Here is a 56,222-nt window from a genome sequence, read left to right on the forward strand (position 1 = left end):
TGACCGGCCGGTTCAGCAGGCCTTCCAGGTTGTCGCGCAGCGGCTCATTGCGCCACGCCAGGTGCGGGCTGAACATGACTGTCCCGCCGTCGAGGTCCATCCAGCCGGCCGCGCCGATGCCCACGCTGCGGATGTCGTGGCGGGAGCCCAGCTCGCGCACCAGTTCCACAATGACGTCCTCCACGGCCCGCGCATCCCGGCCGGGGGTGTCCCGCCGCAGCTCCTCGCCGATGATTCCGGCACCGTCCACCACGCCGGCGGCGACCTTGGTGCCGCCGATGTCGATTCCCAGGGCCAGGCTTGCACCGACAGGCGCCCTGCCCGGAAAGCGGAAGGGTGGCCTGAAGACGGGTCGCGGCTGCTGCATGACTTGATTCTAGCGAGCGCGCCCGTCCGCGATTGACGCACACGCACCCGCCACTTTGAAAGTGTGACTCAAACAACATAAAGTTACTCGCGAGTAACATCACCGGTGGGATCCACCCGCGGCGGGCCGGATAGAGTAAGGCCAAGCCCTCATGGACCCACATACTGAAGGAGCCAACGTGCGCGAGATATCCGTTCCGGCCAAGGTGGTCAGTCCACGGACCATGAACACCACCGACTTTGTGCTGCGCCAGGCACGGCTTGCCAGTAATCCCGCGCTATTTTCACGCCGCAACGAGGACAACGTGTGGGTGGACATTACAGCCAAGGAATTTCACGCCGACGTGTGCGCCCTGGCGAAGGGCCTGATCGCCTCCGGCATCGAGGTGGGCGACCGGGTCGGGATCATGGCCCGGACCCGCTACGAGTGGACGCTGGTGGACTTTGCCATCTGGTTTGCCGGCGCCGTGTCCGTGCCGATCTACGAGACCTCCTCGCCGTCGCAGGTCGCCTGGAACCTGGGAGATTCGCAGGCCGCAGCCATCATTGTGGAGACGCCGAACCATGAGAACGTGGTGCGCCAGGCGGCCCATGCCGAGGGGCTGGACCACCTGGCGAACGTCTGGCAGATGGAGGGCGACGGGCTTGACGCCCTGCGCGAGGCCGGCCTGGACGTGGCCGACGACGTCCTGGAGGTGCGCCGCACGTCCAACGGACTCGACGACGTCGCCACCATCATCTACACCTCCGGCACCACAGGGCGGCCGAAGGGCTGCATGCTGACCCACCACAACTTTGTGGAGCTGAGCGAAAATGCGCTGGCAGTCCTGGGCACGGACGTTGTGCCCCCGGGATCCCAGACCATCATGTTCCTGCCGCTGGCCCACGTTTTCGCCAGGTATATTTCGGTCCTGGCCATTGCCGGCGGCGCCAAGGTGGGGCACACCCCCGACATCAAGCACCTGCTCGAGGACCTGCAAAGCTTCCAGCCGACATTCATCCTCGCCGTGCCGCGCGTCTTTGAAAAGGTGTACAACTCCGCCGCACTGAAGGCCGAGGGGGACGGCAAGGGCAAGATCTTTGCCGCCGCCGCACAGACCGCCATCGACTTCTCCCGGGCCGGCCAGGACGGCAGGGTGCCGCTGGTGCTGAAGGCCAGGCATGCCCTGTTCAACAAGCTGGTCTATGGCAAGCTCCGGGCTGCCATGGGCGGAAACGTCAGGCACGCCGTCTCCGGCGGCGGACCCCTGGGCGAGCGCCTGGGCCACTTCTTCCAGGGCATCGGCCTGCAAATCCTCGAGGGCTACGGACTGACTGAAACCACCGCCCCCATCACCGTCAACCGTCCCGAACGCATCAAGATCGGCACCGTTGGCGCCCCGCTGCCGGGCAATGCCGTGAAAATCGCGGACGACGGCGAGATCCTCACCCAGGGCGTGTGCGTCATGAAGGGCTACTTTGGCCGCGACGACCTCACCGCCGAGAGCTTCACCGACGGCTGGTTCCGCACCGGCGACATCGGGGAATTGGATGACCAGGGCTTCCTGAAGATCACGGGCCGCAAGAAGGAAATCATTGTCACGGCCGGGGGCAAAAACGTGGTTCCGGCGCTCCTCGAGGACCAAATCCGAGCCGACGCAATCGTTTCCCAGTGCCTGGTGATCGGCGACAACCGCCCGTTCATTGCCGCCCTGGTGACCCTTGATGAAGACGCGCTCCCCCAGTGGGGCCGGCACCACAAGCTGCCGGAGGGAATCATGGTTGCCGAGGCCGCCAAGCACCCCACCGTCGTCGCGGCCGTGCAGGCTGCCATCGACAAGGCGAACTCCTCGGTTTCCCACGCCGAAGCCATCAAGTCGTTCCGGATTGTCGCCACCGACTTCACGGAGGGGTCCGGCCACCTGACGCCATCCATGAAGGTCAAGCGCGCCCAGGTCCTGAAGGACTTCGACGCCGTGGTGGAAGAAATCTACTCCGCGAAAAAGCCCGCCTGAGGCCGCGGGTCTCCCCGAGGCGGCGCTCAGCTGCGCTGCAGCTCCGAAACCACCAGTGCCGCCAGCGCCTTGACCGCAGCCCTGGTGGCCGGGCGCAGCTTGGCCAGTTCCACCCGGGACCCCTCCGCAAGGTGCTTGTCGTAGGGAATCCGGAGCACGTTGCGCACGCGGGACTTGAAGTGGTCCTCGATCTGGTCGATGTCCACCTGGGTCTCGCCGCCTGACATGTTGATGACCACGGTGGCCGTGGACACCAGGTCGGTGCGCCCGTGGGCCTCCAGCCACGACAACGTCTCAGACGCAAGCCGCGCCTCGTCGACGCTGCCCCCGGAAACCAGCACCACGGCGTCGGCCTTCTCCAGTGTGCCTTTCATGACGGAGTGGACCATGCCCGTGCCGGAGTCGGTCAGCACTATTGAGTAGTACTTGCCCAGGATGTCCGTGACGGCGCGGTAGTCGGAATCGTCAAAGGCCTGGGCAATAGCCGGATCCGTGTCCGAGGCCAGCACGTCCAGCCGTGATCCGTCCCGGGCCACGTAGTCGGAAAGCTGGGAAAACGTTGTGACGCTGAACCGGTCCTTGACCAGGTTGCGCGCCGTGAAATCCGCACTGCCCGGCGATCGGTCGGAGAGCGTGCCGCGGTCCGGATTCGCGTCCAGGGCGATGACGCGGTCCTCGCGGGTGTCGGCCAGGACCATTCCCAGCAGCGTGGTCACGGTGGTCTTGCCCACGCCGCCCTTGCGGGAGAGCACCGGCACATAACGCGTGTGGCCGCCGAGCCGGGCCGCAATGATGTTGTCCTGCGCGCGCTCAAGCCGGACCTTGTCCGAATCCCCCACATTGACCGCACCAAAGGTCACCTCATAGAGCCAGCGGCGCCAGCCGCCCACGGGAGGTGCGGCGACCTTGGACAACAGGCGGTCGCTGGTGAGGGCCGCGGCGGGTTCGGGTCCTTCCACGCGCTGGCGGCGCGGGCTGGACTGTCCGGCCGGGGCCGGCTCCCAGGCTGGGGCTTCTTCCGGCCCAGGGGGTGCCACCACCGTGGACGTCACCGGCCCGGCCGGCGGCGCGGCGGACGTCGCGGCCGGCGTTGCGGTCGACGGCGGCGCTGACGGTGCGGGCGGCGCAAGAGTGGACATGGCGCCGGTAAAGGCGGGGTCGATGGCGGCCGGCAGGTCCAGCACGTCGGGGTTTTCGGCGACCGTTCCAGAGGTGACAAGCAGAACAGGCACAGGGATGTCCGCCGTCAGGGGCCCGGATGCCGCCTCGCCCGGCGCGTCCGGCACGACCGGCGCGTCTGGCACGACGGGCGCGACCGGCGCGTCTGGCACGACGGGCGCGTCGCCGGCGTCGGCCACGTCAGCATCGGCCACGTCAGCATCGGCGGCACCGTCCATGGGCTTGCCTTCCGCCGCGGCGTGCTCTTCGGAGTCCCCGGGATCCACCGCCGCACCGGCGTCGTCGGCCTCCTCCGGGGTTGCCCCGACAGCGACCGGCTGGTTTTTCCTCTGTGCCATGTTTCCCCTACCTCTATGGTCGAAACCACGTGCGCGCCAAATGCCGCCGCGGCCGGAAAGTGTTTTCCGGCCGCGGGGGCGTCATTGATTTTCAGTGTAGCGCAGGGCAGTGCGCCGGGCAGTCGGCGAGGCCCGCCCGCCCGGCGTGATTTAGCCCTCGATGACCACCAGCAGGTCCCCGCCCTGAACCTGGGCCACCCCGGCCACGGCGAGCCGGGCCACGGTGCCGCCCACCGGCGTGGTGATGGACGCTTCCATCTTCATGGCCTCGATCGTGGCCACGGTGGCCCCGGCCTCGACAACGTCGCCCACGGCCACCTTGACGCTGACGGCACCGGCAAACGGCGCCGCCACCTGCCCGGGCGCGTTCTCGTCGGCCTTCTCGGCAGCCTTGACGGTGCTTTCGATGCTGCGGTCACGGACCGTGACGGGCCGGCTCTGGCCGTTGAGCTTGGCAACGACGGTGCGCATGCCCTTCTCGTCGGGCTCGGAGATGGTTTCCAGCTCGGCGATCAGGCGCACGCCCTTGCCCAGCGGCATGACATGTTCCACGCCGCGGCGCAGGCCGTAGAGGTAGTCGCGGGTGTCCAGGACGGAGACGTCGCCGTAGGTCTTGCGGATCTCCTCGAAGTCCTTCGTGGGGCCGGCGAACAGCAGGCGGTTCAGCGCGGCGCGGCGGGTTTCACTGTCCGCTGCCAGCTGTTCGCTGTCCTCGCGGGTCAACGTGCCCATGCGTTCGACAACGGTGCGCCCCTGCAACGCCTTCGTGCGGAAGGGCTCCGGCCAGCCGCCGGGCGGGGTGCCCAGTTCGCCGCCGAGGAAGCCCACCACCGAGTCGGGGATGTCGTAGTTCTGCGGGTTTTCCTCGAAGTCGGCCGGGTCCGCCTTGATGCCGACCAGGTGCAGGGCCAGGTCGCCCACCACCTTGGACGACGGCGTGACCTTGACCAGGTGCCCCAGGATCCGGTCCGCGGCGGTGTACATGTCCTCGATTTCCTCGAAGCGTTCCCCCAGCCCCAGTGCGATGGCCTGCTGGCGCAGGTTGGAGAGCTGCCCGCCGGGAATTTCGTGCTGGTAGACGCGGCCGGTGGGTGAGGCCAGGCCGGACTCGAACGGTGCGTACAGCCGGCGCACGGCCTCCCAGTACGGCTCGAGTGAGCTGATGGCGGCCAGATCAATGCCGGTGTCGCGCTCCGTGTGTGCCAGTGCCGCCACCAGGGCCGAGGCCGAGGGCTGGCTGGTGGTGCCGGACAGGGCGGCCGAGGCGACGTCAACGGCGTCGACCCCTGCGTTGATGGCCGCCATCAGGGTGGCGAGCTGGCCGCCGGCGGTGTCGTGCGTATGCAGGTGCACGGGCAGTTCGAAGCGCTCCCGCAGTGCGGTGACCAGCTTGGCCGCGGCGGCGGGGCGGAGCACGCCCGCCATGTCCTTGATGGCCAGGATGTGGGCACCGGCGTCGACGATGCGCTGGGCCAGTTCAAGGTAGTAGTCGAGGGTATAGATGGTCTCGGCGGGGTCCAGCAGGTCGCCCGTGTAGCAAAGGGCCACCTCGGCCACGGCCGTGCCGGTGGCGCGCACGGCCTTGATTGCCGGTTCCATCTGGTCCACGTCGTTGAGTGCGTCAAAGATCCGGAAGATGTCGATGCCGCTGGCGGCGGCCTCCTGCACGAACGCGTCGGTGACCTCGGCCGGGTACGGCGTGTAGCCCACCGTGTTGCGCCCGCGCAGCAGCATCTGCAGGCAGGTATTGGGCAGGGCCTCGCGCAGCTGGGCCAGGCGCTGCCACGGGTCCTCGCCGAGGAAGCGCAGGGCCACGTCGTAGGTGGCTCCGCCCCAGGCCTCAACAGAAAACAGCTGCGGGGTCAGCACGGACACTGCCGGGCCCGCGGCCAGCAGGTCGCGGGTGCGCACGCGGGTCGCCAGGAGCGACTGGTGGGCGTCACGGAAGGTGGTGTCGGTGACGGCCACGGCGGTCTGGGCGCGCAGCGCGGCGGCAAAGCGTTCCGGGCCGAGCTCGGCCAGCAGCTGGCGGGAGCCGGCGGGCGCGTCCGCGAGGTCCACGTCGGGCAGCTTGCGGGCGGGGTCTTCCAGTGCCGTCAGTTCCCCGTACGGCTTGTTGACGGTGGCATCCGCCAGCCAGGTCAGCAGCCGGGTTCCGCGGTCAGATGAGATGTGGGAATTGAGCAGCTCCGGGCGTTCGTCGATGAAGGACGTGGCCACGTCGCCGGCGTTGAATGCGGGGTCTGCCAGGACGGCCTGCAGGAAGGAAATGTTGGTGGAAACGCCGCGGATGCGGAATTCGGCCAGGGCGCGGCGGGCGCGGGAGACGGCCGTCTTGTAGTCCCGGCCGCGGCAGGTGAGCTTGACCAGCATGGAGTCAAAATGCGGGCTGATCTCGGCACCGGTGTAAATGGTGCCGCCGTCGAGCCTCACACCGGCACCGCCGGCGGAACGGTAGGTGGTGATCTTGCCGATGTCGGGGCGGAAGCCGTTGGAGGGATCCTCGGTGGTGATGCGGCACTGCAGCGCGGCACCCTTGACGTGGACGCTGTCCTGGCTCAGGCCAAGGTCGGCCAGGGTTTCGCCGGCGGCAATGCGCAGCTGCGCCTGGACCAGGTCAACGTCGGTGATTTCTTCCGTGACGGTGTGCTCGACCTGAATGCGCGGGTTCATCTCGATGAAGACGTGCTGGCCGGCGCGGTCACCCACGGTGTCCACGAGGAACTCGACGGTTCCGGCGTTGACATAGCCCATGGCCTTGGCGAACTTGACGGCGTCAGAATGCAGGGCCTTGCGGATGTTTTCGTCCAGGTTGGGCGCCGGGGCAATCTCCACGACCTTTTGGTGGCGGCGCTGCAGCGAGCAGTCGCGCTCGAAGAGGTGGATGACGTTTCCTTCACCGTCGGCCAGGATCTGGACCTCAATATGGCGGGGCCGCAGCACGGCCTGCTCAAGGAACATGGTGGGGTCGCCAAACGCGGCATCTGCCTCGCGCATCGCGGCCCGAAGCGCCTCTTCGAGGTCCTCGGCCTTTTCCACGCGCCGCATGCCGCGCCCGCCGCCGCCTGCCACGGCCTTGGCAAAGATCGGGTAGCCGATCTCCGCTGCGGCCCCGAGCAGGTAGTCAAGGTCAGCACTCGGCTCGCTGGATTTCAGCACGGGAATGCCGGCCTTGCGGGCGGCGTCCAGGGCGTGGACCTTGTTGCCCGTCAATTCCAGCACTTCGGCGGGCGGGCCCACAAAGGTGATGCCGGCGTCCCGGGCGGCCGCGGCCAGCCCGGGGTTTTCCGACAGGAAGCCGTACCCGGGGTAGATGGCGTCAGCGCCGGATTCCTTGGCCACCCTGATGATTTCAGCAACATCCAGGTACGACCTGACGGGGTGCCCTTCCTCGCCGATGAGGTAGGCCTCGTCCGCCTTCTGGCGGTGGATGGATGTGCGGTCCTCGTAGGGGTACACGGCCACAGTCTTGGCGCCGAGCTCGTAGCTGGCACGGAATGCCCGGATGGCGATTTCGCCGCGGTTGGCAACCAGAATTTTGGAAAACATGTCACTCCTGTGTGAACGCCGGTTTACGTTCCGCCCCAAAGCCAGCGGGCGGAACTGGTGAATAGTGCTGCAGGAAACAGTTGTTGATCGTGATCCACGGACCGCGCGGTAGTCCGGCTGAATCGTTGGTTTAGCCAACGGTAAACTCTTGCCAGTTTCTCCCCGCCGCGCCCGCCGCGCCAAATGATGTGTCGCAAGTCACCTGGACGGTGCGTAACAAAAGCGGCAGCGGCGGGACGGGAGTGGGGCCTCAGTTAGCCTCCGCGAGCTCCTCAATGGAGGGGCAGGAGCACACCAGGTGGCGGTCGCCGTAGGCCTGGTCGATGCGGCGCACCACGGGCCAATACTTCGCGCGGGGGTCCACGCCGGCCGGGAAGGCTGCCTCCGCCCGGCTGTAGGGGTGCTCCCATTCCTCGGTCAGGCACTGGGCTGTGTGCGGGGCATTGGCCAGCGGGTTGTCGCCGGCCGGCCACAGCCCGTCCTTCACGGCGGCAATCTCCTTCCGAATGGCAATCATCGCATCAATGAACCGGTCCACTTCGGCGAGGTCCTCGGACTCCGTGGGCTCAACCATCAGCGTGCCGGCCACGGGGAAGGACATGGTCGGGGCGTGGAAGCCGTAGTCGATCAGCCGCTTGGCGACGTCGTCCACGCTGACGCCGGAGTCGGCGCTGATGCCGCGCAGGTCCAGGATGCACTCGTGGGCCACCAGGTCATGGGCGCCCGTGTACAGCACCGGGTAGTGGTCGCCCAGGCGGCGGGCAATGTAGTTGGCGGACAGGATGGCCGTCTGGGTTGCCCGGAGCAAACCGTCGGGACCCATCATGCGGATGTAGGCCCAGGAGATCGGCAGGATCGACGCCGAGCCGTAGGGCGCGCTGGACACCAGGCCCACGGAGGAGCCGAGCCCCAGTTCGCGGGCCGGCAGGTGCTTGGCCAGGTGCGCGCCCACGGCCACGGGGCCCACGCCCGGGCCGCCGCCGCCGTGCGGGATGCAAAACGTCTTGTGCAGGTTCAGGTGGGAAACGTCGGCGCCAAACTTGCCGGGGCGGGCCAGTCCCACCAGGGCGTTGAGGTTGGCGCCGTCCACGTAAACCTGCCCGCCGGCGTCGTGCACCATGGCACAGATGGTGCTGATGGATGTCTCAAACACGCCGTGGGTGGACGGGTAGGTGACCATGATGGCCGCCAGGCGGTCCTCGTGGACGCTGAGCTGGCGCTTGAGGTCGTCGATGTCGACGTTGCCGAAGCCGTCCGTGGCGACCGGGACCACCTTGAGCCCGGCCATGACGGCGGAGGCTGCGTTCGTGCCGTGGGCGGAGGTGGGGATCAGGACCACGTTGCGGTCCGGGTTGCCGTTTTCCACATGGTAGGCGCGGATGGCCATGAGCCCGGCAAATTCACCCTGCGAGCCGGCATTGGGCTGCACGGAGACAGCGTCGTAACCGGTGATCTCGGCCAGCCACTCCTCCAACTGGGTTGCCATCTCCACGATGCCCACCGTGTCCTCGGCGGGCGCGAAGGGGTGGAGGTTGGCGAACTCGGGCCAGCTGACTGCAGCCATTTCAGCCGTCGCATTGAGCTTCATGGTGCATGAGCCCAGGGGGATCATGCCGCGGTCCAGCGCATAGTCGGCGTCGGCGAGCCGGCGCAGGTAGCGCAGCATCTGGGTTTCCGAGTTGTGCACATGGAACACGGGGTTCACCATGAACGGCGTGGCCCGTGCCGGGACGGGAAGCGCTGCCCCGGCAGCACCGACAGCGCCGGCCGCCCCGGCAGGCAGCTGTGCACTTCCTGTGCCGTGCCCGGTTTCCGGGGCCCGGCCGGCCAGCAGGGACGCCAGGGCGGCCACGTCGGCCTCCGTGGTGGTCTCATCAACGGCGATCTGCAGGTGGTCGTGGTCGAGCTGGCGCAGCAGGTAGCCGGCCTTGTGGGCGGCAGCCACCAGTTCGGCGGCAGCGTGCCCGCCGGCGGAGGCAATGCGCACCCGGACGGTGTCGAAGTAGTTCTCGTGGACCACGGTGTGCCCGGCAGCCTCGGCGGCGACCGCCACCCCCCTCGCCAGGGCGTGCACTCGGCTTGCGATCCTCCGCAGCCCGTCCGGGCCGTGGTAGACGGCATACATTCCGGCCATGACGGCCAGAAGGACCTGGGCAGTACAGATGTTGGACGTCGCCTTTTCCCGGCGGATGTGCTGCTCCCGGGTCTGCAGGGCCAGCCGGTAGGCCTGGTTTCCGGCGGCGTCCTTCGACACGCCCACCAGGCGGCCGGGCAGCGAACGTTCCAGTCCCTGGCGCACCGCCATGTAGCCGGCATGCGGGCCGCCGAAGCCCATGGGAACGCCAAAGCGCTGGGACGTGCCCACGGCAAGGTCGGCGCCCAGTGCGCCGGGCGATTCAAGCAAGGTCAGGGCCAGCAGGTCGGCAGCGACGGCCACCAGCGCCTTGGCGGCCTTGGCCGCGGCGATGACCGGGGCAATGTCGCGGACCAGCCCGGAGTCGCCCGGGTATTGCAGGAGGAGGCCGAAGAACTCAACGTCCGGGAGCCCGGCGTCGTCCGCGGTGAAGTCGTGGACCAGCACGGGGATGCCCATGGCCTTGGCCCGCGTGTTGATGACTGCCAGGGTCTGCGGGAAGACGTCGGCGTCCACCAGCAGGACGGCGTCGGGCGAGGCAGTGCGGTTGTTGCGGCGCATCAGGGCCATGGCCTCGGCGGCCGCGGTGCCCTCGTCCAGCATGGACGCGTTGGCGGTGGTCATGCCCGTGAGGTCGGCCACCACCGTCTGGAAGTTAAGCAGTGCCTCGAGCCGGCCCTGGGAGATTTCCGGCTGGTACGGCGTGTAGGCCGTGTACCAGGCCGGGCTTTCAAGCACGTTCCGCTGGATGACCCCCGGCGTGTGCGTGCCGTAGTAGCCCTGCCCGATGAACGATTTGTTGACCGTGTTCTTGGCGGCCAGCGCCCGCAATTCAGCAAGCATGGCCTCCTCGGAGACGGCCGCCTGCAGGCCCAGCGGCTCCGTGGTGTAAATGGATTCCGGCAGCGCCGCCGCCGAAAGCTCCTCCAAAGAGCCAAATCCGAGGGCCGTCAACATATGATGAACGTGGGGCTGTGCACTAACCCCGATGTGCCGGTCGCCAAAACCGGCTGGCGCAACGCTGTTTGGGTTCTGGCTGCCGGTCAGATTGTCTGGGGTGTTTGTCAATGGATTCTCCAAGTCGCGAACGTTCCACAGCTATTCTATGTGTCGCGGGACACCGCAAACACATGCCCAAACAGCCCACGATTTCAGTACGCAACGCAAAGGTAATGGTTTATCCGTGCAAGTAGTGAGCATCAGCAGCCTCAAGGGCGGCGTCGGCAAGACCTCCGTCACGCTCGGCCTGGCCTCGGCAGCACTGGCCGCCGGCATCCCCACCCTCGTGATCGACCTTGACCCCCATGCGGACGCCACCACCGGGCTGGGCGTGCATCCTTCAGGCCAGCTGGACATTGGCAGGATGGTCAAGGGCGCCCGCAAGGCAGACCTGGCCGCCAATGTGGTGCCCAGCGGCTGGCTGGCCGCCCACAAGCACGACGCCGGCCCCCTCCCCACGCTCGACGTCGCCATGGGTTCGGCGTTCAGCGGGATTTACGACCGCCCCGATCTGGGCAGGCGCGACCTCCGGCGGCTTTCCACGGTGCTGGCCAACGCCGACCGCGACGGCTCCGCCCCGTACCAGCTGGTGCTGATCGACTGCCCGCCGTCCCTGAACGGGCTGACCCGCATGGCATGGACAGCCAGCAGCCGCGTGCTGCTGGTGGCCGAACCCGGGTTGTTTTCCGTGGCCGGCACGCAGCGCACATTACGCGCCATTGAGCTGTTCAAGGCAGAGTTTGCGCCCGCCCTTGTCCCGGCGGGCATAGTGGCGAACCGTGTCCGCAGCGGCTCCAATGAGCACACGTACAGGCTGGCGGAAATGAAGACGATGTTTGGCGAGCTGCTGCTCTCCCCCACCATCCCTGAGCAGGCCAATTGGCAGCAGATCCAGGGTGCCGCCCATCCCATCCACCAGTGGCCCGGCGACTCGGCGAAGAACGCCTCGGCGCTGTTCGACAGGCTGCTGGACTCGGTGTTGACCCAAAGCGCCACGCGCAGCCGCCTGTACCGCGGCTGAGCCGCCCCGGTGATTGAGCCTGTCGAAATCTTTGGTCTCGACGCGCTCGCAGGGCTCGCTGCTCGACCACCGGGATGGACGCTCGCAGGGCTCGCTGCCCGGCCACCGGGGTAGACGCAGGTGTCAGGAAATCTTTCGGACGGCGCGGCGCTTGCTTAGCTCGTCGTCGGGGAAAGTCTGCACGGCGGCGTGCTCGCTGGGGAGGGAGGCGAGGCTGCCCTCGACTTCGCGCCACACCCGGCCCACGGCGATGCCAAAGACACCCTGCCCGCCCTGGACCAGGTCGATAACCTCGTCGGCGGAGGTGCATTCATAGACGGAGGCGCCGTCGCTCATGAGCGTGATCTGTGCCAGGTCCTCGACCCCGCGCTCACGCAGGTGGTCCACTGCCTGGCGGATTTGCTGGAGGGACACGCCGGTGTCCAGGAGTCGCTTGACCACTTTGAGGACCAGGATGTCCCGGAAGCCGTAGAGCCGTTGTGAACCCGAACCGGCGGCACCGCGCACGGCGGGCTCCACGAGCCCCGTGCGGGCCCAGTAGTCGAGCTGGCGGTAGGTGATCCCGGCCGCTTTGCAGGCAGTTGGCCCACGGTAGCCGGCGTCCTCGTCAAGAACCGGCAAATCCTCGGTGAATAACAGCCCCTGCGCACCGGCCGAAAGGGCGGCGCCCCGGACTTCGGCAGCCTTGAGCTCGCCGGCGTCACTCTTCGGACTCACGTGGATCCTCCTGTTCAAAGTCCCCTGAACGGAATGTCGGCCGCCAGCAACTGGCGGCAACACAGAAAGCGCGGGCGCGTGGCCCTCACCTCCAGTGTGGCCTCAGAGGTCACGGCTTGCAATGGGGAACTGATAACTCCGACGTTAGAGTGGCCGGGCACCAAGGTCAAAGATGCTTGAATAACAATTTTGTCGTGTCGAAAGTTTAACGCTCAGGTTTAAGGTTAGGAAGCCCCACTGAACGCCCGGAGGAGCCGGAATTCTGCCGCCACGGCCTACTTGTCAAAGTCCTCGGGCTCGACGCCGTTGAGGAATTCCCGGAACTGGCGGACTTCGCGTTCCTTGGCTTCAACGTCCTCGTCCACTGCGACGGTGGTGGCGTCGTCGTCGTGGTCCACAATGATGACCCCCGCCTCCTCCACTAATGCCTCGGAGGCCCAAATGCCGCAGTCGGCCCGCTGTGCAACGGCGATGGCATCGGAAGCCCGGGAACCCACCGTGGTGCCGTCGTCGAACACCAGCTCGGCATAAAACACCCCGTCCTCCACCTTTGTCAGGTTGGCACGGACAATCCTGTGCCCCAGGGCCAGCACCACACCGCACAGCAGGTCATGGGTGAGCGGGCGCGGCGGCACCACGCCCTGTTCAGCCAGCGCGATGGCGGTGGCTTCCGACGCGCCGATCCAGATGGGGATGTGGCGTTCCCCGAGACGCTCCTTCAGCAGCACCAACGGCTGGTTTGACGGCATCTCAATGCGCACCCCGACAATCTCAACCTGGATCATGGGGTCTCCATTCCTGATATGCGCGCCTGGATCAGCGCGCTGTGGAGCGCCAGGCAGAGCTCGGCGATCTCCCGGGCAGCCTCGGCGGCGCGGGCTGCCGAGGTGCTGTCCTTTCGTGAGGACATCGGTGAAACGGCCCTTTCGACGAGCCCGAATTCCCGGTCCGCCGCCGCCTGGAATGGGCGCAGGTGCCGCGGTTCCAGGCCGTGGGCGGCGAGGTCGGTGCAGGCCTTGGCCACGCGCAGGGAATGGTCGTCAAAGTAGCCGCCGGACTGGTGCACCAGCCCGTAGCTGACCATGGATTCGAGCAGCTCGGCGCTGGCCCCGCATTCGGCGCGCAGCTGGTCGGGGGTCAGGCGGCGGGAGCGGCCCCGCATTTCCACGGCCAGCCCGTCGGAGACCATCCGGGGGGCGATGGAGACGCCCGGGGGCAGGTTTTGCGGTGTCTGGCCCTGGTCGATGGCGTCCAGGTACTCCCTGATCACCTTCAGGGGAAGGTAGTGGTCGCGCTGGAGCGCCAGGACAAAGCGGAGGCGCTCGACGTCGGCATCACGGAACTGGCGGTAGCCGGCAGGTGTGCGCTGGGGGCTGATCAGCCCCTTTTCCTCATAGAAGCGGATCTTGGAGGCCGTCACCGTGGGAAAGTCGTCGCCGAGCTGGGCCAGGACCTCGCCGATGTTGAAGATGACGGCCGCGCCGGGGTGCCGGCCGGCGGACTGCACATCCACCAGCCGGCGCCCGGTGCTGTGGTTCATGGTTCCCACCGGCGGCCTCAGGAATTCGAGGCGGCGTCTGCGGAACTGAAGTAGTACGTGAGGCGGAACTTTCCGATCTGCACCTCATCCCCAGTGCGCAGCACCACCGAGTCCACGCGGTCCCCGTTGACGTATGTGCCGTTCAGGCTGCCGGAGTCGGTGATTTCAAAACCGACCGCCACCTTCAGGAACTGCACGTGGCGGCGCGAGACCGTCACGTCATCAAGGAAGATGTCGGCGTCGGGGTGGCGCCCCACCGTGGTGACGTTGCTGTCCAGCAGGAAGCGGGCGCCGGCGTTGGGTCCGGCGTGGGCAATGAGCAGGGCTGAACCTGCCGGCAGCGAGTTCACGGCGTTTTGCTCGTCGGCGGCCAGGGCAGGCCGCGAGGCGGGAAGGTGCCGCACGGGAGGCAGCTGGATGGACGTGGTGTCCGAAGTGCCGGGCTGATCCTGGGATTCCGCCCGCTCATTCACCCCGGCGTCGTTACCCATGTCAACCATTGGTACTCCTCCTTTTAAATCCATGTAGACGTCAATTGCGTAGTCAAAACGTAGCGGCCGCAGCTGAACTTGAGCTGTGACCAAAGCCCTTTGGCCTGGACTCTAGCCTACCTTTTCCTGGTAGTCCGCGGCGCTGAGCAGGGAGGCGTAGCTGGAAGCGTCGGCAAGGGTGATCTCCACGAGCCAGCCGGCACCGTAGGGATCGGAGTTGATCAAGGCCGGATCCGTGTCAAGGGTCTCGTTTCGGGCGCTGACGCGTCCTGTCAGCGGCGCGTAGATGTCGCTGACGCTCTTGGTGGACTCCACTTCGCCAACCACAGTGTTGGCGTTGACTTCAGTGTCCAGGTCAGGGACCTGGACGTAAACCACATCGCCGAGGGCGTCCTGCGCAAAGTCGGTGATGCCAACACGGACCACGCCGTCGGCATTGGGGGCGGAAACCCATTCGTGTTCTGCAGTGTAGGACAGTTCTGCGGGAATGTTGCTCATGGAAGCGCACCTTTCAGGGTTCAACGCGGGGGCGTGGAATGTGAAGTTGACAGCAAAAGAGGGAACGGTCTGCGGGTGTTCTGCCCACTGGCCATGTCCAGTCTTTAGTGTGTGGGCGTTCTTGACAAGTCGAAGGTGGATTCGAGCCGAAATTGGAGCATTTCGGCGTTTGTACTAACACACTTCACGGCTGTAATGACATGATGCTTCCATGACTGAATCCCGAGCACACAGTCCGGAAAACGCCCCGCAGCCGCCTCCCGCGGGTGGCCGGGCAGGCCGGCGCCGGATGCCCGTCTGGCTGCTGCGGACCATCCTGGGCGTGGCGGCCGCCGCGGTGCTGTTCATTGCCTACCTCATCGCCTCCGCCACGGTTCCGCTGACCTGGGCCAATTCCATCAAGAACCAGGTGGGCCCGCAGCTGGGCAACAGCATTCCGCTTGGCATGTTCTACGGCTTCACCTTTTCCTTTGTGCCCGTGCTGGTGGCGTGGCAGGCCCACCGCCGCAAGCTGAACAAGTGGGTTCGCGTGGGCATCCTGGTGCTGGCCGTGCTGCTGGCGATCCCCAACCTGCTGACCCTGGGCGTACTGCATGGCACCACCGGCTCGGCCAGGAACGCACTGTCCATCTGGAACACCGGCGGGGCCAACTGGTTCGGCGCCTGGAGCCAGTCGTTCATGGTGGTGGGCGTGCTGTGCGCCGTGGCCGTCATTGTGCTGGGCCGACTGTGGCTCCGCCGGGGACGGAAGATCCGGCAGGTGAAGGCCGCGGAAAAACTGGTGCGGGAGAACGAGGCCAAAAAGGCCCGTGCGGCCAAGGATGCCGCCCGGGCAGCCGACAAGGCGGCCCGGGAAGCGGAGCGCAGCAACCGCCGGGGAACCGGCGGGACTACGGGGGCCTAAATGGAACCGCAGCAGTCCGCCCCGGTCCGGATTGTGGCCGGCGTCTATCCCGGCCAGTCCCCCGCCGTGGCACAGGAAGGGGCAGTCCTGGCGGCCGCCCTCCACGGCGAGCTGGTGTGCGCCTATGTGAACCCGGGCAGGTACCCGCTTGCCGAGTCGCCTGACGGCACCATGGACTCTGCCCCGCTCGACCCCGATTTTGAGGACGACGCCGATGCCTCCTTCCCGTCCGGCCTCGCCGCCGCGCTGGCCGGCCAGCTCAGTCCCCTCGGGACCGCCTGGCGGCCCGTGTTGCTGGCCGGGGACGTGGCGGACGCCCTCGCCCACTGCGCCGACACCCTTGATGCCGCCATGATTGTGGTCGGGACACACGGCGACGCCCGGACCACCTTGCGCGAAGTCTTTGCCCACTCGGTTGCCACGCGGCTGGCCCGCCGCCAGCTGCGCCCTGTCCTGGTGGTGCCAACCCACCACGGGCACCCTGTGCAGGCTGTCCGCCACACGGCCGGACGTCCATGAGGGCAGCGCCCTTGCCGGCATTCCTGCGCCCAAGGTCGCTGGGACTCGTGGCCGTGGGCGGCATGGCCGGCGCTGCGGCCAGGGAGGGGCTGATCCTGCTCATGGCGGGCACCGGCCCGCTCCCCTGGGCCGTGCTTGCCGCCAACGTGTCCGGCGCCTTTCTGCTGGGTTTCATGTATGAAGGGCTGACCCGAACGGGCCACGCCCGCGCGACGTCGCTGCGGCTGCTGCTGGGCACGGGATTTTGTGGCGGCTTCACCACCTACAGCACCTTGGCCGCCGGCACGCTGGCGCTTGGGGGGATCGGCGCGGGCGGCATGGGCCCTGGCGCCGGTTCCCCGGGGTGGTGGTGGGCCTGGGGCTGGGCGCTCGGCACAGTTTTCGTAGGCGCACTGGCCACCTGGGGCGGAATTCTGCTCGGCACGCTTTTCCGCCCGCACGCTGTCAATGCTCCCGGGGCCGGAACACCGGAAAGTGCCGGCGCATGACGCCGTTGGTATTTGTGGCGCTCTCCGTTGCCGGCGGGATTGGCGCAGCGGCCCGGTTTCTCGTGGACGGGCTGGTCCGCAGCCGGTTCAGGACTGTCTTTCCGTGGGCCACGTTTGCCATCAATGTCTCCGGCTCGCTGCTGCTGGGCCTGCTGACCGCGCTGGCGGGCGCATCAGTTCTCCCCACGCAGTGGAGCCTAATTCTCGGCACAGGATTCCTGGGCGGATACACAACTTTCAGCACCGCCAGCTACGAAACCGTCCGGCTGCTGGCCGAACGCCGGTGGGTCGCCTCCCTGGCCAGCGGCCTAGGCACGATCGTGGCGTGCGTGGCCGCCGCAGCCCTGGGCTACTGGGCCGGTTCCAGCTAACCGGATTCAGCCGCCGGCGCCGTCGCTGAACCGGGCCAGGCGGGCCTGCAGGTCCCAGTACGGAGTCGCCGCCGGAACCGCCTTGCCCCCACGCAGGCAGTTGGCAATATTGACGGCAGCATCCAGCGCAGCGCGGTAAGGCAGCGAGCCGGAGCTCACCCGCCGCACCCCCAACTCCCCCAACTCGGCAACCGTCAGGTTGGGATGCGCCAAAACGTTGACAGGGATGCCGATCCCAGCCGTGACGCGCCTGATGTCGTCAGGGGCGGCAAGACCGGGGACAAATATTCCGTCTGCCCCGGCGTCGGTGTAAGCCCGTGCACGAAGCAGGACGGCGTCAATCGTGGCCTGTTCGTTGAACCACAAGTTGTCCACCCGGGCGTTGATGAAGACAGCGGGGGTCCCCCGCTTGACGGCAGCAATCTTGGACGCCGCCGGCGCGGGCGGGACCAAGTGCCCGTCAGTGCTGTCCTCCAGGTTGATCCCGGCAACGCCCAGGGCGTCCAATTCGGCCACAAAACCTGCCACTTCGGCGGGGTTGTCGGAATAGCCGTCCTCAATGTCCGCAGTGATGAACACGGGAAGGCGGCACAACTCAGCGGCAAGGGCAAGGGTGGCTCCCTTGCTGGACCGGCCGCCGTCGGGCCGGCCGGAGCTGGCGGCGATGCCAAAGCTGGTGGTCCCCACGGCAGCGAAACCTGCTTCGGCAAAGGCGAGTGCGGAGCCAAGGTCCCAGGCATTGGGCAGCAGCACCGGCGCCGCCCCGTGGTGAAGGTCCGTGAACGTGGCCATAATTCATTCCCATCCCGTGCCGAGCGAAGAGAAAGCTTCCCTTCCAGATTACGCGGCAGCCGGTCAGCGCGCAGCCCGGAACGTGCGCCAGCATGTGACACTCACCGTTAAAGTAAGTCGGCCCGCACAGAGACGGCGAATCGCTGTACAGGCCTGACCGCGGCTGACTTTGAGAAAAGCGCAGTGGCTACCAAGAACACTACCGCCCTGCCTGCCAAAGGCCTGCATCGGGCGTCCTGGCCGCACCGGAAGTCAGCGGCGCTTCAGGGAGCCCGCCGCTCCCATGACGGCGCCGGCTGCCTGCAAAACGGCATTGCGCTCGCGGAAGCCCCGCGGCATCATGGCGGTCCGGCCCACCAGCCGGGAGATGCCCACTAGGCGCTGGGTCCGCGCCCGCCGTGCCCGGTCGTAACCGGCCAGCCCGTCGGCCACGGAAGCGGATGCACCCAGGCTCCGGCCCAACGCGACCCCATCCACCAGGGCCTCGCAGGCCCCACGTCCAAGAAACGGGGCCATGGAATGGGCTGCGTCCCCCACCAGGACCACCCGGCCGCAGGAGTAGGAAGGCAGCCGGGGCACCTCCAACAGTTCGTGGTGGAGGATGCCGGCCTCGGTGACCCTCTTCAGCACCTCGGCCGGTCCCGTCCGCCACGAGCCAAATACATCGCGCAGATGCTGCAGGTGGGGCGGATCGAACGGCTGGCCGGCGCTGAGGCAGGCATACCAGTTGGTGGCGTCGGGCCCTGCGGGCGAGATGCCGAACAATGCTCCCGGCGCCCACGTTTCCCCGTGGCTCCGGGCCGCACCCTCAACCGTGCCGCGCCACGCCACAGCCCCCAGGGACCGGGCAGCATACTGCCCGCCAAAAACCGCCAATCGGGTGCGGCTGTTGGTGCCGTCGGCGCCAATCACCACATCGGCACCGTCAACGGCGCGCGGTCCAGCCACTTCGGCCCCAAAGGTGACGTCTACGCCGTCGGCCAGTATTTCCAGGAGGAGCGGGCGGCGAATCAGCAGCAGCTTGCCGCCGCCGTTGGTGGCGATGAGCGTTTTGCCGGCAGGGGTCCGCAGCCCCGTGGTGGCCGCTGCTTCCACCCGCACGCCGCTGCCACGCACGGCCGGGCCCGCCCCGATGGCTTCCAGGGCCTCAAGCGCGGCGGGCCACAGGCCCAGCACGGTGCCTGTGCCGGGCAGCGCCGGGGCACTTTCCCGCACGTCCACGTCCCAACCCTCAAGGGCCAGTGCCCGGGCAGTGGCCAGCCCCGCGACGCCGGCCCCGATGATCGTTGCTCGTCCTCTCATGCCTCCGAGCCTACGCCCGGCAAGGCACCAATTCGAGCGCCGGCCCGAAGGCGGCGACGGTCCAATTGCAACAAAAATGTTGCACTACTTTAAGCGAGGTGCAAGACTTTGTTTGCAGATCAACGTCAAGGGAGATCATCATGGAAACGAGCACGGACCGGATTGCACGCGAAATCAGCATCGACGCCAGCGCGGATAGGGTGTGGGAGCTCATCCGCCGCCCCGGGTGGTGGATCAACGACGGCACGGTGGAGGACCGCGGCTTCGATGAAGGCAGTGACATCAACGTCGTCACCCACCCTGTTCACGGCACCTTCCGCATCAAGACAGTTGCCTTGGATGCGCCGCGCTATGCCGCCTTCCGCTGGCTGGGGGACGGTGACGACGTCCCCACCACCTTGGTTGAATTCCGGATCGAGGACGCCGGTTCCGGCGTGGTGTTGCAAGTCGTGGAGAGCGGCTTCGATTCGCTGGGGGTCAGTGCGGAAGAGCGGCGCAGGCAGTTTGAAGGAAACACGGAAGGTTGGCGGATTGAACTGGAGGCAGCCCTGAAATGGGCGCTGCAGCCATGAACACCACCTCAACGGCACCCGTGTTTGCGGCCCTGGGCGACCCCCACCGGCAGCAACTGCTCCTGATGCTGGCACGGGGGGGCGCGGCGTCGGCGTCGGCGCTGGCGCCGTCGCTGCCCATGTCACGGCAGGCGGTTGACCGGCACCTGCGCGTGCTGTCCGGTGCGGGACTGCTGGAGCCGCGTCGTTCGGGGCGCGAGGTCCTCTACGCCGTGCGGCGGGCCGAGCTGGACCACTCAGCGGAATGGCTCAGGGAACTGGCCGACGGCTGGGACCGGCGCCTCGCCGCCGTCAAGGCTGCCGCCGAAACGCCCGGGGAAGGCTGAGCGGCCATTCCCTCACGCCGCGGGGAGCAGCGACGGCAGCACGCCGGCCACCACCTCCGCGGCCACGTCGCGGATGCGCTGCCGGGACGGGCCGGGCTCACCCGCCCTGGAGTGAAAGCTCCACAGGAATGCCTGATGCATGGCTGCCCCCGTCAGCGCCAGCGCTGCGCCATCCAGCGGCGCCCCGGGACGGATGCGCCCGGCAGCTTGTTCATCAGCCAGGTATTTTCCAACTCCCCGGCTGATGATTTCCGGTCCGGTGCCGTGTGCCTCGACGGCATCCCTGTGCCGGGCCAGCAGTTCGTTGTCGGAAAAGATGGACATTCCGATCGGCAGCACTGTCAGGTAAAAGACGGTCAGCTCGGCCACCACCAGGCGCAGGTTTTCCTCCAGCAGGCCGTGCCCGGCGAGGCTGGCGGCCCCGTCCCCCAGCACGCGAACGGGGGGCAGCCGCTCGGCCAGCACGGCCAGGAAGAGTGCAATCTTGTCCTCAAAGTGGCGGTAGAGCAGGGGCTCGGAGCAACCGCTGGCGCGGGCAATCTCCTTGGTGGTGGTGCGCGCCAGCCCCCTGTCCCGCATGACAGCCAACGCCCCGTCCAGAATTGCCTCACGCGTCGGATTCACAGCCACCCCTTCCCTGTTAGTAAATACTAACCTACGCTTAGTAAACACTAACATTGACGGCCCGGCAGGCCTGCGAGGAGGAAACGCCATGTCATTGCCAATTCTTGTCACGGGCGGCACGGGGCGGCTCGGTGCCCGGGTGGTGGCCCGGCTGCTCGAGGCGGGTGCCCCTGTCCGGGTCCTGACGCACAGCAAGGCCGGGCCCGACGGCGCCACGCTGGTTCCGGGCGATCTCACCACGGGTGCCGGCATCGATGCGGCCCTGGCCGGAGTGGGGACCGTGGTCCATTGCGCCGGCAGCGCCAAGGGTGACGAAGCCATGACGCGCACGCTCGTTGCCGCCGCAGAGCGAGCCGAAACACGCCACATTGTCTACATTTCGGTGGTTGGCGCGGACCGGGTACCTGTGACCGGCAGGCTGGACCGGATGGCCTTTGGCTACTTTGCCGCCAAGCGCGCCGCCGAACAGGTGCTGGAAGAATCCGGGGTCCCCCACTCGATCCTGCGGGCCACCCAGTTCCTGGAATCGATGTTGCTGGTGGCCAGGCAGCTCGCCAAGTCGCCGGTGATCCCGGCACCCACGGGCTCGCGTTTCCAGCCGGTCGCCGTGGACGAAGTGGCAGCCAGGCTCGTGGAACTGGCTCTCGGCGAGCCGGCCGGGTTGGTTGAGGAAATGGGCGGCCCCATAGCGTACCTCACCGACGAGCTGGTCCGCGGATACCTGGCAGCCATGCACCGGCACCGCCTCTTTGTGCCATTTCGCATGCCGGGAAAGGCAGCCGCCGCCGTCCGGGCCGGGGCAATCCTCACGCCGGACCACGCCACCGGCGTCAAGACCTGGGAGGAACTGCTGGCGGCGGAGGCGCACTGACCACACGGCGTGTAATACTCGTCGCTGAAGCAATTCATCAAACCGGCCAATCATGAATCCGGCTAGGAGCAGCCCTTTGACGCAACCGCCCCCGTGGAATCCAGCCGGCCCCGCGCCTGGATGGTACCCGGATGCACACGATCCCCGCTTTTTTCGCTGGTGGGACGGCCGCGCGTGGTCCGGCGTGCCGCATTACGGTCTCCCCCGCCAGGCGCGGAAGCCAAATCCGTTCGCCATGGTCGGTTTCATCGCCGCAGCGGCCGCGCTCCCCTTGTCCGTCATTCCCAATGCCGGTTACGTCCTGACCGGCACGGCCATCGTCTTCTGCATTGTCGGCCTAGTCACCCACAAGCCGGTGCATTCCACGGCCAGCCGCGTCCTGGCCATCATTGGATTGTGCACGGGAATCTTCTATGCCTTCATGGTGGCACTGCTGCTGTATGCCAACGCAAACTTTCACTAAGGCTCCGCCATTGGCCCCCGTTTCACGCTGTGATCCGGGAAACATTACCGGCAAGTAACAAAATCCTGTCCCGCAGCTCCGCCCCGGGGTACGCTGACAATTATGGACCAATACCAGCCTCCCCTTGCCGACATTTCCTTCGCCCTGGAGCACGTTGTCGGGTACCCGGACATCGCGAAACTGCCCGGATTTGAACACGCCGACCTTGACACCGTCGTCGAACTTCTTGAGCAGTGCGGTGACTTCATGGCCGCGGCCGTGGCGCCGACGAACCGCACGGGCGACACGCAGGGTTCCCGGCTCCAGCCCGATGGCACGGTGCTCACACCCGACGGCTTCAAGGAGGTGTACCACCAGTACGTGGAGGCAGGCTGGGGCTCGGTTCCGCTGCCTGAGGAATACGGCGGAGGAGGGTTCCCGCGCACGGTGGGGCTGGTGATCCAGGAGCTCATCACCAGCGCCAACATGGCGTTCTCGCTGTGCCCCCTGCTCACCCAGGGCGCCATCGAGGCCCTGCTCCACTATGGCGACGACGCACTCAAGGAACGCTACCTGCCCAAGATGGTCACGGGCGAGTGGACCGGCACCATGAATCTCACCGAGCCCCAGGCCGGGTCCGACGTCGGCGCCCTCACCACGCGCGCAGTCCGGCAGGGGGACGGCAGCTATGCCATTACGGGCCAGAAGATTTTCATCACCTACGGCGACCACGACATGGCTGAACAAATTGTGCACCTGGTGCTGGCCCGCACGCCCGGCGCCCCGGAGGGCACCCGCGGCATCTCCTGCTTCATCGTGCCCAAGTTCCTGGTCAACGACGACGGCTCCCTGGGCGCGCGAAACGCGGTGGAGACCGTCTCGCTGGAACACAAGATGGGCATCCATGCCTCCCCCACCTGCGTGCTTTCCTACGAAAATGCCACCGGCTACCTCATCGGGGAGGAGAACAACGGCATGCGCATCATGTTTGTCATGATGAACAGCGCCCGGCTGGGTGTGGGGGTGCAGGGCCTGGCCGTGGCCGAACGGGCCTACCAGCAGTCCCTCGCCTACGCGCAGGAGCGCCGGCAGGGACTGGCCGCCGGTGCTTCCGGCGCCAGCTCCCCCATTATCGATTTCCCCGACGTTCGCCGGATGCTCATGACCCAGCGCGCCCATGTGGCTGCCATGCGCTACCTCATGCTGCTCGACGCCAGCTATGTGGACATCAGCACCCATCACCCGGACCCGGCCGTTCGAAGCCGCGCCGACGAGATCGTGGGCATACTCACCCCCATCTGCAAGTCGTTCGGCACCGACTTGGGCAATGAGCTGACTTCGCTGGCACTCCAGATCCACGGCGGGATGGGCTTTATAGAGGAAACCGGGGCAGCCCAGCACCTGCGCGACATCCGCATCGCCGCAATTTACGAGGGCACCAACGGCATCCAGGCCGCCGACCTGGTGGGCCGGAAGCTGGGCGTGCGCGGCGGCTCGTCAATGCTGGAGTTCCTGGGCACCATGCGCGAGATTGAACCGCAGCTGGCGGACGCCGGCACCGAGTTTGACCCCATCCGGGTGGAACTGGGCAGGCAGTTCGACGCCCTCGAGGAGGCCACCCGCTGGATGGTGCGCACCGGCCCTGGCGACCCCAACGCGGCCCTGTCCGGTTCCACGCCGTACCTGCGCATGTGGGGCCTGTGCACGGGGGCCTGGATGCTGGCCCGCGCTGCCCTGGCGGCGCCGGCCACGGGCGACGCCGGGCTTGCCGAAAGCCAGTTGGTGCTGGCGCGCTTTTACGCCGAACAGCTGCTGCCCCAGTGTGCCAGCCTGCTGGGCGCGGCCACCGCCGGTTCCCGGGACTTGTTTGCCCTGGACGCAGGGCAGCTCTCCGGTGCGGCACGCAAGGTGCGGAGCTAGGCTCCATGGAAGCATCTTAAACAGATGAGGCAGTGTCCTTGCGGACACTGCCTCATTAGTCTGGTCGGGCTGACAGGATTTGAACCTGCGACCCCTTGACCCCCAGTAATGGGGCCACCGTATCCCCTAGATTCCGCCGATGTTCGGGCCGCTCCGTCACGGCAATTCGGCGGCGGATTCGGGGCCGGGAGTGCCCCACAGAATACTGGGAATTCCGGCAGTGTGCACTCACAGATGCACACACGAATTGGTTCTAGCGAAGCGCTCAGCCATATGTACCTTGCGACGGAAGGGGCGGTTTCCGACGAATTGCCGTCCCAGGTTTGGCCTGTTGTTTGCCTAACTGGTTCTCAGGTAGCGTCTATCCCGTCCTCCCAGTCCCCCAATTTGGGAGGGCAAACCTGAAGCCGCCCCGCTCGACAGCGTGGGGCGGCTTCTTGCTTGTTGGTCACTCTCCGAGGCGCCCCCAACGGCGACGTAGTGCGTCCGTGCTCGGGTCGAGTGGGCCAACATTTTTGACTGTACTCGTGGGTAGTTTGAGGGACATAGCTTTGGCTTTTGATTGGACTTTTGTTACCCGGCGGTATGTGACATCACATTCTTAAATGTGACATGGGCGACTGCCTGACGGGGGTATGTTCTTTTTGGTGGTGATTCCGTTGACGGATCCTTTCATCACCAAATCCTGCATGGCGTGTCTACCCCCATTGGTGTGCCGTGCAGCGTGTGTCGCGCCTAACCCCATTGGTGCGGCACACACCAGGCATCCGGACCCCTTTGACATTCCGGACGCCGTGCCCTCACCCACTCCGACGGGTGGGGGCACACTCAATTTTGTGGCGTTGGGAAGAGTGCTGGCATGAAGAAATACAGCGGCAAGCAATCCGGTCCGAACCGATACGGTGGATGGTCCTCCTTGCGGACCATGAGGGCTTTGATTCTGCTGGCATTGGCCACGGTCGCCGTCGTTATTCTCGTCTTCGTCAACATTTGACCTAGGGACGGCGGCCACCGCCGGAGGTGGTGGGCGGGGCCGCCGTGTCGAGGTGAGTTCTCCGAGGTCAGCAACGGTGCGTATGATTCCCTGGTCCAAAACCCCAACATTCCCGACCATACCCCCGGGCACGCCTTCGGACAATGGGTTACCACTCGGCCATGCACACGGTCTTTGACTTGTGCGGATCCGGCAGGGAACGCGGTCACGGTTTGGCTTGCGGGCCAGTCAAGGTTGCGGCGGGCCGGTCAAAGCTTCGTTGTCGGTGCGCGGCGGTACGATCAGCACACAACCCGTCATAGACGCCGGGTCTAATTCCAAGGTGGTAGGGCAATGAGCATCCCAGCAGGCTGGTATCCGGAATCAAGCGGCTCTATGACAGAGCGGTGGTGGGACGGCAACCAATGGACGGAACAGACCCGCCCCGCCGCGACTCCCCCGCCACCGCCAACGGTCCCAACAGCCACAGCACCCTGGGTCAACGATCACCCTGCCGCGAACAAGTCTTCGTGGAAGCGCAGTCTCCGTGAGTCCAAGGAGATCAAGGCCATGGAGGCGGGGGGCCTGTCCTATGCCGAACTCATGGCCCCTACACAGGCAGTCACAGCAACGGCATCATCCGGTAAGGCGGCCAGCCCTGAAATACAACCTCAATTCGGGGGTAATCGGCCGACTTCCGGGTTGTCAGAAGGCAATCCTCTGATCGTCGATCTCGACAAGCGCGGAGAGTCCATCCTCGCCGAGAATCTACCTGACGGCGAGCGCATTGTGGGCAAGCTGCAGGGCGACTTCGGCCAAGCCATCGTGTTGACCGACCGGCGGCTGTACATCCTGAAGTGGGGATTCCAGACTGGACAAACGTTCGGTGGCAAATGCACCGGGTTCGACTATAAGAATCTGACGTCGGTGGAGATGAAGAAGCACGCCGTCACGCGCATGGTCGTCGTAAATTCAGCGTCCAACCAGAACAACAACAGGCTGAGCTACTGGGCTGACAGGGGCAAGGGCAACAACGCCATTGAGGCGGATAACGTCGTCACCTTCAGCGCCAAGGCCGACACCCAGTTCCAGCAACTCGTGAACCTGGCCCGTGAGAACATCACCAACGCCCACCAATCACCCGCCGGCGCCCCGGCATCTGGCATCGACGTGGCATCGCAACTCGAGAAGCTCGCGTCGTTGATGGACCGTGGACTTCTGACTGAAGAAGAGTTCGCGACGCAGAAGATCCGCCTATTGGCTGGCGGTGACTAACCCGTGAATCGGTCACCGGTCATACCCATCTTCATCGCCTCCGTCATAGTACTGGCCGGGTGCGGCGGTGCCGCCGCGACAACCAGCCAGCCAGTCGCCAGCAGGACGGCAACGGCCCAGCCTGCCCTGGTGGCAACCACGCCAGCGCCGACGACCGCGCCGCCCACCGTTGCGCCGCCGACATTGTCCGTGCGCGGCAACCACATCAAGGCCGTGGGCGAACCTGCGGGGCTCACGGATACGAACAACGGCAACATGATGGTCAAGTTCACGGTGGACAAGATCATTGTGGACCCGCAATGCACGGGTCCGGGTGCGACGAAACCGGAGAATGGCCACTTTATCGAGATAGTGGAGACGGTGGTGACGGGCACGGCGGCGAAGACCAATCCGGCCCTGGCGTCGGGGTTCGCTGCCGATTATGGGTGGACGCTGGTCACTCCGGATGGGAACACTTCGGGCGCCGGGACTGCGACGTCGGCCGCGTTGGCGTGCCTGCCGGGCAAGGATCAGATTGAGAACAGCATTCTGCCGGGGGACAAGTCCACGGGCGCGTTTGTCATTGACGTGCCATCCACGCGGGGCACGCTGGTGTACAAGATCATGGGTGTGGATGCCGGCTGGGAGTATCAGATCCCCGGGAAGTAGACACAAAAAAGCGCCCCAACCATCCGGAAATCCCGGATGGTTGGGGCGCTTCCTCTCCCAATGGTTGGACAAGAAAGACTCGTCCACCCGCGTCACCTGCCGCGCGCTCGCCGCCTGTCCGCCACGGTACCAATCCGGCGCTCTGTCGCTGGCGGGGATGGTGCGCGGGTACAAAGGGCCACGATCTCATCGAGTTGCGCCGCTGTGATGATGATGCGTCCTTTGCCGACGCGGAGGTGGGGGAATTTGCCGGAACGGATGTTGTCTCTAATCCACCGGTCGGACGTGTGCAGGAGTGTCGCGACTTCTTGCGGCGTATAGACCTGCACGGACCCCAACGGTTCCGGGGTTATGCTCCCTGGTCCTGCATTATCGGTGCTCATTGCGTCCCGGCCTTTCTGCGACGTGACGATGTGCCTATGCGGCGTTCCACTGGTGGAGCCGGTGGGGCAGGCTTGACGAGTTCAAGAATCTCGGACAAGTCGCCGCAAGTGAAGCGAATTGTCTTCGGGCCAAATTTTCGGCATGGCCAGTATCCGCGGTGGGCATTGCGCCTGACCGTTTCGGGGTCGATGCGCAGGATGCGGGCAACCTCCACGACCGTATAAACAACTGGAGGACCTGCGGTGCTGTTTCCTGTTGGGCTTGCGCTTTCATTGGGAACCATCTTCAAATCTTTCCACCGTCTGAAAGCAAAAGCTAATTAGGCCGTCTAATCTCTAGATCAAGTTTGGAAGCCGGCGGTAGTTACCGGCTGCGAGCGCGAGAGCTGCGTTAGTGCCCGGATCTTTTACCGTCCAGGCATGCTCCACATTGGCCGCTGCAAGCAGTCCCAGGATGTGGGCTCTGGCGGCGCTCGCCGTCATGCCGAGGCGTGTCTGGCACAGCTCCAGCAATTCGGTAAAGGTCGTGCTCTGAATAGGAAATGTGGTTTGTTCCACAGCCGCCTGATTCCAGTTCGGGGGGCGGCACCCGGTGAAGGGTGCCGCCCCGTTTGTCTAGCTTTGTCGTGCGAGTGCCCAGCCGATGGCGCCCGCGATTTGTGGCCCCGTCGCGTTCGTGTGCGTCGTGACGTAGTTGTAGTTGTTGATCGTCTGCCCGCCGCCGCCATCGGTGGTGTTGGACAGGCGTTCCCACGCCCCGGTCTGGTTGTCGATCATCGACTTCCCCGGGGGAACCATGCCGCCCTGATCAAAGACCGGGACCACACCCCCGAGCGCGTAACCGCCCGGCCGGTTGTATGCGCCGGCCAGTGAACCGTAACGGCTGATCGCGTAGTGCATGGACGCGAGAATGTTCGACATGGGGTCGTAAATGTTCGAGCTGTACCCGGGCATGGCGTACGCGGCGAACGTTGGATCGATGACCTGCATGAGGCCCTTGGACGGGATGCCCGCCGCCGCGTTGGAGTCGGTCAGGTTGATGGCGTTTGCGTTGCCGCCAGACTCCTGGTTCATGCGGCGCAGCGTCGTCGTGAGCAGGCTGTCAGGCTGCCCCATCATGAACAGCGCCTTCAGGACCATCGAAGACCATTGAGCAGTTCCGCCGATGCTGGAGTTCCCGGGAGTGCCACCGCCAGAACCGCCGGGCGTCTTGGTTCCGGCAGAACCGCCCAACAGCTCCTTGACCTTCGCACCCAACCCGGTGACGACGTCGATGGGCAGTTGCATGGCCAGCTTGCCAAGGTCGCCGCCTGGAGCCGACTTCGCCAGGGCTTTGACCGGTCCCATGATCAGCTTCATGATCGACCCGAGCGGATCAGACAGGAACCCGGCAACGTCCTTGAACGCGCCGCTCACAAAGCTGGAGACGTTGTTTACGGCTCCACCGATCGCGGAACCGATGCCGCCCAGCAACCCGGCGACACCGCCTCCAGTGAAGTGAGCGATGCCACCCTCGGCGAAACCCATATCCTTGCGAACGGCTCCAGGGCCGCCGTGGCGGGCGAGACGGTTCCAGCGGTGTACGTTGTCCGCACCCACAGCCTTGGTCCACTCAGGCACCATCCACGCCTCACCGGGAGACGTCATGGCCGGGATGGAGTCATGGCCCGGACGGTAGCCGGGGTTGATGCCCCCAACACCGCCGCCGGCGAACCCGGCAACACCGCCGTTGGCGAACTTGGGCGCATCGGGCAAATGAAGATCAATCCCGACTGCCGTGGCGATGCCGTCCCAAACCTTTTTGATTCCCCCGGTGTAGATCGTATCCACAATCCAGTGGACGGGCTTTGCTGCGGCATCCTTGATCTTGTCCCACGCTGTGCCAATGAACTTCTGGGTCGCGTCGAAGGCAGTGCCGATGGCGGAGATGCCTGTCTTGAACGGGGTAAACACGTTGTGGTCGATCCACTGCCAACCGGTGTTCATCACGTTGCGGATGCCATCAAACACGGGCACCACAATGTTCTTCCACAACCAGGTGAACCGGTCGCCCCAGACCTGCAGGCCAAGCACGAACCGGTCAATGACGTTCGCCTTGACCCAGTTCCATGCCGTGGACATGACATCCCTGATCCCCGAAAACACGGGGGAGACAATGTCCTTCCACAACCACGTGAAGACCGCGCCCCAGCCCTTGATTTCGAGCTTGAAAAGGTTGATCACGTTGTTCTTGATCCAGTTGTAAGCGCCGCCGATGACGTCGCTGATGCCCTTCCATGCCGCCGACGTGACCGTAGTGACGGCCTTCCAAACAGCGGAGAACGTTTTTGTGATCGAGGTCCAGTTGGTGGCGATGAAGTCGATGATCAGGCCGAGCGGACCCAGCACCAGTGCGAGTAGCAGCTTCCAGTGCTTGCCAATGAAACCGACCACGTTGCCGATCACGGTGGAGATGCCGCCCATGATGTCGCCAATGGTGTGTCCGACGTCGCCGAAGAACTTCCCCACCGACGCAACGGCCGTGTTCCACATGGGCACCAAAGTTCCGGTGAACCAGTTGCCGACGTTGCCGATGACGTCCTTGACGAACTTGAACGCCGCGTTGACGCCGTCCTTGAACCATCCGATTTTGTTGTAGGCGAGGATGAACCCGCCCACAAGCGCAGCGATTGCCAGGACAACAAGACCGATGGGGTTCGCCGTCAGCGCGGCGTTCAGCAGCCATTGGGCACCAGCCGCCAGCTTTGTGGCGATGGCCCAGCCTTCCTGCGCGACCTTGACCAGTTTGGTCACCACGTAGATGGAGGATAGTCCGACGGCGAGTGTGCCGAGCGCAATGCCCAGCCCAAGCGCAACGCCCTTGTTCTGACTCAGATACTTCACAAAGCCCAAAAACACGTCAGCAGCGTTCTTGACGATTGGCAGGAGTATGCCACCGATCTTGATGCCGAGCACGCCGACGGTCTCTTTGACCTGGTCGAGCTTGACCGCCGTGGTGGAGGATGTATCGCCCCATGTGGCAATGTCAGAACCGGACTTCTTGGCAGACTTGCCGATCTCGGCCACGTTCTTGTTGAAGGATGCCGTGTTCTCGCCGGTCAGCATGAGGGACGTTTTCAGGCCCGTGATGCCGCCAGTCATTTTCGACAGCATCGCGTTGTAGGTTTGGAACTGGGGTGTGCCGCCCTTGATCTGGTCGTTGTAACCCTTGGTCGTTTGGGCGAGGGTCAGGAACTGCTTCCCCATGGCGGACCCTTCGGCGCCCATGCCCTTGAAAGTTTTCTGGTATTCCTTCTGGGAGATCGTCCCGTCCATGAACGCTTGGGATGCTTTCGCCAGTTCGGGCGGCATCTTCCCCATCATCGCCGTCAAGTCTTGCGTGGCGTTCGCGGACTTCTTCATGATGTCCTGCACCACCAGACCGGCAGGGCCCATGTGGTTGGTGATCGCGTCGGTGACGATCTTCATCGTCCCGGTCAGACCGCGCGTGCCCAGGTTCTTGGTCAGGTCGGTGACGTTGATGCCCAACTGGTTCATCGCGGACGATGCGATGCTGGAAGGTTTGGACAGGTTCTGCACCAGGTTGGCGAGGTTCTGGGTCGACTGCTGTGCGGACTCGCCATGCTGGGTCATCGTCGCAATGGCACCGCCAAGCTGGGCGAATGACAGGCCCATGGATGAGCCGATCGGGATGATGGACGCCATGGACCCGGCAAAGTCCTGCATCGTCGTCTTCGCCAAACCGGACGCGGTCACCATGGAGTTGGTGACACTGACCGCGTCGCCGGCCTTCTTGTGGTAGTCGATCATGACGTCGGACACGGCCTGCGTCATCGTCGCCAGATCCACGTTTTCGGCCTTCGCACCCTGCGCGGCAGCCTTCAACACCTTCAGACCGTCGGCGCCCCGGTAACCGGCCTTCTCCATGACGTACATGCCCTCGGAGAGTTGGGCGGTGCTGGTGCCGGTGGAGGATGCGATGGCGAGGATCCCGTCACGGACCGCGCCGATGGCCGTTTTCGACTCCCCGCCAGCGGTGACAAGGAGTGTCGTGGACTTCTCAAACTTGGTCGCAGCCTCAATGGACGCGGTGCCGACGATGAGGGCAGACGCGGCGGTGCCAATGGCCATCGCCTTCGACGCGCCCTGCATGCGATGCCACGACGCAGCCGACCGGTCAGCGGCCGTGCTGGTCTTCTTCGCCATCGCGTCCGCTTCGGCATTGACCTTGTGGAACGTGGCAAACACTTGGTCGGCGCGGGCGGTGATCTCAACAAGCAGCGGAGGAAGCAAACCCATCTCAGGCCCCCACGCGGGCGGCATTCACAACGAATGCCACCCGTATTTTCTTCATTGAACGGTTCAATTCGTCCTACCCATCTTGTAGTCTTCCAAGGCTTGGGGATCGATCACCCACTGCCGTGCCTGGCGATATCCGGGCATCCTGCCGGCGCTCAAAATCTGACGGACCCTGCGCTCAGACAATCCCAAACGGATTGCGGCGTCTGCTACCGACAGATATTCATGATTTGAGTCTTTCGTTACAGGCCGAGGCGGAAGTTCCGCACTACCGCTGGCGGAAGTCGTAGCGTTCCGGCGCTCGATGTAAACGGCAGCCGCCGCCCTAATTCCGGCCATGGTCTGCCGCAGCTCAAGGGCCAGCTCCGGCTTCCCATTGGCCTGGAAATTCCTGCAAGTGTCATCAACAGCCTCCGACGGCAACCGGACACTGATCCACTGCGCCGCCACACCGGAGACGTGAGCACCCAGCAGCGGACGCTCAGCTTGATAAACCAGTTCCACCACCCTGCCTCGTCGCGCGCCACGGTTGCGAACCGATTGCTTGCCGTCGTGGACCGTTCATGAGGTTCGGGCATGTCATGGCGCATCCATAAGGTCTGACGCGCTCGCAGCTTGCCTGGCCTGACTGATTCGGAGCATCGATGCAGTGGCGATGACATCCGCTGCATATCGTCCGCTGGGCAGTGTCCGCCAAGCCTTCGGGAGCGCGTCGATGACCGTTTGGCGGATAATGCCCGCCATCAGCGCGTCAGGGATCAGGGCGCGTTGCCGGTCTGGGCAGTTGTCACTCGACTTCAATTCAGGTCCCTCCGGTCGGTTGACCCGTAGGCCGAGTACGCCGTTCGTGGGCGGTCCAGGACTCGTGAGTATGCGCCATCGAACTTCAATTCCGTTCCACCTGTCAGGCCATGCCGGTTTTTGGCAACGGCTATGGAAATCAAGCCGGGGCTCTTTTCCATGTCGCGGTGAAGCAGAAGGACGATGTCAGCATCTTGCTCCACTGCCCCCGAGTCGCGCATGTCCGAGATCAGGGGGCGCTTGTCGTTCCGGGCTTCGGACTGCCGGTTGAGCTGGGACAGGGTGATGACGGGGACGTCGAGATCCTTGGCCAGGAGCTTCAGCTGCCGTGAGAAGTCCGACACCTGCTCTTGTCGGTTTCGTTTGATCCCGCTCGCGTCGGTCATGAGCTGGATGTAGTCGACGACGATGCCTGAGAGCTTGCCCGCCCTGGCAACGGTGCGGGCTGCAGATCGGATCGTGGTGGGGGTCTGGTTTGCCCGGTCGTCGATGTAAAGCGTCTTCAACAGCCGTTGGCGGGCATCTGCGATATTCTGCCACTGCGAATCCGTGAGGGACCGCCGGTCAATATTTCCGGTGGGAATCTCAGCAAGCTGGGCGATCGCGCGTCCCTGCAGTTCGTCACGGGACATCTCCATGGACGTGAACAGGACGTTGCCATTGTCGGCGAGCGCCAGAGCGGCTTGCAGCCCGACGAGTGTTTTGCCGACGCCCGGCCGTGCACCGATGACGTGTTGGGCGCCGGGACGCCACCCGCTCATGATCTGGTTGAGCGCGTCCCACGGCGTGGGGACAAACCTGGCCTTTTCGGTGAGTCGGGTGAGGGTTGCGTCGATGGTTTCTGCCATCGAGAGGATGCCGCCTTCGCCGAGGTCGGTGCAGGAATCGACCAGGGCGCGTGCTTGCTGTACAGCGTCGGTCGGGCTCCCTCCAGTGCCGGCCAGTTGTGTGATTTTCCTGCCGGCCGCACCGAGCTGGCGCAGCGTGGATTTCTTCTTGACGATGTCGGCATAAAACGGGACTGATGCGACGGCTGGAGTGGCGCCGGCCAGTTGGTGGATGTATGCGGCGCCGCCGACATTGTCGAGTTCGTTGCGGCGCTGCAGCTCGCTGGAGACGGTGATTTGGTCGGCTGGCTGGTTTGTCACGTACAGGTGCATGATGGCCGTGAAGATGGACTCATGGACGGGACGGTAGAAGTCGCTGCCGTGGAGGATCTCGGACGCATCCGTGATCGCGTTCTTGGAGAGCATCATGCCACCAAGTACGGCCCTTTCCGCCTCGACGTCCTGGGGTGGCCCTGGAAGTTGTTCGTCACCCAATGGCGTCAACCGCCGCCCAGTATGACGGCACGTAGGTTTCCGGCTTCCCCGCTTCGTACTGCGACTTCGATTTGATCTTGAGCTGTTCGAACTGTGCCCGGAACTTTGGCAGCGACAGGATGTTGGCTTTCCAGAAACTGTCGGCGGTTGCCCATCGAATTAGCCAGGTGATCTGTTGCACAGTGTATTTGTCCCGATCGATCAATAGCCGGGCGGATTCATGCCAGCCTTTCCCGACTTTGAATCGGACATCGTTGGCCGTCAGGCACTCGGACATGCAGTCGATCACGGCTTGGACATCTGGTCGAATATCTACCGCGTCGGAGCCGGCAGGCTTCGACTTGGATATGGCTCCTGAAGGCCGCTTCGGTTCGATTTCGTCGGGGGCTTGGTTTTCGGAATGGAGTAGGTTGTTTGGATCAGGAGTAGGAGCAGGAGTAGGCAACCCCTTAGTGGACCCCTTGGCACTTGGTAAGTGGACCCCTAAACCTATGGGTAAACCTATGGGTAAAGCTGACCCTAAACCTATGGGTAAACCGTCCTCTAAACCGGGGCCATCCGGCACGGGCAAAGTCTTCGGGTCGATGGCGTCGTGGCCAAGGATCTTCTGTACCTGCGGCAAGGTCCAGGCCACCCATTCGGGATACTCCACGCTGAGCCGGAGCAGCTCGTGAACCAGCACACCGCGAATCGTCGCCGATGAGGTCGCGGCGTAGGCATTGGCCATCGAGACGGATATCTTTGGTTGGCGGAGCAGCCCGTCATGGCGAAGGAACGAACGGAGCATGATCTCTTCCGTGCCCTCATCGATGACGACGAACGACGCCCTGGCAAGCCCGTGGGCGGCTTCGCGGATGGATTCCGCCGTACTGTCCGCCGCGAACCCGGCGAGGCGTGCAGGGCGCCAATCTGCCACGCCTGCGAACGTCAGGTCATGAGTGAGCAACAGCAGATAGAGCCGCTGCTCACGTTCCTGGAGTTTCCGAACATCGGGGTCAGCCCACATGTCGAGTCGCACCTGTGCAAACGTCCGGGCCACTATGCACCCCAGGATTCGATTGCGTGGCCGGCGATGGCGTCCAGGTGCTGATCGAGCATGCTGCACCATTGCAGGGCGGTGGTCACGTCGGTTGCGTCGACGATGTATTCCAGTCCATACCTGTGCCATCCGAGGTTGTCGGGGATCGGTGGCAGTCCCCCGACGTCGAGCCTGACGGTTGTCCCATATGGCAGTTCGCCAAGCTGCCATGCGTGCTGCCGTTCGAGCTCGATGGTGTCGTACCTCCTTGAGTTACTGAATCGGAACTTCTCAAAATGGATGCTGAGAACTATCTCGGTCAACGGTGCCTTCTTGCTGCCGCTCCTGGGAACGGCTCCGATGTTTGGTGCTGCAGCTCGCCGTGGTGGCCGGCGTGAACGGGCTAGGCCCTGTGAGTTGAGAACGGCGAGCGCTGAGCTTTCGCCTTCAACTGCGCTGCGACATCGGCAAGAGCATCCGCGAATGCGGCCAAGTCGTCGAGGCTGCCCGCAAAAGTGTCCTGCGTGAACTCGAGGTATGCTCCGTCCTGCCCACCCTCGAGGGTGTAGTTCATGCTCAAGAGCCCACCAAAGGCGCCGTCGTCGGCACACAGCCACTCGACCTCGGACGCGTGCATGGACTCCGCTGTGTGATCTGGACCGTCCTCCACACAGCCGGGAACGGTGCACTGCGCGGCACCGCGTTCCGCCTCGTCCAGGAGGTCTTCGAGCCGGTCCATCCACTGCAGGTATTCTTCCGAGCTATGATCCGGGTGGTTCGTAGGGTCCTGATCCTGCCGAAAGCGAATGCCTGTCTCAGGTGTCCAAACGAGATCCGCCCACACGTGCCGATCGGTACCGGTCCGAAGTCGCGGCCCCCGCCACAGCGGCGACTTGTTTGGGTCACGCGGCGGCATGAATCCAACATGAGGCATGACGGATGCCTGAACTTCGACAGATTCGGCCAGCGAGCTCCCGGAAACGCAGTCCATGACATGGTTCGCCGCCTTGAGGTCAGCCATGAGCCGGGCGGGAGAATCGTTCATTGGCACAAAATAAGTCGTCATCGCGCACCGCCGATGGCATCGACATCCATTGCGGCCACGGCGCCGAGGAAAGAGAGAATCTCCTCGGAAGAGAACGTAGCGTCGACCGAATGGTCAACGTTCCACACGACACCCGAATCCTTCGTGAACGTGGCAAAAATGCCAAGCCGTCCGGACTCGGAGTACGCCTTCGGCCCCAAGAAGGTTGGGGTACCGGACTGCCGACTTTCCTCGACATCCTCGATAAAACTTTTGCTTGCCAACCGCTTGACGGTGACCCTATTCTTAGACATCAGTATTTCTCCATTTGATGGTTGATGGCTTGGGTTGATCTTGGCGGACACCCAAGCCGTTTCTTTTTTCACTAAACCGAAGCCATGGCTTCGGGCGACTCGGTGACGGACCCTGTTTCCAGGAGCCGTCGGACGACTCGGGTCGACACAAGAATTCGTCGGCCGAGCTGAATGTGCGGGATGTCCCCACGATTTAGCGCCTCGTACATTTGGCGGCGCCCCACGCCAAGAACCTTGGCGAGTTCCGGCGCAGTCAGGGTAGCCCTCGACAGGAGCGTTTCGATCTCTGGCGCATAAGCCACAGCTCCGGGCTCCATCACGCCACGCTCAAATCCATTTGGGATTCTTCCCAGGCCAAGACGTCCATCCAGCGATAGCGCAAGTATTTACCAACACGCACAGCGCGCGGTCCCTTCCCCTTTGTTCGCCAGAGATACAAGGTGTGAACCTTGATTCCTAAACGCTCAGCGACCTCCTCGACGCTTACAAGTCGTTCGACGGGTGCTTCAGTAGACTTCAACGTTTCGTCCAAGGCAACTCCTCAATTCAATGTGAAAATTGATACTTGACCATTTTCAATGCCCATCTTTATAATTGCATCGTTACGATCACTGTGTCAAGCTTTACGTAGAACTATCTTCAAGTTCAATCCTGAGCTTGATTCAACCGCCGCACGCCCGATCGTGAGCATGGCGAGATCGAAAGAGTAGACGTATGAATTCCACCCGAAGCCTTGAGCAAGTGATCGGCGAGAACGTCCGCCGTTTGCGAGGCCAAGAGTCGCAAACCGACTTCGGCCAGCGGTTGGGACTGATTCTGGGGAAGGCTTGGTCAGCCCAAGTTGTCTCAGCAGCGGAAACGGGCAAACGTTCGTTCATCGCCGCCGAGATGGTAGCCCTCTGCAAGGTGCTGAGTTGCACCTTCAGAGATCTCTACCGTGCTGGCGGCACATGGAAAGTGGACATAACGCCGGACCTTAGACTTTCACCCGCCGAACTGCAGGGAATGACCAGCGGAATTGAACAACCGACCACGCGCCAGTTCTTCGTCGAGATAGGTGAGCAGCTAGCCGCCAGCAAGTCCAAGATAATTCGCGCCGTGTCCGATCTTGGAATGGCGCTTGAGACGCAAGATCCAATCATCAATCGACTGCGGAATCTCGACGACACTGGGCGCGATCTATCGGCTCCAACATTTGCCGATCCCGAGACTGCAAGCTCTGACGGCGCAGAAGTCTGGAGCGATGATGAAGTCGAGGCTGTAGCCGAGGAGTTCAAGGCTTGGTCGAGGCGAACAGCAACCGTCGGCGACGCTCCACGCCACCTCTCCGGAGCTACCCAACCCCGGAAGGTGCCGCCCACCCTCGAAGAGGAACTCCACGCGTGGCCGGACGGTGTAGCGCTAAGCGAGGATACCCTCGAACGGCTCAGACACCAAGTAATTTCCGATCCGAACTGGCGCGACGGATTTGGGGGCGATGAGTTAGATGGCGACGAGGACGACGAACAAGGCCAGGGGACGAATTCTACTGCTCCGGCAAGCCGAACGGAAACGATCGAAGATGCGATTCGCGAAATGCAGGGAGGTGCCCCGCTAAGCCCGGAGCAACTCGAACGCCTGAAGTACCGGGCCGTCGCGGACCCGGACTCGAACGACGATCCCAACAACGACGTGAAGTAGGAAGGCAGCAGAAATGAGCAAACACGTGTTCCGGCGCTGTGCATGCCGGGACGAAAACGGGAAGCAGTACGGGGCGAGTTGCCCCAAACTGGAGAACCCGAAGCATGGTTCGTGGGGCTACTACGTTGCCGGCGGGATCGATCCAATCACCCGGAAGCGCATCCAGTACCGCAAGACCGGATTCTCAACCCAGAAGGCGGCACGAGAGGCCCGCAACGACGTCGCCAGCAAGGTCGACCGGGGAACGTACATCGCGCCCACCAGGGAAACGCTGGCGACCTATCTGGACGCGTGGCTCCCCCGGCGCGCGGCAACTGGGCAGGGCCTTCGCCAAACGACCGTAGATAACTATCGCCGCTACATCGACAACGACATCAAGCCATCCCCACTCGGCGCGATGGCACTCACTGACATCCGCCGGTTCCACATCAACGAATTCTTGGGATCTCTGACTGCAGCCGGGCGCGGTGCAACAACGGTGCGCCGCGTTGCCGCCGTCCTCCAGGGTTCGCTTCGCGCCGCCGCCCGTTCAAACCGGATCGACCACAACCCGGCGACTGAGCTGGAGCTGCCAACCGTCGACTCGGGCGAGGTCCATGCCTGGGAACCGGCCGAGGTCGGGGTGTTCCTGGACGAAGCAGCGAAGCACCGCCTCGGGGCGTTGTTTGAGGTGGCCATGTTCACGGGCTTGCGACGCGGCGAACTGCTCGGGCTCCGTTGGACCGACGTCGACCTCATCAAACGGACCATCTCCGTTCGGAACAACCGGGTGCAGGCAAAGGGGCAGGTGGTGGAGAATCCGACGAAGACCGCGTCAGGCAGGCGCACCGTGGACCTGGACGATCGCAGCGTGGGCGCTTTCGTCGCACTGCAGATCCTCCAAGCCCAAGAGCAGACGGACGGCCAAGAGGCATACACAGCCAGCGGGTACGTATTCACCATGGAGGACGGCCGGCCCCTGAAGCCGCAATATGCGACACGGCTGTTCGACCGGATCCGAGTGAACGCAAAACTACCCAAGCTGACACTCCACGGCTCACGGCACGAACATGCCGCCTTGATGATTGCTTCCGGCGTCGACATAGCCGTCGTGTCCAAGCGGTTGGGGCACAGCTCCATCAGCATTACCTCGGACATTTACGGTCACCTCATCGGCTCCGCATCGAGGGATGCGGCGCAAGGAGCGGCGGCTCTGGTGCCCGCTCGCAGCTCTGGTGCACACACAGTGCACACACAAGGGCAGATTTCGACCCCTGAGCATGAAAAAAACCGCCCAACCACAGGGCTAATTCCCAGTGTTTGAGCGGTTTTTGTTCGGTCGGGCTGACAGGATTTGAACCTGCGACCCCTTGACCCCCAGTCAAGTGCGCTACCAAGCTGCGCTACAGCCCGAAAGTTCAGCTTCCGGAAGACATCTCCCGTGGCCGAACCACCTGAAAAAGCTTACCCCATAAAAAAGGTCGGAGTGACCATTCCGCCTGTGACGGGGCTCTCAGGATGCTACTTTTTGCGGCTGCGCTTTTCACGCACGCGCATGCTGACCTCGATGGGCGTGCCCTCGAAGCCAAACGTCTCGCGCAGGCGGCGGGTGATGAAGCGGCGGTAGCCCGGATCCAGGAAGCCGGTGGTGAACAGCACGAACTTCGGCGGGCGGCTGGAGGCCTGGGTGCCGAAGAGGATGCGCGGCTGCTTGCCGCCACGGACAGGGTGCGGGTGCTCGGAAACCAGCTCGCCCAGGAACGCGTTGAGGCGGCCCGTGGGGATGCGGCGGTCCCAGTTCTCCAGCGCCAGGTCCAGCGCGGGCACCAGCTTGTCCTTGTGCCAGCCGGTTTTGGCGGAAATATTCACCCGCGGCGCCCACTCCACATGCGCCAGGTCCTGCTCAATTTCGCGTTCCAGGTACTTGCGGCGCTCGTCGTCCAGCAGGTCCCACTTGTTGAACGCCAGCACCAGGGCGCGGCCGGATTCGATGGCCAGCTGGAGGATGCGCACGTCCTGCTCGCTGAGGATTTCATCCACGGCCAGCAGCACAACGGCCACTTCGGCCTTCTCCAACGCTGTCTGTGTGCGCAGCGAGGCGTAGAAGTCGGCACCCTGGGCCATGTGCTGGCGGCGGCGGATGCCTGCCGTGTCCACAAAGCGCCAGGTGCGGTCCCCCAACTCAATCAATTCATCGACCGGGTCGCGCGTGGTGCCGGCAACATTGTCCACCACCACACGGTCGGAGCCCGCCAGCTTGTTCAGCAGCGACGACTTCCCCACGTTCGGGCGGCCAATGAGGGCAATGCGCCGGGGCCCGCCGGTGCGCTCCACGCCGGCGACGGCGGAGAATTCCGGCAGGGTGTCCATGACCTTGTCCAGCAGGTCCGCCACGCCGCGCCCGTGGACGGCTGAAACCGGGTACGGTTCCCCCAGGCCAAGGCCCCACAGCGACGCGTTGTCGGCCTCCTGCACAATGTCGTCCACCTTGTTGCCGGCCAGGATGACAGGCTTTTTGGCCTTGCGCAGCATCCTCACAATGGCCTCGTCGGAGGAGGTGATGCCCACAATGGCGTCCACCACCAGCAACACGGCGTCGGCCATTTCCACGGCGATCTCAGCCTGTTCGGCCACGCGCAGGTCAATGCCCCGGGCGTCCCGTTCCCAGCCGCCGGTGTCCACCACGGTGAAATCGCGCCCGTTCCAGTTGGCCGTGTACTGCACCCTGTCGCGGGTCACGCCGGGAGTGTCCTCCACCACGGCCTCGCGGCGGCCCAGGATGCGGTTCACCAGCGTGGACTTGCCCACGTTTGGGCGTCCCACAATGGCGAGCACCGGGTCCTGGCGCAGGGCATCCTCGGAGGTGCCGTCGTCGAACCCGCCGGCCAGCAGCGCGGCGTCCTCGTCATCAAGCTCATAGTTGGACAGGCCAGCCAGCAGGCCCGCGGCGCGCGCCTCGGCGTCCTCATCGGAGATTTCCGCGAGCCTTTCGGCAACATGGTCGGTACCGGTGGGCACGTAATCCTGGTGACCAAGCTCACCCTCGCCGGGGTGCGTGGCAGACTGTGGGTCGCTCATGGTTGCTGTCCTTTGTGCTTTGAAGTGGGGTGGCCGTCCTCAGGCAGTTCCTGCCCTGTGGCGGCCGTGGCAGCCGCAATGTGCGCTGCCAGCCGAAGCCGTATTTTTTCGCTTGCCCTGTCCATTGAAACACGCCCGGAAACTCCCGGTTCGCGGCCAATCTCCAGCGGCTCCCCAAACACCACGTACAGCTGGCGACGCGGGCGGGGAATGGTGTTGCGGTGTTCGTGCCCCCGGCGGGTGCCGAGGATGGCAACGGGAACGACGGCGGCGCCCGAGTTCAGCGCCAGCCACGCCACCCCGCCGTTCATGGTGGCGGCATCCCCGGTGCCGCGCGTGCCCTCCGGCAGGATGCCGACGCAGTCGCCGCGGTCCAGCACGCCCTTGGCAAACTGGAGGGCGGACCTGTCGCCGGCCCGGTTGACCGGAATTTGCCCCGAACTGTGGAGCACCCAGCCCAGGAAGCCCTTGAACATGTCGTGGCGGACCATCACGTGCATGTACCGGCTGGCGGCACCCACCATGACGGGCCCGTCGAGGTAGCTCAGGTGGTTGGCGGCAAAGATGACGGGGCCAGTGGCCGGGATGTTTTCCCGGCCGGACACCGCGGTGCGGTACACCACGTGGTCAAGGATCCGGCCCAGGGGGCGGCTCCAGCGCGTCTTCCAGCGGGGCGGGGCCGCCGACAGGACGCGCAGCGCCCCGCCGCGTGCCGCCGTCGTCCTGTTCATGCAGCGGGGCCCTCGTTTACGGCCCGGCGCACCACGGTCAGGACGGCGGAAACCGTCTCGGCAAAGTCCAGCTCGGAGGAGTCCACGGTGAACACGCCGTCGGCGGCCTGGTGGAACTCGACCACGGTGGAATCGCGGGCGTCCCTGGCCAGGACAAGTTCTCGCAACTGCGCATCGGTCTGGGCGCCGCCCAGCTGCAGGCCGCGGCGGCGCAGGCGCGCTTCCTCGCTGGCCGTGAGGATCAGCCGGGCCTCGGCGTGCGGGGCCACCACCGTGGTGATGTCCCTGCCCTCCACCACAATGCGGGCACCGGACTTGGCAATGATGTCCTGCTGGCGCCGGACCAGTTCGGCGCGGGCGCCCAGGTTCGTGGCGACGGCACTGACGGCGGCCGTGACTTCGGGGGTGCGGATGGGGCCGGTGACATTGATGCCGTTGACCTTGATGTACTCGCCGTCCGGGGTGAGGCTTTGTTCCAACCCGATGGTGCGCGCTGCGCCTTCCACGGCGGCGGCGTTTTCCAGGTTGATGCGGCCGTTGAGGCAGTGCCACGCCACGGCGCGGTACATGGCCCCCGTGTCCAGGAAAGCCAGGCCCAGCCGCTTGGCCACGGCCTTGCTGACGCTGGACTTCCCGGACCCGGACGGCCCGTCAATGGCCACGACCAGCGGCTTGCCCTGGCGCAGCACTTCCACGGCCGCCACGGGCTCCGGGAATGAAACATACATGTCCGTCACAAAATTACCTTCCAACCGCGTTCCGTCAGGTCCTCCACCAGGCTCAGGCGCTTCGACGGCACGACGGAAAGTTCCACCATGCCCACCTGCACCCCGGCCGAGTGGTCAAGCCGCAAATCTTCCACGTTCACGCCAATGTCGCCAATCTCCGTCAACAGCTTGGCGATCTGTCCGGGCTTGTCGTCCACCAGCACGGTCAGCCACGAATACTGCTGCGCCGGGCCGCCGTGCTTGCCGGGGATCCGGGTCTGCCCTGCGTTGCCCTCGGCCATCAGCTGCGCCAGGTCCAGCCGCGCACCGGGTGCAGTGGGCGCGCTGAGGGTGTTGATGAGCCTGTCCAGGTCCGCCCGGACGCCCTGCATGAGTTCGAGCAGCTTGGGTGCGTTGGCTCCCAGAATCTGCACCCAGAGCGCCGGATCGCTGGCGGCAATCCTGGTCACGTCGCGCAGCCCGTTTCCGGCCAGCGAAAGGGCATGGGCAGGTGTTTCCTGGAGCCGGCTGGCCACCAGGGAGCTCATGAGCTGCGGGAGGTGACTCACCAGCGCCACGGCGGCGTCGTGCTCGTCAGGGGTGAAGCGAAACACCACCGCGTCCAGGTCAATGGCCAGCGAATGCGCCACCTTCACCGCATGCTTTGAGCTGGCCTCGGAGGGGCAGAGCACCCACGGCATCGAGTTGAACAGCTCCGAGCGCGCCGCCACGGGCCCGGATTTCTCCCGGCCCGCCATGGGGTGCGTGCCCACGTAGCGGTGCAGCAGCTCGCTGCCGCTGCCCAGAATGTCTTCCAGTTCCCGGGCAATTGCCACCTTCACGCTGGCAATGTCAACCACGACGGCGGCCGGGTACCTTTGCAGGGCACCGGCCACCACCGCTGCGGTGACGTCGGGCGGCGCCGCGACCACCACCAGTTCGGGGCTGAGGTTTTCGGCGTCGTCAAAGGCACGGCCGGCGCCAATGTCGACGGCCACGGCCTGTGCTGACGGGGACGGGTCCGAAAGGACCACGTCAAGGCCGTGGGCCCGCAGCCCCAGACCGATGCTGGCGCCCAGCAGTCCGCTGCCGAGCACCAGCACGGGCCCGTTCAAGTGCGAAGGGTTCATCCGCGGCCTACATCCCCACTTCTGCAAGCAGGTGGCCCACCTCGTGGCGCCCCAGCACGCGGATGCTGCCCTGGCGCTGGTCGCCCAACGCAATGGGCCCAAACTTCACACGCACCAGGCGCTCCACCGGGTAGCCGACGGCGTCAAACATGCGGCGCACAATACGGTTCTTGCCCGAGTGCAGCACCACTTCGGCCAGCACGTGGCCCGGGGTGGAATCCACCAGGCGGAAGGAGTCAACCTTGGCCCAGCCGTCCTCCAGCTCCACGCCGTCCTTCAGCTGCGCGCCAATGCCGTGGGCCATGGGGCCGCGGACCTGCACCAAGTACGTCTTTTGCACGCCGTACTTCGGGTGGCTGAGGCGGTTGGACAGCTCGCCGTCGTTGGTCAGCAGCAGCAGGCCCTCGGTGTTGGTGTCCAGCCGGCCCACATGGAACAGGCGCTCACGGGTTTGGCGCTTCTTCAGGAAGTCGCTGATGCACGGGCGGCCCTCGGGGTCGTCCATGGTGGAGACCACGCCCTTGGGCTTGTTGAAGACCATGTAGACCATTGATTCATTGGTCTGGATGGTCATGCCGTCCACGGCGATGTCAGCGGTTTCCGGATCCACGCGCAGGCCCAGCTGGGTGACGGTGACGCCGTCCACCTGGACACGGCCTTCAAGGATCATGTCCTCGCACAGGCGCCGCGACGCCACACCGGCCATGGCCATTACCTTTTGCAGCCGGATGCCCTCGGCATTGTGGATGTCCACGTCGTCAGTGGTGCGCTCAGGGCGGCGGTTCTGCTCGGTGGGACGGTTCTTGACCGGTCCCAAGTTGCGGCCGTACTGGTCGTTCTTGTACGGGCGGGCTCCGGTCTGCGAGGGCTTGCGGGTTCCCGCACCCGTCCCGGACCGGGCCGCGGCGCGGGCACCGAACTTGCTGGCCCCGGAGGTTGCGCCGGTCTTGGGGCCGCCAAACTTGCCCCCCGACTTCGGGGCGCCCGACCGGGATGCACCGGCTCGCGGCGCGCCGTCGGACTTCGGGGCTCCGGCTCCCTTGAAGCCGCCCGACTTGGGGGCGCCGGATCGCGGCGCGCCGAATCGGGAATTGCCGCCTCGCGGCTGGTTGTTTCCGGAAGAGCTCCCGGAACGGGGCGACGGTGTCATGTGTTTTTCCTTAATGCTAAAAAGTTGTCGTGCTCAGGTGGGCTGCCCCCATAAACTCGAGGACTGCTGCAGGGGCCGGGTTGGGCATTGCTGATCGGGCGGGGCTTGCTACAGTTGGGCGTCGATATAGTCATGGAGGTTTTCCAGACCAGGCAAGTGCTGTGCGATTTGCGGCAACTCTTCCACGCTTCCAATCCCCAAACGTTCCAAAAAGTACGCTGTGGTGCGGTACAGGAATGCCCCTGACACCGGGTCGGTGCCCACTTCCTCAATTAATCCGCGCTGCGCCAGCGTCCTCACCACCGAATCCACGTTCACGCCACGGACGGCGGAAACCCGGGCCCGCGAGACGGGTTGGCGGTAAGCAATCACCGCCAGGGTCTCCAAGGCCGCCTGCGTGAGCCGGGCCGTTTGGCCGTCCACAACAAACTGTGACACGATCCCGGAATATGCGGGACGTGAATAAACACGCCAACCTCCGGCAAGTTGCCGCAGTTCAAAGCCGCGCACCGGTACAGTGCCACCGTCCCTAGTATAGCCGTCGTACTCGCGCGCCAGTTCGTGGAGTGCGTCACGCACCTGCGCCGTGGGCAGCCCCACCACCGCGGCCAGCTGCTCTTCTGGCACGGGTTCCTCCACCACCATCAGCACTGCCTCCAGTGCGGCATGGAGCGTGCCGGCATTGGCGGCCACTTCGTCCGTGGCCGGGTCGTTTCCACCGTTCATGGGGCCGCCTCCGCGGGTTGCATTTCTGGATGCTGGTTAGGGCCGTGGTGCTGGCCGTGGCTGGAATGCTGGCCGCCGTCTTCGTCGTCGAAGTCGCTGTCGGTGTGAAGCGTGTGGCGGGCGCCTGCACTCCAGCGCACCAGCAGCTCCCCCAGCGGGCTGGCCTGGTCAAAGGTCACCACGGCATCGCGGAAGAGTTCCAGAAGGGCCAGGAAGCGGGCAATGACCACCAGCGGGTTCGCGGCGTCGGCGCTCAGGGTTCGGAAGGACAGCGGGTGTCCGGTCCAGCCTGCCGCGGCGGGGTCGCCGTCGTCGGGCATGCCCGCCGTCAGCATGGCCGTGATGATGGCCGCCTGCTCGCGGACGCTGACGGGCTGCACGTGCAGGTGGGACAGGCCCACCTCGGTGGCTGGGGCGTCCCGCGGGGCCATGGCGGCGGCTGCAAGGGCGGCAAATTCCTCCGGCGTGTGGCGCCACACAAGCTCGGGCAGGAGTGCGGCAAAGTGCGGCTCCAGGCCCACCAGCCGGGGGAAGCGCAGGGCCTCCCGCTCCAGCTCTGCGCCCATCAGCCCGGCCACGTCCTTGAATGCCTTGTATTGCAGCAGCCTCGCGAACAGCAGGTCGCGTGCCTCCAGGAGGGCCAGGTCGTCGTCGTTCTCGACTTCCCCGGCGGGCAGGAGCCGGGCGGCCTTGAGGTCCAGGAGGGTGGCGGCTAGGACCAGGAATTCGCTGGCCTCATCCAGCGCCCACTCCTCCCCCAGCTCCTGGAGCGCCTTGAGGTAGCTGATGAACTCATCCGTGACAGTGGCGATGGCCACGTCCGTGATGTCCATTTCATGCTTGGAAATCAGGCTCAGCAGCAGGTCAAACGGGCCGGTGAAGTTGTCCAGGCGCACCTCAAAACGCGCCTTGCCGGAAGTGTCCCGTTCAGAACCGTCCGCCGCGGAACCAATCCGTTCGGAGCCTTCCCGTTCGGAAGCTGCGCTTGGCGCGATCCCCGCGCCCTCTTCGTGGACGTCCAGCTTAGGGTGCGCCGCCACGGGCGATCAGCTCTTTGGCGAGGCGGCGGTAGGAATCGGCACCCTGGTGGTTGCCGGCGTAGGTGGTGATGGGTTCGGCGGCCACCGAGGCGTCGGCAAACTTGATGGTGCGCTTGATGACGGTCTCGAAGACCTTGTCGCCGAAGGCCTCCACCAGGCGGGCCAGCACTTCGCGGGCGTGGAGGGTGCGGGCGTCATACATGGTGGCGAGGACGCCGTCCACCTGCAGCCCGGGGTTCAGCCGGTCCTGGACCTTGTCAATGGTTTCCACCAGCAGGGCCACGGCACGGAGTGCAAAGAACTCGCAGATCAGCGGGATGATGACGCCGTGGGCCGCGGTCAGGGCGTTGACGGTCAGCAGCCCCAGGGAGGGCTGGCAGTCAATGAGGACCACGTCGTAGTTGTCCTCGACCTTGCGCAGCGCGCTGGCCAGGACCTGTTCGCGGGCCACTTCGTTGACCAGCTGGACTTCCGCCGCGGACAGGTCGATGTTCGCCGGGAGAATGTCTATGTTTTCAATCTCGGTGTGCAGGATGGCGTCGCGGATGTCCACTTTCCGGTCCATCAGCACGTTGTAAACCGTCAGGTCCAGTTCGTGGGGGTTGGTGCCCAGCCCGGCGGACAGGGCGCCTTGGGGGTCAAAGTCCACCAGCAATACCTTGCGCCCGGCCTCGGCAAGGGCAGCACCCAGGTTGATGGTCGACGTTGTTTTTCCCACGCCGCCCTTCTGGTTGACCATGGCAATGACGCGGGCCGGGCCGTGCGAGGACAGCACGGGGGGCTCGGGGAAGTCGGTCAGGGGGCGTCCGGTGGGTCCCATGACGGCGTCATCCATGTCCACGCCTTCAAGAGTTGTTGAACCCTGCTCGTTGCTCACCTATCAGTCCACACTTTCGCCGCTTTGTTGATGTACAGCCTGGTTCACCGCTGCCACACCCTACGTTACCGGTTGGCCGGGGCAATTTTTCGCACATTTGGCCACTTTGGATTTGAGCCTTGACCCTCAACTTGAGGCTGAACGTTGGCGCCCGCGCATATACTTCAAAGCGATGAGCAAAGCAACGAATTCCCCCAAGAAACCTTCTTCACAGCGCAAGGACGTGGTGCGCGCCGAAAAACTCCAGGCCGGCTACGGGACCAAGTCCGTGTGCGGGGTGGCAAGCTTCAGCCTGCAGTCGGGGCAGGCCCTGGCCCTCGTGGGGCCCAACGGCGCAGGCAAGTCCACCGTGGTGAAAACCGTGGTGGGCCAGCTGGAGGCGGTTTCCGGCACTGCCCTGATCCATGGCGCCAAAGTCGATGACAGGACCCTGGATTTCCGCCGGGAAGTGGCCGTGGTGTTCGACGACGACGCGTTCTTCCCGGCACTGACCGTGGAGGAACACCTGGCCATTGTGTCAGCCGGGCATGGCGTGGAGGACGTGGAGGAGGTCATTGCCTCGGAGCTGGAATTCTTCGGCCTCAAGGCCCTGGCCACGTCCCGGCCCTACAACCTTTCCTCCGGGCAGCGGCGGCGCATGCTGCTGGCCTCGGCCTTCGTTCGGCCCCGCTCCCTTCTGGTGCTCGACGAACCGGAGCAGCGCCTGGACACGGCCATGCGCCACCGCCTGGCCACGCGGCTGCGCGCGGAAGTCGACGCCGGCCTGGCCCTCCTGGTGGTCACGCACGACCCCGAATTCCTGACCACGGTGGCCACCAAGGCCCTGTTCATCGCCGACACCGTGCACCCCATGACCCCCGCCCAGGCGGCCGCGGCCATCGCCTCCGAAAACCCGCACGCGGAATAGATTCCCATGACAATGCAAACCAGCCAGCGCTTCAGCGCAAGGGAAATCCGCCAATACACCTTCAAGGTGGGGCTCAGCCGCACCGAGGGCGGCATCATGGAACTGGTCTCCGAGGCCTACACCTTTGTCCTGGGCGGCCTGACCCTGCTCACCATGGCCGGCGCCATCATTGTGGGGCTGCGCAACAGCCTGGGGGTGGGGCACGTTTCCGTGCTCAACGCCTCCGCCGTGGCACCGGGGTTCCACTCCGTCACGCTCCTGCAGGCCAGCGCCACGGTGCTGCTCACCCTCGCCGCGGCCCTGCTTGCGGTGGAAATGACCGTTGGGCCCATCACCATGACTGTTCCGCAGACGGCCTGGTGGCTGGGACTGCCCGTCCGGCGCCGCGGCTTCATCCAACCCGGATTCCTCAAGTCGCTGGTCTGGCCGGCGGCGGCCGCCGTCGTGGTGGTGGTGCCGATGGCCCTCGGCATGGCCGCCGAGCCGTCGCCGGGCCGGATTGCCCTGGCCACGCTGTGCGGGATCGGGCTGGGCTGGCTCCTGTTCGGCATCGCCGCCTGGTGCCAGGTCACCAACTCAGGCAAGTGGGTCAAAAACCTGGTGGGCGTGGTGACGCTGGTTGCCCCGTTGACGCTGGTGGCCACGGCCCTTTACAACAACGACGCCGGCGCCTCCGCCATCACGGGCGCCCAGACAGCCTGGCTGGAGTACCTGCCCACCAGCTGGCCCCTCCTGGTGGCCGGGGGCGCCATGTGGCCGCTGGTCATGGTGCTGTTTGCCCTGCTGCTGCTGGCCGCCGTCTGGTGGAACCTGGAGCGGATCACCACGGCGCAGCTGAAGGCCAGTGCGGCGGCCGGCGCCTACGTGGCCGGCTCGCTCATGTCCATGGATGCCTCCGAGCTGTCCAAGTCGCTGGGCGGCGGCACCTCCTCGGGCACGTCACGGGTGCGGCTGCGGCTGGTTTTCCATGGCGGGACGGTGTTTTCCCGCAGCGTCAAGACACTCCTGAGCACCCATGCCACCATGGCCCTGCGCTCCCCTGTTTCCCTGTTGCGGGTGCTGGTGCTGGCCGCCATTCCGGCCAGCCTGGCCGCCGTCGAGTTCCTGGGCAACGCCGTGCTGATTGCCGTGGTGCTGTACCTGTGCGCCCACTTCGCCGCGACATCCCTTGGCGCCACCGCGCGGTTCGCCAACGGCAATCCCGCCGTCGACATGCTGATGCCGCTGCCGGCGCGAATTGTCCGGCGGGTGCACTACGTGCTGCCGGCCGTGGGCATGACGGTGTGGGCGGCGGTGTGCTTTGGGCTGCTGCTGGCCCTGGGCGTGGGTTCGCCGTCGTTGTTGGTGCTGGCCGTGCTGGCAGGCCCGGCATTGGGTGCCGCCACGCTGCGGGCCGCCTTCCGGCCGGCCCCGGACTGGAACATGCCGGCCATCGCCTCCGCTTCCGGCCCCATTCCCACCGGCGCCGTCCGGGCGTTCCTGGTGGGCCCGGATCTGACCCTCATCTCCCTGCTGCCCGTGCTGATCTGCCTGATTTCAGGCGGCGTGCCGTTCGTGGCATTCCCCGCGCAGCTGGGCCTGACCCTGCTGGCCTTCGCCTGGGGAACGCATGTGCGCAAGCCCAAGTCCGCCAAGTCCGGCGGCCTGTTCGGGCTGCCCCCGGTGCCCGTGGAAAAGTAGCCGCGCGCCGGCGTCGAACCTCACAGCACAAAAAAGCGGGCGGCCACCTTTCAACCAAGGTGGCCGCCCGCATTCTTGCAGCTACGGGACTACACCGCGACGGGAACCCGCTCGTCGTCGCGGGCTGCGGGGGCGCCGGCGTCATGCCCGGCAGAGTGTCCGTCAATGTCCAGGGACAGCTCGTCGAAGGGGGCGCGGCCGGAAAGCACGGCGCGGGCCTGTTCGACGTCGAGCTCGTGGGTCCACTTGCCCACCAGCAGGGCGGCGACGGCGTTGCCGGTGAAGTTGGTGAGGGCGCGGCATTCGGACATGAACTTGTCGATGCCCACGATCACGCCCATGCCGTCGAGCAGGATCGGCTTGTGGGCGGCCAGGCCCGCGGCAAGGGTGGCCAGGCCGGCACCGGTGACACCGGCGGCGCCCTTGGAGGCGATCACCATGAACACCAGCAGGCCGATCTGCTCACCGAGGTTCATCGGCATGCCCATGGCGGTGGAGATGAACAGCGAGCTCATGGTCAGGTAGATGGCGGTGCCGTCAAGGTTGAAGGAGTAGCCGGTGGGAACGGTGATGCCCACCACGGGCTTGGAGACGCCCACGTGTTCCATCTTGGCGATGAGTCGCGGCAGGGCGGACTCGGAGGAGGACGTGGCGAAGATCAGCAGGTATTCGCGGGCCAGGTAGCGCATCAGGGAGAAGATGTTCAGGCCGGTGACCACACGCAGGATGGAGCCGAGGATGACCACGATGAACAGCGCGCAGGTCAGGTAGAACGCGCCCATGAGGATTGCCATCGAGCCGATCGCGGCCCAGCCGGTGGCGCCGACGACGGCGGCAATGGCACCAAACGCGCCGACCGGGGCAACCCACATGATCATCATCATGAGCTTGAAGACCACCTTTTGGATGTTCTTGACGGCATTGAGCACAGGCTCGCCGGCCTTGCCCAGGGACTGGAGTGCGAAGCCGACCAGCAGGGCCAGCACCAGGGTGGGGAGCACGGGGATGTCGCCGGGGATCATGTCCAGGAGGAACTTGACGGTGCCGTTGTCCGCGGACGCGGCGGCCGTCTTGTACGGCTGCAGGTGCAGGCCCGCGCCGGGGTGGATGATGTTGCCGACCACCAGGCCGATGGCGAGCGCCACGGTGGACATCACCATGAAGTAGATCAGCGCCAGCCCGCCCACCTTGCCCACGGTGGCCGCCTTGGCGATGGACCCCACGCCCAGCACGATGGTGCAGAAAATGATGGGGGCGATGACCATCTTGATGAGGGCGATGAACATGGTGCCCAGCGGCTTGAGCGACTTCCCCACCTCGGGGGCCAGCAGGCCGATTGCCGCACCCAGGACCACGGCCGCGATGACCGCGACGTACAGCCAGTGGGTCTTGTCCATCTTGCGCCGTGCGGGCTTTGCCATGGCGGCTGTCCCTCCCCGTTGAGAGCTCATTGTCACTCCTTGTGATCTTTGGTGATTAGCATTGGTAGGTGCGGCGTGCGATCCGCCTCACATAAGATTGCCCGGCACAGTGACTTATCTCACCGTTGCGTTCATATTGGTCGCACAAAGGGGAACTTGATGTTTTGGCGCAGGTGGAGCATTGCGCGCAGGCTGTTCACGGCCAACCTGCTTTTTGTGCTGCTCCTGACCGCCGGAGTGGCGTCGGTGATGGTGGTCGACGCCGGCTCCCGCACCTATGACCAGACCCGCCAGCGCATGCTGTCCATCGCCACCGCCCTGGCCGACTCCCCCATGGTGCTCGCGGCGGCAGAGTCCCCCAGCCCCTCCGGCACCCTGCAGCCCTACGCCGTGGCGGTCATGCATGATGCGGGCGTCGACTTCATCACCGTCATGGATCCGCACGGAATCCGCTGGACCCACCCCAACCCGGCGGAGATCGGCAAGCCGTATGTGGGCTCCATCGCCCAGGCGCAGGCAGGCGCGACGTACTTTGAAACGACGGCAGGTACCCTCGGCCCCTCCGTCCGTGTGATTGTGCCCATCAAGGACCCGGCGGGGACCGTGAAGGGCATGGTGGCCGCCGGCGTGACAGTCAGCAACGTCCAGGTCCTGGTGTCCGCCAAGCTGCCCGACGTCCTGGGGCTGGCTGCGGCACTGCTGCTGGCCGGGTCCCTCGCGTCCTGGCTGCTGGGACGCTACCTCAAGCGGGTGACGCTCGGCTGGGGGGCGGAGGAACTGGGGCAGCTGTTTGCCTACTACGAGTCCGTGCTGCATTCGGTCCGCGAGGGCCTGGTCCTGGTGGACACCCGCGGCTCCCTGGTGCTTTACAACGACCACGCCGCCCTGCTGCTGGGCATGGAGGCCGGCACCGACGGGCCCGGAGGAAGGACGACGGCGGGTGCCCCTCCCCGGCGGGCCGGACACAACGGCGCAGGAAACAAGGTGGCCGGACACAGGCGGGGCTGGCACAGGAGGGTGTCCGACGCCGGACCGAAGCTGGACGGCCTGGCACTGCCCGAGCCGCTCAAGGAACTGCTGCGAAGCGGCCGCAGTGCCACCGACGAAGTCCACGTGGCGGGCGACCGCCTGCTGGTGGTCAGCCAGCGCCCTGCACTGGCGCCCGGCACGAATGTCCGGGCGGGGGCCGTGGCGACGCTGCGCGACCACACCGAGCTGACGGCTCTGGCCGGCAGCCTCAGCAGCACCCAAACCCTCGTGGAGGCCCTCCGTTCCCAAACCCACGAACACGCGAACCGGCTCCACGCCATCATTTCCCTCATCGAACTGGACCGCGCGCGGGAGGCCCTGGATTTTGCCACGGCGGACCTCTCGGACACCGTCCGGCTCGGCGGCGAATTTGTGGGCACACTGGACGAGCCCTTCCTGTCCGCCCTCCTGGTGGGAAAGTCCGCCCAGGCCCAGGAACGCGGGGTGGCCCTGGAACTCAGCGGTTCAGGCACGCTGCCGCCGGGACTCCTCGATGCCCGCGAACTCGTAACCCTGCTCGGCAACCTGGTGGACAACGCCATCGATGCGGCCGCAGGCCGGGCGGAAGCACCCACCGTGTGGGCCGACCTGCTGGTGGCGGACGGGGAACTCACCATCACCGTGGCGGACAACGGGCCGGGCCTGCCCACCACGGACCTGGACGTTTTGGGGCGGATCGGCACCACGGGGAAGGCGTCCCAGGACCTTGGCGGGCGCGGCTACGGCCTGGCCCTGATCCGCCGCGCCACCGCCGCCCTGGGGGGCACGCTCTCAGCCGAGAACGACGGCGGCGCCGTCATGACCGCCGTCGTGCCTCTCGGTGCCCTGGCCTCGAAAGGGGACCAGGCATGAGCGCCGGCCTGCCCATCCGGGTGCTGGTGGTGGACGACGAACCCATCGCCCTGGCCGCCCATGCCGACTACGTACGGCGCCTGGACGGCTTCGAGGTGGCGGCCACCGCCGGGGGAATGGGCGCAGCGCTGGCCGTCCTCAACGACCCCGCCACCCCGGCCATCCAGCTGGTGCTGCTGGACATGAACCTGACCGACGGGCACGGGCTGGACCTGCTGCGCCGCATCCACGGACTCGGCCTGGTTCCCGACGTCGTGGCGATTACGGCCGTGCAGGAACTTCAGGTGGTGCGTTCGGCTATCGCCCTGGGCATCACCGCGTACCTGATCAAGCCGTTCACGTTCGCCGCGTTCCGGGACAAGCTGGAAAGCTACCGCAGCTACCACTCGGCGCTGGCGGACAGCTCCGTCACCACGCAGGATGCCATCGACCGGGCCCTTGCGAAGCTGCGGCCCAGCGGAAAGCTGGCGCTGCCCAAGGGGATGCTCAACGAGACGCTGTCGGCCGTGGCCGACTGGCTGCGCGCGGCACCGGCGGCTGCGTCAGCCACTGAGGTTGGTGCAGGGCTGGCCATGTCCCGCGTTACAGCCAGACGCTACCTGGACCACCTGTGCGAAACCGGCTCTGCCACGAAGGCCCCGCGCCACGGCTCCCCCGGCCGGCCGGAGCTGGAATACCGCTGGCGTCGAGGTTCGAGATAACCACCTCCCCCACCGTCGAAGTTCGAGATCACCACCTCCCTCACCGTCGAAGTTCGAGATCACCACCTCCCTCACCGTCGAAGTTCGAGATCACCACCTCCCTCACTGTCGAAGTTCGAGATCACCACCTCCCCGACGCGGCCATTCCGCGGATTTGCCCACGTTTCGGCGCAGCCTGTGGATAACTTAATAAATGAATTCAACTTCCAGCCAGACTGGATGAATGACCAATTCCCAGCCCCTCCCAGAATGGCTGCGCGGACGATCGTTTACTGTAAGCGAGTCCGACGGCTGTGGTGTCAGCCGACGCCAGACGGAAAGCCGCAATTTGCACACGCCCAGCCGCGGCATTCGAGTACCGTGGGGAGTCCAGCAGCCCCTCGCCGACCAGGTCAGGCCGCTCATCGAACTCACGCCGGGTGGAATCATCAGCCACAGCACGGCAGCACTGTTGTGGGGGATGCCGCTTCCGCCCTGGCTGGTCGGCAGCTTTCAGATCCACATTTCACGGGATGCCTCGAATGCACCACCGTGGCGGGCGGGAGTCGCTGGACACCACACGAGGTTCCGTCCAGGCGAGGTGGTCCAATTCCAGGGCATGCCAATCACATCGCCCATACGCACCTGGCTGGACCTGGCCGGCATGATTGAACTCGACGACCTGGTCGCGGCCGGCGACTTTCTTGTTTGCGAGCATGACAGGATTTTCGGCCCAAAACGCATTGCCATGGTGCAACTGACAGCGCTAAGGGCAGCGGTCAAGGAGGAGTTCCGCAGGCGCGGAATCGTCAAGGCTCGCGAGGCCGCGGATTTAATACGGTCAGGTGCCGACTCACCCCCGGAAACCAAGCTTCGCCTCCTTTTGGAGCGTGCGGGCCTCCCGCCAGTGACCCTCAATCATGTCGTCAAGGATGCCCTGGGAAATCACGTCTCGTGGCCGGACCTGGCGTTGCCGGGCTGGAAAATAGCCATCGAGTACGACGGCGAACACCACCTGGAGGAAAGGCAGCAAGCGGTCGACAGCTCGCGCAACGAACTCATGGCCCGGTTGGGCTGGACGCAGCTTAGGATCACCAAGGAAATGCTCGACGACAATGAGGGAAAGGCGGCAGTGGCGATGGTACGCAAGGCCCTTTATGCGAGGGGATGGACCCGGCCGGTCCGTTGACGTGGTCATCTCCAACCTCAACGAAGTGGGACGTGGTGATCTCCAACCTCAACGGGGGCGGAGGACGGGCAGGAGGTAGTCGATGACGGACGGGTCCTCAATGGTGGAGGGCACCGTGTAGGCCTCACCGTCGGCGATCTGGCGCATGGTTTTGCGCAGGATCTTCCCCGAGCGGGTCTTGGGCAGGGCCTCAACAACGGTGGAGTTCTTAAAGTCGGCCACCGGCCCGATTTCCTTGCGCACCAGGGCCACCAGCTCTGCCTGCAGCACATCGGCGTCAATGGTCACGCCGCTCTTGAGCACCACGTATCCCACGGCCCTCTGGCCCTTGAGGGAATCCGCCACGCCGATCACGGCGCATTCGGCCACGGCCGGGTGCTTGCCCAGCACCTGCTCAATCGCTCCCGTGGAGAGGCGGTGGCCGGCCACATTGATGACATCGTCAGTGCGTCCCATGACAAACACGTAGCCGTCTTCATCCACGTAGCCGGAGTCACCCGTGGCGTAGCAGCCGGCAAAGGCGTTGAGGTAGGAGTCCACGAAGCGCTGGTCGTCGCCCCATAAGGTGGTCAGGGTGCCGGGCGGCAGCGGCAGCCGGAGCACAATGTTGCCCTCCTCCCCAGCCGGCACTGGCACCCCCATCCCGTCCACTATCTGCAGCTCGTATCCCGGCATGGGCAATGTGGGCGAGCCCGCCTTGATGGGCAGCGGCTCCAGGCCCCTCGGGTTGCCCACAATGCCCCAGCCGGTTTCGGTCTGCCACCAGTGGTCCACCACGGGAATGCCCAGCACGCGCGATGCCCAGTGGAAGGTGTCCGTGTCCAGCCGCTCCCCCGCCGTGAACAGCGTTTGGAGGTGGCCGACGTCGTACTTCGCAAGGAGCCCCGCCTCCGGGTCCATCTTGCGGATGGCCCGCAGGGCGGTGGGGGCCGTGAACAGGGCCTTGACGCCATGGTCCGCAATGACCCGCCAAAACGCGCCGGCGTCGGGCGTCCCTACGGGCTTGCCCTCATACATGACCGTGGTGGCGCCGGCCAGCAGCGGCCCGTACACAATGTAGGAATGCCCCACCACCCAGCCCACGTCCGACGCCGTCCACCACACGTCCCCGGCGTGGATGTCATAGAGGTTGGCCATGCTCCACAGCAGTGCGACGGCGTGTCCCCCGTTATCGCGGACCACCCCCTTGGGCGTGCCGGTGGTTCCGGAGGTGTAGAGGATGTAAAGCGGGTCGGTCGCCTTCACAGGCACCGGGGCGGCGGGTTCGGCGCCTGCGAGCGCGCCATCCCAGTCCACAAAGGTCCAGGCCAGCGTGCCCGGATCCGTGGCAAATCCGTCGCGGTGCTTGACGA

Annotated in this window: 55 protein-coding genes, 1 tRNA gene and 1 pseudogene (2 of these 57 cut by a window edge); 22 read left to right on the forward strand and 35 right to left on the reverse strand. The window is 65.3% G+C overall.

The window, feature by feature from the left end; all coding sequences use genetic code 11:
* Positions 1–367: the start of an ROK family glucokinase gene (locus tag G6N77_RS06605; RefSeq protein ID WP_165181234.1), read on the reverse strand. The gene continues 698 nt to the left of window position 1, outside the view; 367 of the gene's 1,065 nt are visible here — the first part of the coding sequence; the start codon lies at positions 365–367; its stop codon lies off the left edge, out of view.
* A gap of 178 nt (positions 368–545) precedes the next feature.
* Here G6N77_RS06605 and G6N77_RS06610 point away from each other — a divergent pair, with 178 nt between their 5' ends.
* Positions 546–2,360, forward strand: coding sequence for an AMP-dependent synthetase/ligase (locus G6N77_RS06610; RefSeq protein ID WP_165181235.1), 1,815 nt, complete (start codon positions 546–548; stop codon positions 2,358–2,360).
* A gap of 26 nt (positions 2,361–2,386) precedes the next feature.
* Here G6N77_RS06610 and G6N77_RS06615 read toward each other — a convergent pair whose 3' ends face one another.
* The 3 genes from G6N77_RS06615 to gcvP all read right to left on the reverse strand — a co-directional run bounded on the left by G6N77_RS06615 (position 2,387) and on the right by gcvP (position 10,607).
* Entirely contained in the window at positions 2,387–3,877 is a 1,491-nt protein-coding gene (locus G6N77_RS06615; protein WP_240901739.1) for a MinD/ParA family ATP-binding protein, read from the reverse strand.
* A 150-nt stretch (positions 3,878–4,027) separates the two neighbouring features.
* A complete protein-coding gene (locus G6N77_RS06620; protein WP_165181236.1) occupies positions 4,028–7,426 on the reverse strand; it encodes a pyruvate carboxylase in 3,399 nt (1,132 codons plus the stop codon).
* A 250-nt stretch (positions 7,427–7,676) separates the two neighbouring features.
* Positions 7,677–10,607 (reverse strand): aminomethyl-transferring glycine dehydrogenase, encoded by a 2,931-nt coding sequence (gcvP, locus tag G6N77_RS06625; RefSeq protein WP_165181307.1) that lies wholly within the window; start codon positions 10,605–10,607, stop codon positions 7,677–7,679.
* 136 nt (positions 10,608–10,743) lie between these two features.
* On the opposite strand from gcvP, the gene G6N77_RS06630 reads away from it, so the two are divergent.
* Positions 10,744–11,580 carry a ParA family protein gene (locus G6N77_RS06630; protein ID WP_165181237.1) on the forward strand — a complete coding sequence of 279 codons (837 nt, stop codon included), beginning with the start codon at positions 10,744–10,746 and terminating at the stop codon, positions 11,578–11,580.
* A gap of 123 nt (positions 11,581–11,703) precedes the next feature.
* On the opposite strand, the gene G6N77_RS06635 is transcribed toward G6N77_RS06630, so the two are convergent.
* The 5 genes from G6N77_RS06635 to gcvH all read right to left on the reverse strand — a co-directional run bounded on the left by G6N77_RS06635 (position 11,704) and on the right by gcvH (position 14,826).
* The gene (locus tag G6N77_RS06635) at positions 11,704–12,297 is read right to left on the reverse strand and encodes a MerR family transcriptional regulator (protein WP_165181238.1); all 594 of its coding nucleotides are present in this window, start codon (positions 12,295–12,297) and stop codon (positions 11,704–11,706) included.
* Between the two features lie 275 nt (positions 12,298–12,572).
* The gene (locus G6N77_RS06640) at positions 12,573–13,082 is read right to left on the reverse strand and encodes a bifunctional nuclease family protein (RefSeq protein WP_165181239.1); all 510 of its coding nucleotides are present in this window, start codon (positions 13,080–13,082) and stop codon (positions 12,573–12,575) included.
* The gene (ftsR, locus tag G6N77_RS06645; RefSeq protein WP_165181240.1) at positions 13,079–13,837 is read right to left on the reverse strand and encodes a transcriptional regulator FtsR; all 759 of its coding nucleotides are present in this window, start codon (positions 13,835–13,837) and stop codon (positions 13,079–13,081) included. Before ftsR ends, G6N77_RS06640 begins: the two co-directional genes overlap by 4 nt.
* Before the next feature lie 17 nt (positions 13,838–13,854).
* Positions 13,855–14,328 (reverse strand): FHA domain-containing protein, encoded by a 474-nt coding sequence (locus G6N77_RS06650; RefSeq protein WP_165181308.1) that lies wholly within the window; start codon positions 14,326–14,328, stop codon positions 13,855–13,857.
* A gap of 111 nt (positions 14,329–14,439) precedes the next feature.
* The gene (gene gcvH / locus G6N77_RS06655; RefSeq protein ID WP_165181241.1) at positions 14,440–14,826 is read right to left on the reverse strand and encodes a glycine cleavage system protein GcvH; all 387 of its coding nucleotides are present in this window, start codon (positions 14,824–14,826) and stop codon (positions 14,440–14,442) included.
* Between the two features lie 211 nt (positions 14,827–15,037).
* On the opposite strand from gcvH, the gene G6N77_RS06660 reads away from it, so the two are divergent.
* The 4 genes from G6N77_RS06660 to crcB are packed head-to-tail and all read left to right on the forward strand — an operon-like array spanning position 15,038 to position 17,108.
* Positions 15,038–15,730 (forward strand): hypothetical protein, encoded by a 693-nt coding sequence (locus G6N77_RS06660; RefSeq protein WP_165181242.1) that lies wholly within the window; start codon positions 15,038–15,040, stop codon positions 15,728–15,730.
* Entirely contained in the window at positions 15,731–16,249 is a 519-nt protein-coding gene (locus tag G6N77_RS06665) for a universal stress protein (RefSeq protein WP_165181243.1), read from the forward strand.
* Complete coding sequence (locus G6N77_RS06670; protein WP_165181244.1) at positions 16,246–16,737, forward strand: fluoride efflux transporter FluC; 492 nt, start codon at positions 16,246–16,248, stop codon at positions 16,735–16,737. The genes G6N77_RS06665 and G6N77_RS06670 overlap by 4 nt, the downstream gene beginning before the upstream one ends.
* On the forward strand, positions 16,734–17,108 hold the full coding sequence (gene crcB, locus G6N77_RS06675) for a fluoride efflux transporter CrcB (RefSeq protein ID WP_165181245.1): 375 nt from the start codon (positions 16,734–16,736) through the stop codon (positions 17,106–17,108). Before G6N77_RS06670 ends, crcB begins: the two co-directional genes overlap by 4 nt.
* Before the next feature lie 6 nt (positions 17,109–17,114).
* On the opposite strand, the gene G6N77_RS06680 is transcribed toward crcB, so the two are convergent.
* Together G6N77_RS06680 and G6N77_RS06685 are read right to left on the reverse strand one after the other, a co-directional pair.
* Positions 17,115–17,900 (reverse strand): isocitrate lyase/PEP mutase family protein, encoded by a 786-nt coding sequence (locus G6N77_RS06680; RefSeq protein ID WP_165181246.1) that lies wholly within the window; start codon positions 17,898–17,900, stop codon positions 17,115–17,117.
* 252 nt (positions 17,901–18,152) lie between these two features.
* On the reverse strand, positions 18,153–19,202 hold the full coding sequence (locus G6N77_RS06685) for an FAD-dependent monooxygenase (protein ID WP_165181309.1): 1,050 nt from the start codon (positions 19,200–19,202) through the stop codon (positions 18,153–18,155).
* Positions 19,203–19,342: 140 nt separating this feature from the next.
* On the opposite strand from G6N77_RS06685, the gene G6N77_RS06690 reads away from it, so the two are divergent.
* Together G6N77_RS06690 and G6N77_RS06695 are read left to right on the forward strand one after the other, a co-directional pair.
* Entirely contained in the window at positions 19,343–19,774 is a 432-nt protein-coding gene (locus G6N77_RS06690) for an SRPBCC domain-containing protein (protein ID WP_165181247.1), read from the forward strand.
* Positions 19,771–20,100 (forward strand): ArsR/SmtB family transcription factor, encoded by a 330-nt coding sequence (locus tag G6N77_RS06695; protein ID WP_165181248.1) that lies wholly within the window; start codon positions 19,771–19,773, stop codon positions 20,098–20,100. Before G6N77_RS06690 ends, G6N77_RS06695 begins: the two co-directional genes overlap by 4 nt.
* Positions 20,101–20,112: 12 nt before the next feature.
* Here G6N77_RS06695 and G6N77_RS06700 read toward each other — a convergent pair whose 3' ends face one another.
* On the reverse strand, positions 20,113–20,724 hold the full coding sequence (locus tag G6N77_RS06700) for a TetR/AcrR family transcriptional regulator (protein WP_165181249.1): 612 nt from the start codon (positions 20,722–20,724) through the stop codon (positions 20,113–20,115).
* Positions 20,725–20,812: 88 nt separating this feature from the next.
* Here G6N77_RS06700 and G6N77_RS06705 point away from each other — a divergent pair, with 88 nt between their 5' ends.
* The 7 genes and pseudogenes from G6N77_RS06705 to G6N77_RS06725 all read left to right on the forward strand — a co-directional run bounded on the left by G6N77_RS06705 (position 20,813) and on the right by G6N77_RS06725 (position 26,853).
* Positions 20,813–21,595: an SDR family oxidoreductase gene (locus G6N77_RS06705; protein WP_165181250.1), complete on the forward strand. Its 783-nt coding sequence runs from the start codon at positions 20,813–20,815 to the stop codon at positions 21,593–21,595.
* 52 nt (positions 21,596–21,647) lie between these two features.
* Positions 21,648–21,776: pseudogene (locus G6N77_RS20425) on the forward strand (DUF2510 domain-containing protein); the annotation flags it as partial.
* A gap of 54 nt (positions 21,777–21,830) precedes the next feature.
* Positions 21,831–22,058, forward strand: coding sequence for a hypothetical protein (locus G6N77_RS19785; RefSeq protein ID WP_240901741.1), 228 nt, complete (start codon positions 21,831–21,833; stop codon positions 22,056–22,058).
* A gap of 102 nt (positions 22,059–22,160) precedes the next feature.
* Positions 22,161–23,957, forward strand: a complete 1,797-nt coding sequence (locus G6N77_RS06715; RefSeq protein WP_165181252.1) for an acyl-CoA dehydrogenase — start codon at positions 22,161–22,163, stop codon at positions 23,955–23,957.
* Between the two features lie 859 nt (positions 23,958–24,816).
* Positions 24,817–24,951 carry a hypothetical protein gene (locus G6N77_RS20105; protein WP_276609770.1) on the forward strand — a complete coding sequence of 45 codons (135 nt, stop codon included), beginning with the start codon at positions 24,817–24,819 and terminating at the stop codon, positions 24,949–24,951.
* 333 nt (positions 24,952–25,284) lie between these two features.
* Positions 25,285–26,205 carry a DUF2510 domain-containing protein gene (locus tag G6N77_RS06720; RefSeq protein WP_165181253.1) on the forward strand — a complete coding sequence of 307 codons (921 nt, stop codon included), beginning with the start codon at positions 25,285–25,287 and terminating at the stop codon, positions 26,203–26,205.
* A 3-nt stretch (positions 26,206–26,208) separates the two neighbouring features.
* Positions 26,209–26,853 (forward strand): hypothetical protein, encoded by a 645-nt coding sequence (locus tag G6N77_RS06725; RefSeq protein ID WP_165181254.1) that lies wholly within the window; start codon positions 26,209–26,211, stop codon positions 26,851–26,853.
* Between the two features lie 92 nt (positions 26,854–26,945).
* Here G6N77_RS06725 and G6N77_RS20430 read toward each other — a convergent pair whose 3' ends face one another.
* From G6N77_RS20430 to G6N77_RS06785, 12 genes are all read right to left on the reverse strand, one after another.
* Complete coding sequence (locus tag G6N77_RS20430; RefSeq protein ID WP_165181255.1) at positions 26,946–27,236, reverse strand: helix-turn-helix domain-containing protein; 291 nt, start codon at positions 27,234–27,236, stop codon at positions 26,946–26,948.
* Complete coding sequence (locus tag G6N77_RS20435) at positions 27,233–27,520, reverse strand: helix-turn-helix domain-containing protein (protein WP_165181256.1); 288 nt, start codon at positions 27,518–27,520, stop codon at positions 27,233–27,235. The genes G6N77_RS20430 and G6N77_RS20435 overlap by 4 nt, the downstream gene beginning before the upstream one ends.
* Positions 27,521–27,572: 52 nt before the next feature.
* A complete protein-coding gene (locus G6N77_RS06740; protein ID WP_165181257.1) occupies positions 27,573–27,794 on the reverse strand; it encodes a hypothetical protein in 222 nt (73 codons plus the stop codon).
* A gap of 57 nt (positions 27,795–27,851) precedes the next feature.
* Positions 27,852–31,535 (reverse strand): phage tail tape measure protein, encoded by a 3,684-nt coding sequence (locus G6N77_RS06745; protein WP_165181258.1) that lies wholly within the window; start codon positions 31,533–31,535, stop codon positions 27,852–27,854.
* 63 nt (positions 31,536–31,598) lie between these two features.
* On the reverse strand, positions 31,599–32,039 hold the full coding sequence (locus G6N77_RS06750) for a helix-turn-helix domain-containing protein (protein WP_165181259.1): 441 nt from the start codon (positions 32,037–32,039) through the stop codon (positions 31,599–31,601).
* A gap of 293 nt (positions 32,040–32,332) precedes the next feature.
* Complete coding sequence (locus G6N77_RS06755) at positions 32,333–33,667, reverse strand: DnaB-like helicase C-terminal domain-containing protein (protein WP_165181260.1); 1,335 nt, start codon at positions 33,665–33,667, stop codon at positions 32,333–32,335.
* Complete coding sequence (locus tag G6N77_RS06760) at positions 33,651–34,664, reverse strand: hypothetical protein (protein ID WP_165181261.1); 1,014 nt, start codon at positions 34,662–34,664, stop codon at positions 33,651–33,653. The genes G6N77_RS06755 and G6N77_RS06760 overlap by 17 nt, the downstream gene beginning before the upstream one ends.
* A 32-nt stretch (positions 34,665–34,696) precedes the next feature.
* The gene (locus G6N77_RS06765) at positions 34,697–34,999 is read right to left on the reverse strand and encodes a hypothetical protein (protein WP_165181262.1); all 303 of its coding nucleotides are present in this window, start codon (positions 34,997–34,999) and stop codon (positions 34,697–34,699) included.
* A gap of 80 nt (positions 35,000–35,079) precedes the next feature.
* Positions 35,080–35,721 carry a hypothetical protein gene (locus G6N77_RS06770; protein ID WP_165181263.1) on the reverse strand — a complete coding sequence of 214 codons (642 nt, stop codon included), beginning with the start codon at positions 35,719–35,721 and terminating at the stop codon, positions 35,080–35,082.
* Positions 35,722–35,738: 17 nt separating this feature from the next.
* Positions 35,739–36,086, reverse strand: coding sequence for a hypothetical protein (locus tag G6N77_RS06775; protein ID WP_165181264.1), 348 nt, complete (start codon positions 36,084–36,086; stop codon positions 35,739–35,741).
* On the reverse strand, positions 36,086–36,331 hold the full coding sequence (locus G6N77_RS20440; RefSeq protein WP_165181310.1) for a helix-turn-helix domain-containing protein: 246 nt from the start codon (positions 36,329–36,331) through the stop codon (positions 36,086–36,088). Before G6N77_RS20440 ends, G6N77_RS06775 begins: the two co-directional genes overlap by 1 nt.
* Complete coding sequence (locus G6N77_RS06785) at positions 36,331–36,546, reverse strand: helix-turn-helix transcriptional regulator (RefSeq protein ID WP_240901743.1); 216 nt, start codon at positions 36,544–36,546, stop codon at positions 36,331–36,333. Before G6N77_RS06785 ends, G6N77_RS20440 begins: the two co-directional genes overlap by 1 nt.
* A gap of 182 nt (positions 36,547–36,728) precedes the next feature.
* Between G6N77_RS06785 and G6N77_RS06790 the strand changes: the two genes are divergently transcribed.
* Positions 36,729–37,694, forward strand: a complete 966-nt coding sequence (locus G6N77_RS06790) for a helix-turn-helix domain-containing protein (protein ID WP_165181265.1) — start codon at positions 36,729–36,731, stop codon at positions 37,692–37,694.
* Between the two features lie 13 nt (positions 37,695–37,707).
* Entirely contained in the window at positions 37,708–38,997 is a 1,290-nt protein-coding gene (locus tag G6N77_RS06795; protein ID WP_165181266.1) for a site-specific integrase, read from the forward strand.
* A gap of 15 nt (positions 38,998–39,012) precedes the next feature.
* Here G6N77_RS06795 and G6N77_RS06800 read toward each other — a convergent pair.
* The 9 genes from G6N77_RS06800 to G6N77_RS06840 all read right to left on the reverse strand — a co-directional run bounded on the left by G6N77_RS06800 (position 39,013) and on the right by G6N77_RS06840 (position 47,112).
* Positions 39,013–39,086 (reverse strand) — tRNA-Pro (locus G6N77_RS06800).
* 108 nt (positions 39,087–39,194) lie between these two features.
* A complete protein-coding gene (gene der, locus G6N77_RS06805) occupies positions 39,195–40,751 on the reverse strand; it encodes a ribosome biogenesis GTPase Der (protein WP_165181267.1) in 1,557 nt (518 codons plus the stop codon).
* The gene (locus G6N77_RS06810) at positions 40,748–41,482 is read right to left on the reverse strand and encodes a lysophospholipid acyltransferase family protein (protein ID WP_165181268.1); all 735 of its coding nucleotides are present in this window, start codon (positions 41,480–41,482) and stop codon (positions 40,748–40,750) included. Before G6N77_RS06810 ends, der begins: the two co-directional genes overlap by 4 nt.
* Positions 41,479–42,210: a (d)CMP kinase gene (cmk, locus tag G6N77_RS06815; RefSeq protein ID WP_165181269.1), complete on the reverse strand. Its 732-nt coding sequence runs from the start codon at positions 42,208–42,210 to the stop codon at positions 41,479–41,481. Before cmk ends, G6N77_RS06810 begins: the two co-directional genes overlap by 4 nt.
* Before the next feature lie 5 nt (positions 42,211–42,215).
* Positions 42,216–43,319, reverse strand: a complete 1,104-nt coding sequence (locus tag G6N77_RS06820) for a prephenate dehydrogenase (protein WP_165181270.1) — start codon at positions 43,317–43,319, stop codon at positions 42,216–42,218.
* A gap of 7 nt (positions 43,320–43,326) precedes the next feature.
* Positions 43,327–44,469 carry a pseudouridine synthase gene (locus tag G6N77_RS06825; protein WP_165181271.1) on the reverse strand — a complete coding sequence of 381 codons (1,143 nt, stop codon included), beginning with the start codon at positions 44,467–44,469 and terminating at the stop codon, positions 43,327–43,329.
* A gap of 108 nt (positions 44,470–44,577) precedes the next feature.
* On the reverse strand, positions 44,578–45,195 hold the full coding sequence (gene scpB, locus G6N77_RS06830) for an SMC-Scp complex subunit ScpB (RefSeq protein WP_165181272.1): 618 nt from the start codon (positions 45,193–45,195) through the stop codon (positions 44,578–44,580).
* Positions 45,192–46,148 (reverse strand): segregation and condensation protein A, encoded by a 957-nt coding sequence (locus G6N77_RS06835; protein ID WP_306987491.1) that lies wholly within the window; start codon positions 46,146–46,148, stop codon positions 45,192–45,194. The genes scpB and G6N77_RS06835 overlap by 4 nt, the downstream gene beginning before the upstream one ends.
* A gap of 70 nt (positions 46,149–46,218) precedes the next feature.
* Positions 46,219–47,112, reverse strand: a complete 894-nt coding sequence (locus G6N77_RS06840) for a ParA family protein (protein WP_165181273.1) — start codon at positions 47,110–47,112, stop codon at positions 46,219–46,221.
* 172 nt (positions 47,113–47,284) lie between these two features.
* Between G6N77_RS06840 and G6N77_RS06845 the strand changes: the two genes are divergently transcribed.
* The gene (locus tag G6N77_RS06845) at positions 47,285–48,019 is read left to right on the forward strand and encodes an ABC transporter ATP-binding protein (RefSeq protein ID WP_165181274.1); all 735 of its coding nucleotides are present in this window, start codon (positions 47,285–47,287) and stop codon (positions 48,017–48,019) included.
* 6 nt (positions 48,020–48,025) lie between these two features.
* The gene (locus tag G6N77_RS06850; protein WP_165181275.1) at positions 48,026–49,699 is read left to right on the forward strand and encodes a DUF6297 family protein; all 1,674 of its coding nucleotides are present in this window, start codon (positions 48,026–48,028) and stop codon (positions 49,697–49,699) included.
* Positions 49,700–49,788: 89 nt separating this feature from the next.
* On the opposite strand, the gene G6N77_RS06855 is transcribed toward G6N77_RS06850, so the two are convergent.
* The gene (locus G6N77_RS06855) at positions 49,789–51,150 is read right to left on the reverse strand and encodes a cation:dicarboxylate symporter family transporter (protein WP_205678069.1); all 1,362 of its coding nucleotides are present in this window, start codon (positions 51,148–51,150) and stop codon (positions 49,789–49,791) included.
* Positions 51,151–51,279: 129 nt separating this feature from the next.
* On the opposite strand from G6N77_RS06855, the gene G6N77_RS06860 reads away from it, so the two are divergent.
* The 3 genes from G6N77_RS06860 (at position 51,280) to G6N77_RS06870 (ending at position 54,870) form a co-directional block, all read left to right on the forward strand.
* Complete coding sequence (locus G6N77_RS06860) at positions 51,280–53,001, forward strand: sensor histidine kinase (protein WP_165181276.1); 1,722 nt, start codon at positions 51,280–51,282, stop codon at positions 52,999–53,001.
* A complete protein-coding gene (locus G6N77_RS06865) occupies positions 52,998–53,702 on the forward strand; it encodes a response regulator (protein ID WP_165181277.1) in 705 nt (234 codons plus the stop codon). The genes G6N77_RS06860 and G6N77_RS06865 overlap by 4 nt, the downstream gene beginning before the upstream one ends.
* Before the next feature lie 223 nt (positions 53,703–53,925).
* Positions 53,926–54,870 (forward strand): DUF559 domain-containing protein, encoded by a 945-nt coding sequence (locus G6N77_RS06870; RefSeq protein WP_165181278.1) that lies wholly within the window; start codon positions 53,926–53,928, stop codon positions 54,868–54,870.
* A gap of 48 nt (positions 54,871–54,918) precedes the next feature.
* On the opposite strand, the gene G6N77_RS06875 is transcribed toward G6N77_RS06870, so the two are convergent.
* Positions 54,919–56,222, reverse strand: partial view of an AMP-binding protein gene (locus G6N77_RS06875; protein ID WP_165181279.1) — the 3' portion only. The gene runs 595 nt beyond the window's last position; 1,304 of the gene's 1,899 nt are visible here — the last part of the coding sequence; its start codon lies beyond the right edge, outside the window; its stop codon occupies positions 54,919–54,921.

This window comes from Arthrobacter silviterrae (assembly GCF_011045165.1).
Classification (GTDB): Bacteria; Actinomycetota; Actinomycetes; order Actinomycetales; family Micrococcaceae; genus Specibacter; species Specibacter silviterrae.

What these genes read in the sequence shown, in the direction of transcription:
- G6N77_RS06850 (WP_165181275.1), top strand. Translation starts at nt 48,026, where the DNA reads ATGACAATGCAAACCAGCCAGCGCTTCAGCGCAAGGGAAATCCGCCAA.
- G6N77_RS19785 (WP_240901741.1), top strand. Translation starts at nt 21,831, where the DNA reads ATGGTCGGTTTCATCGCCGCAGCGGCCGCGCTCCCCTTGTCCGTCATT.
- G6N77_RS06745 (WP_165181258.1), bottom strand. Translation starts at nt 31,535, where the DNA reads ATGGGTTTGCTTCCTCCGCTGCTTGTTGAGATCACCGCCCGCGCCGAC.
- G6N77_RS06845 (WP_165181274.1), top strand. Translation starts at nt 47,285, where the DNA reads ATGAGCAAAGCAACGAATTCCCCCAAGAAACCTTCTTCACAGCGCAAG.
- G6N77_RS06620 (WP_165181236.1), bottom strand. Translation starts at nt 7,426, where the DNA reads ATGTTTTCCAAAATTCTGGTTGCCAACCGCGGCGAAATCGCCATCCGG.
- G6N77_RS20430 (WP_165181255.1), bottom strand. Translation starts at nt 27,236, where the DNA reads ATGAGCACCGATAATGCAGGACCAGGGAGCATAACCCCGGAACCGTTG.
- G6N77_RS06670 (WP_165181244.1), top strand. Translation starts at nt 16,246, where the DNA reads ATGAGGGCAGCGCCCTTGCCGGCATTCCTGCGCCCAAGGTCGCTGGGA.
- G6N77_RS06795 (WP_165181266.1), top strand. Translation starts at nt 37,708, where the DNA reads ATGAGCAAACACGTGTTCCGGCGCTGTGCATGCCGGGACGAAAACGGG.
- G6N77_RS06665 (WP_165181243.1), top strand. Translation starts at nt 15,731, where the DNA reads ATGGAACCGCAGCAGTCCGCCCCGGTCCGGATTGTGGCCGGCGTCTAT.
- G6N77_RS06690 (WP_165181247.1), top strand. Translation starts at nt 19,343, where the DNA reads ATGGAAACGAGCACGGACCGGATTGCACGCGAAATCAGCATCGACGCC.
- G6N77_RS20435 (WP_165181256.1), bottom strand. Translation starts at nt 27,520, where the DNA reads ATGGTTCCCAATGAAAGCGCAAGCCCAACAGGAAACAGCACCGCAGGT.
- G6N77_RS20440 (WP_165181310.1), bottom strand. Translation starts at nt 36,331, where the DNA reads ATGGAGCCCGGAGCTGTGGCTTATGCGCCAGAGATCGAAACGCTCCTG.
- cmk (WP_165181269.1), bottom strand. Translation starts at nt 42,210, where the DNA reads ATGTATGTTTCATTCCCGGAGCCCGTGGCGGCCGTGGAAGTGCTGCGC.
- scpB (WP_165181272.1), bottom strand. Translation starts at nt 45,195, where the DNA reads ATGAACGGTGGAAACGACCCGGCCACGGACGAAGTGGCCGCCAATGCC.
- ftsR (WP_165181240.1), bottom strand. Translation starts at nt 13,837, where the DNA reads ATGAACCACAGCACCGGGCGCCGGCTGGTGGATGTGCAGTCCGCCGGC.
- G6N77_RS06615 (WP_240901739.1), bottom strand. Translation starts at nt 3,877, where the DNA reads ATGGCACAGAGGAAAAACCAGCCGGTCGCTGTCGGGGCAACCCCGGAG.
- G6N77_RS06870 (WP_165181278.1), top strand. Translation starts at nt 53,926, where the DNA reads ATGACCAATTCCCAGCCCCTCCCAGAATGGCTGCGCGGACGATCGTTT.
- G6N77_RS20105 (WP_276609770.1), top strand. Translation starts at nt 24,817, where the DNA reads ATGAAGAAATACAGCGGCAAGCAATCCGGTCCGAACCGATACGGTGGA.
- G6N77_RS06685 (WP_165181309.1), bottom strand. Translation starts at nt 19,202, where the DNA reads ATGAGAGGACGAGCAACGATCATCGGGGCCGGCGTCGCGGGGCTGGCC.
- G6N77_RS06695 (WP_165181248.1), top strand. Translation starts at nt 19,771, where the DNA reads ATGAACACCACCTCAACGGCACCCGTGTTTGCGGCCCTGGGCGACCCC.
- gcvH (WP_165181241.1), bottom strand. Translation starts at nt 14,826, where the DNA reads ATGAGCAACATTCCCGCAGAACTGTCCTACACTGCAGAACACGAATGG.
- G6N77_RS06715 (WP_165181252.1), top strand. Translation starts at nt 22,161, where the DNA reads ATGGACCAATACCAGCCTCCCCTTGCCGACATTTCCTTCGCCCTGGAG.
- G6N77_RS06720 (WP_165181253.1), top strand. Translation starts at nt 25,285, where the DNA reads ATGAGCATCCCAGCAGGCTGGTATCCGGAATCAAGCGGCTCTATGACA.
- G6N77_RS06705 (WP_165181250.1), top strand. Translation starts at nt 20,813, where the DNA reads ATGTCATTGCCAATTCTTGTCACGGGCGGCACGGGGCGGCTCGGTGCC.
- G6N77_RS06820 (WP_165181270.1), bottom strand. Translation starts at nt 43,319, where the DNA reads ATGAACCCTTCGCACTTGAACGGGCCCGTGCTGGTGCTCGGCAGCGGA.
- G6N77_RS06760 (WP_165181261.1), bottom strand. Translation starts at nt 34,664, where the DNA reads ATGTGGGCTGACCCCGATGTTCGGAAACTCCAGGAACGTGAGCAGCGG.
- G6N77_RS06865 (WP_165181277.1), top strand. Translation starts at nt 52,998, where the DNA reads ATGAGCGCCGGCCTGCCCATCCGGGTGCTGGTGGTGGACGACGAACCC.
- G6N77_RS06640 (WP_165181239.1), bottom strand. Translation starts at nt 13,082, where the DNA reads ATGATCCAGGTTGAGATTGTCGGGGTGCGCATTGAGATGCCGTCAAAC.
- der (WP_165181267.1), bottom strand. Translation starts at nt 40,751, where the DNA reads ATGAGCGACCCACAGTCTGCCACGCACCCCGGCGAGGGTGAGCTTGGT.
- G6N77_RS06810 (WP_165181268.1), bottom strand. Translation starts at nt 41,482, where the DNA reads ATGAACAGGACGACGGCGGCACGCGGCGGGGCGCTGCGCGTCCTGTCG.
- G6N77_RS06860 (WP_165181276.1), top strand. Translation starts at nt 51,280, where the DNA reads ATGTTTTGGCGCAGGTGGAGCATTGCGCGCAGGCTGTTCACGGCCAAC.
- G6N77_RS06680 (WP_165181246.1), bottom strand. Translation starts at nt 17,900, where the DNA reads ATGGCCACGTTCACGGACCTTCACCACGGGGCGGCGCCGGTGCTGCTG.
- crcB (WP_165181245.1), top strand. Translation starts at nt 16,734, where the DNA reads ATGACGCCGTTGGTATTTGTGGCGCTCTCCGTTGCCGGCGGGATTGGC.
- G6N77_RS06790 (WP_165181265.1), top strand. Translation starts at nt 36,729, where the DNA reads ATGAATTCCACCCGAAGCCTTGAGCAAGTGATCGGCGAGAACGTCCGC.
- G6N77_RS06855 (WP_205678069.1), bottom strand. Translation starts at nt 51,150, where the DNA reads ATGAGCTCTCAACGGGGAGGGACAGCCGCCATGGCAAAGCCCGCACGG.
- G6N77_RS06650 (WP_165181308.1), bottom strand. Translation starts at nt 14,328, where the DNA reads ATGGGTAACGACGCCGGGGTGAATGAGCGGGCGGAATCCCAGGATCAG.
- G6N77_RS06825 (WP_165181271.1), bottom strand. Translation starts at nt 44,469, where the DNA reads ATGACACCGTCGCCCCGTTCCGGGAGCTCTTCCGGAAACAACCAGCCG.
- G6N77_RS06770 (WP_165181263.1), bottom strand. Translation starts at nt 35,721, where the DNA reads ATGAACGATTCTCCCGCCCGGCTCATGGCTGACCTCAAGGCGGCGAAC.
- G6N77_RS06660 (WP_165181242.1), top strand. Translation starts at nt 15,038, where the DNA reads ATGACTGAATCCCGAGCACACAGTCCGGAAAACGCCCCGCAGCCGCCT.